At 58.6% G+C, this 57,070-nt stretch carries 52 protein-coding genes, 4 pseudogenes and 1 CRISPR repeat array (2 of these 57 only partly in view); of the genes and pseudogenes, 32 read left to right on the top strand and 24 right to left on the bottom strand.

From position 1 onward, the window contains the following. A CRISPR array of direct repeats spans window positions 1–1,459; the repeat unit is 28 nt; unit sequence TTTCTAAGCTGCCTGTACGGCAGTGAAC (it extends 71 nt beyond the left edge of the window). Between the two features lie 359 nt (window positions 1,460–1,818). Beyond that, a pseudogene (locus Electrica_RS10910) lies at window positions 1,819–2,181 on the bottom strand (LysR substrate-binding domain-containing protein); the annotation flags it as partial. A gap of 296 nt (window positions 2,182–2,477) precedes the next feature. Here Electrica_RS10910 and Electrica_RS10905 point away from each other — a divergent pair. Next, window positions 2,478–4,088, top strand: a complete 1,611-nt coding sequence (locus tag Electrica_RS10905; protein WP_141964466.1) for an FAD-NAD(P)-binding protein — start codon at window positions 2,478–2,480, stop codon at window positions 4,086–4,088. Between the two features lie 79 nt (window positions 4,089–4,167). Here the strand turns inward: Electrica_RS10905 and Electrica_RS10900 are convergent, their stop codons facing one another. Both Electrica_RS10900 and Electrica_RS10895 read right to left on the bottom strand, forming a co-directional pair. Continuing rightward, window positions 4,168–4,803, bottom strand: coding sequence for a carbonic anhydrase (locus Electrica_RS10900; protein ID WP_131047972.1), 636 nt, complete (start codon window positions 4,801–4,803; stop codon window positions 4,168–4,170). Between the two features lie 197 nt (window positions 4,804–5,000). Then, the gene (locus Electrica_RS10895) at window positions 5,001–5,771 is read right to left on the bottom strand and encodes a DeoR/GlpR family DNA-binding transcription regulator (protein ID WP_131047971.1); all 771 of its coding nucleotides are present in this window, start codon (window positions 5,769–5,771) and stop codon (window positions 5,001–5,003) included. Window positions 5,772–5,861: 90 nt separating this feature from the next. Here Electrica_RS10895 and Electrica_RS10890 point away from each other — a divergent pair, with 90 nt between their 5' ends. After that, window positions 5,862–6,245: a VOC family protein gene (locus tag Electrica_RS10890; RefSeq protein ID WP_141964465.1), complete on the top strand. Its 384-nt coding sequence runs from the start codon at window positions 5,862–5,864 to the stop codon at window positions 6,243–6,245. Between the two features lie 2 nt (window positions 6,246–6,247). Then, a pseudogene (locus Electrica_RS28835) lies at window positions 6,248–6,574 on the top strand (hypothetical protein). Here the strand turns inward: Electrica_RS28835 and arsC are convergent. The 3 genes from arsC to Electrica_RS10870 are packed head-to-tail and all read right to left on the bottom strand — an operon-like array spanning window position 6,554 to window position 8,647. Next, entirely contained in the window at window positions 6,554–6,979 is a 426-nt protein-coding gene (gene arsC / locus Electrica_RS10880; RefSeq protein ID WP_131047970.1) for a glutaredoxin-dependent arsenate reductase, read from the bottom strand. The pseudogene Electrica_RS28835 and the gene arsC overlap by 21 nt on opposite strands. A 9-nt stretch (window positions 6,980–6,988) precedes the next feature. Beyond that, window positions 6,989–8,281: an arsenic transporter gene (locus Electrica_RS10875; protein WP_141964464.1), complete on the bottom strand. Its 1,293-nt coding sequence runs from the start codon at window positions 8,279–8,281 to the stop codon at window positions 6,989–6,991. A 45-nt stretch (window positions 8,282–8,326) separates the two neighbouring features. Further along, window positions 8,327–8,647: a metalloregulator ArsR/SmtB family transcription factor gene (locus Electrica_RS10870; protein ID WP_141964463.1), complete on the bottom strand. Its 321-nt coding sequence runs from the start codon at window positions 8,645–8,647 to the stop codon at window positions 8,327–8,329. Between the two features lie 499 nt (window positions 8,648–9,146). On the opposite strand from Electrica_RS10870, the gene Electrica_RS10865 reads away from it, so the two are divergent. The 10 genes and pseudogenes from Electrica_RS10865 to Electrica_RS10820 all read left to right on the top strand — a co-directional run bounded on the left by Electrica_RS10865 (window position 9,147) and on the right by Electrica_RS10820 (window position 19,066). Beyond that, on the top strand, window positions 9,147–10,370 hold the full coding sequence (locus Electrica_RS10865) for an SfnB family sulfur acquisition oxidoreductase (protein WP_141964462.1): 1,224 nt from the start codon (window positions 9,147–9,149) through the stop codon (window positions 10,368–10,370). A gap of 10 nt (window positions 10,371–10,380) precedes the next feature. Continuing rightward, entirely contained in the window at window positions 10,381–11,046 is a 666-nt protein-coding gene (locus tag Electrica_RS10860) for a methionine ABC transporter permease (protein WP_407081247.1), read from the top strand. Window positions 11,047–11,088: 42 nt separating this feature from the next. Next, window positions 11,089–11,865, top strand: coding sequence for a MetQ/NlpA family ABC transporter substrate-binding protein (locus tag Electrica_RS10855; RefSeq protein WP_142255873.1), 777 nt, complete (start codon window positions 11,089–11,091; stop codon window positions 11,863–11,865). 61 nt (window positions 11,866–11,926) lie between these two features. Beyond that, window positions 11,927–12,968: pseudogene (locus tag Electrica_RS10850) on the top strand (methionine ABC transporter ATP-binding protein). A 148-nt stretch (window positions 12,969–13,116) separates the two neighbouring features. Continuing rightward, complete coding sequence (locus Electrica_RS10845) at window positions 13,117–14,820, top strand: ABC transporter substrate-binding protein (protein ID WP_141964461.1); 1,704 nt, start codon at window positions 13,117–13,119, stop codon at window positions 14,818–14,820. Window positions 14,821–14,865: 45 nt separating this feature from the next. Beyond that, window positions 14,866–15,825 carry an ABC transporter permease gene (locus tag Electrica_RS10840; protein ID WP_141964460.1) on the top strand — a complete coding sequence of 320 codons (960 nt, stop codon included), beginning with the start codon at window positions 14,866–14,868 and terminating at the stop codon, window positions 15,823–15,825. 3 nt (window positions 15,826–15,828) lie between these two features. Beyond that, window positions 15,829–16,776 (top strand): oligopeptide ABC transporter permease, encoded by a 948-nt coding sequence (gene opp4C / locus Electrica_RS10835; RefSeq protein WP_160704646.1) that lies wholly within the window; start codon window positions 15,829–15,831, stop codon window positions 16,774–16,776. Further along, the gene (locus tag Electrica_RS10830; RefSeq protein ID WP_141964458.1) at window positions 16,773–17,753 is read left to right on the top strand and encodes an ABC transporter ATP-binding protein; all 981 of its coding nucleotides are present in this window, start codon (window positions 16,773–16,775) and stop codon (window positions 17,751–17,753) included. The genes opp4C and Electrica_RS10830 overlap by 4 nt, the downstream gene beginning before the upstream one ends. Next, complete coding sequence (locus Electrica_RS10825) at window positions 17,750–18,736, top strand: ABC transporter ATP-binding protein (protein ID WP_131047960.1); 987 nt, start codon at window positions 17,750–17,752, stop codon at window positions 18,734–18,736. The genes Electrica_RS10830 and Electrica_RS10825 overlap by 4 nt, the downstream gene beginning before the upstream one ends. A 189-nt stretch (window positions 18,737–18,925) precedes the next feature. Further along, window positions 18,926–19,066 carry a hypothetical protein gene (locus tag Electrica_RS10820; protein ID WP_004862935.1) on the top strand — a complete coding sequence of 47 codons (141 nt, stop codon included), beginning with the start codon at window positions 18,926–18,928 and terminating at the stop codon, window positions 19,064–19,066. Window positions 19,067–19,113: 47 nt separating this feature from the next. Here the strand turns inward: Electrica_RS10820 and Electrica_RS10815 are convergent, their stop codons facing one another. Then, window positions 19,114–20,004, bottom strand: a complete 891-nt coding sequence (locus Electrica_RS10815; RefSeq protein WP_160704640.1) for a LysR family transcriptional regulator — start codon at window positions 20,002–20,004, stop codon at window positions 19,114–19,116. A 142-nt stretch (window positions 20,005–20,146) separates the two neighbouring features. On the opposite strand from Electrica_RS10815, the gene Electrica_RS10810 reads away from it, so the two are divergent. The 7 genes from Electrica_RS10810 to Electrica_RS28830 all read left to right on the top strand — a co-directional run bounded on the left by Electrica_RS10810 (window position 20,147) and on the right by Electrica_RS28830 (window position 26,227). Next, window positions 20,147–20,854 carry a CoA transferase subunit A gene (locus Electrica_RS10810; RefSeq protein ID WP_141964457.1) on the top strand — a complete coding sequence of 236 codons (708 nt, stop codon included), beginning with the start codon at window positions 20,147–20,149 and terminating at the stop codon, window positions 20,852–20,854. A gap of 2 nt (window positions 20,855–20,856) precedes the next feature. Next, complete coding sequence (locus Electrica_RS10805) at window positions 20,857–21,513, top strand: CoA transferase subunit B (protein WP_131047957.1); 657 nt, start codon at window positions 20,857–20,859, stop codon at window positions 21,511–21,513. A gap of 9 nt (window positions 21,514–21,522) precedes the next feature. Then, a complete protein-coding gene (locus Electrica_RS10800; RefSeq protein ID WP_141964456.1) occupies window positions 21,523–22,704 on the top strand; it encodes an acetyl-CoA C-acetyltransferase in 1,182 nt (393 codons plus the stop codon). A gap of 11 nt (window positions 22,705–22,715) precedes the next feature. Beyond that, window positions 22,716–23,639, top strand: coding sequence for a 3-hydroxyacyl-CoA dehydrogenase family protein (locus Electrica_RS10795; protein WP_141964455.1), 924 nt, complete (start codon window positions 22,716–22,718; stop codon window positions 23,637–23,639). Between the two features lie 40 nt (window positions 23,640–23,679). After that, a complete protein-coding gene (locus Electrica_RS10790) occupies window positions 23,680–25,074 on the top strand; it encodes a GntP family permease (RefSeq protein WP_208764241.1) in 1,395 nt (464 codons plus the stop codon). A 36-nt stretch (window positions 25,075–25,110) separates the two neighbouring features. Beyond that, on the top strand, window positions 25,111–25,881 hold the full coding sequence (locus Electrica_RS10785; protein ID WP_131047953.1) for a 3-hydroxybutyrate dehydrogenase: 771 nt from the start codon (window positions 25,111–25,113) through the stop codon (window positions 25,879–25,881). A gap of 133 nt (window positions 25,882–26,014) precedes the next feature. Then, window positions 26,015–26,227, top strand: a complete 213-nt coding sequence (locus Electrica_RS28830) for a YnfU family zinc-binding protein (RefSeq protein WP_407081256.1) — start codon at window positions 26,015–26,017, stop codon at window positions 26,225–26,227. Between the two features lie 193 nt (window positions 26,228–26,420). Here the strand turns inward: Electrica_RS28830 and cspA are convergent, their stop codons facing one another. After that, complete coding sequence (gene cspA / locus Electrica_RS10780; RefSeq protein ID WP_100683626.1) at window positions 26,421–26,636, bottom strand: RNA chaperone/antiterminator CspA; 216 nt, start codon at window positions 26,634–26,636, stop codon at window positions 26,421–26,423. Window positions 26,637–26,946: 310 nt separating this feature from the next. On the opposite strand from cspA, the gene cspF reads away from it, so the two are divergent. Continuing rightward, window positions 26,947–27,159, top strand: coding sequence for a cold shock-like protein CspF (gene cspF / locus Electrica_RS10775; RefSeq protein WP_100683625.1), 213 nt, complete (start codon window positions 26,947–26,949; stop codon window positions 27,157–27,159). Window positions 27,160–27,204: 45 nt separating this feature from the next. On the opposite strand, the gene Electrica_RS10770 is transcribed toward cspF, so the two are convergent. Further along, entirely contained in the window at window positions 27,205–28,077 is an 873-nt protein-coding gene (locus tag Electrica_RS10770; RefSeq protein ID WP_141964453.1) for a LysR family transcriptional regulator, read from the bottom strand. Window positions 28,078–28,183: 106 nt separating this feature from the next. Here Electrica_RS10770 and budA point away from each other — a divergent pair, with 106 nt between their 5' ends. From budA to Electrica_RS10755, 3 genes are read left to right on the top strand one after another with little or no spacing between them, the layout of a single operon-like run. Further along, window positions 28,184–28,963, top strand: a complete 780-nt coding sequence (budA, locus tag Electrica_RS10765) for an acetolactate decarboxylase (RefSeq protein WP_141964452.1) — start codon at window positions 28,184–28,186, stop codon at window positions 28,961–28,963. 10 nt (window positions 28,964–28,973) lie between these two features. Then, a complete protein-coding gene (gene alsS / locus Electrica_RS10760) occupies window positions 28,974–30,653 on the top strand; it encodes an acetolactate synthase AlsS (RefSeq protein WP_100683622.1) in 1,680 nt (559 codons plus the stop codon). A gap of 23 nt (window positions 30,654–30,676) precedes the next feature. Then, entirely contained in the window at window positions 30,677–31,447 is a 771-nt protein-coding gene (locus tag Electrica_RS10755) for a (S)-acetoin forming diacetyl reductase (RefSeq protein WP_131047949.1), read from the top strand. Between the two features lie 130 nt (window positions 31,448–31,577). On the opposite strand, the gene Electrica_RS10750 is transcribed toward Electrica_RS10755, so the two are convergent. From Electrica_RS10750 to Electrica_RS10730, 5 genes are all read right to left on the bottom strand, one after another. Next, the gene (locus tag Electrica_RS10750; protein WP_100683620.1) at window positions 31,578–32,648 is read right to left on the bottom strand and encodes an ABC transporter ATP-binding protein; all 1,071 of its coding nucleotides are present in this window, start codon (window positions 32,646–32,648) and stop codon (window positions 31,578–31,580) included. Continuing rightward, the gene (locus tag Electrica_RS10745; protein ID WP_100683619.1) at window positions 32,641–34,410 is read right to left on the bottom strand and encodes an ABC transporter permease; all 1,770 of its coding nucleotides are present in this window, start codon (window positions 34,408–34,410) and stop codon (window positions 32,641–32,643) included. The genes Electrica_RS10750 and Electrica_RS10745 overlap by 8 nt, the downstream gene beginning before the upstream one ends. A 108-nt stretch (window positions 34,411–34,518) precedes the next feature. Further along, window positions 34,519–35,607: an ABC transporter substrate-binding protein gene (locus tag Electrica_RS10740; RefSeq protein ID WP_131047947.1), complete on the bottom strand. Its 1,089-nt coding sequence runs from the start codon at window positions 35,605–35,607 to the stop codon at window positions 34,519–34,521. A gap of 399 nt (window positions 35,608–36,006) precedes the next feature. After that, window positions 36,007–36,825 carry a phytanoyl-CoA dioxygenase family protein gene (locus Electrica_RS10735; protein WP_131047946.1) on the bottom strand — a complete coding sequence of 273 codons (819 nt, stop codon included), beginning with the start codon at window positions 36,823–36,825 and terminating at the stop codon, window positions 36,007–36,009. A 206-nt stretch (window positions 36,826–37,031) separates the two neighbouring features. After that, window positions 37,032–37,946: a LysR family transcriptional regulator gene (locus tag Electrica_RS10730; protein WP_100683616.1), complete on the bottom strand. Its 915-nt coding sequence runs from the start codon at window positions 37,944–37,946 to the stop codon at window positions 37,032–37,034. A 500-nt stretch (window positions 37,947–38,446) separates the two neighbouring features. Here Electrica_RS10730 and Electrica_RS10720 point away from each other — a divergent pair, with 500 nt between their 5' ends. Genes Electrica_RS10720 through Electrica_RS10705 form a run of 4 tightly spaced genes read left to right on the top strand, consistent with a single transcriptional unit; the run spans window position 38,447 to window position 42,441 of the window. After that, the gene (locus Electrica_RS10720; RefSeq protein WP_141964451.1) at window positions 38,447–39,967 is read left to right on the top strand and encodes an amino acid ABC transporter permease/ATP-binding protein; all 1,521 of its coding nucleotides are present in this window, start codon (window positions 38,447–38,449) and stop codon (window positions 39,965–39,967) included. Window positions 39,968–39,992: 25 nt separating this feature from the next. Then, window positions 39,993–40,865, top strand: a complete 873-nt coding sequence (locus Electrica_RS10715; protein WP_141964450.1) for a phytanoyl-CoA dioxygenase family protein — start codon at window positions 39,993–39,995, stop codon at window positions 40,863–40,865. A 21-nt stretch (window positions 40,866–40,886) separates the two neighbouring features. After that, window positions 40,887–41,705 carry a transporter substrate-binding domain-containing protein gene (locus Electrica_RS10710; RefSeq protein ID WP_141964449.1) on the top strand — a complete coding sequence of 273 codons (819 nt, stop codon included), beginning with the start codon at window positions 40,887–40,889 and terminating at the stop codon, window positions 41,703–41,705. A 4-nt stretch (window positions 41,706–41,709) separates the two neighbouring features. Next, the gene (locus tag Electrica_RS10705) at window positions 41,710–42,441 is read left to right on the top strand and encodes a class II aldolase and adducin N-terminal domain-containing protein (RefSeq protein WP_141964448.1); all 732 of its coding nucleotides are present in this window, start codon (window positions 41,710–41,712) and stop codon (window positions 42,439–42,441) included. Between the two features lie 39 nt (window positions 42,442–42,480). On the opposite strand, the gene Electrica_RS10700 is transcribed toward Electrica_RS10705, so the two are convergent. Next, on the bottom strand, window positions 42,481–42,762 hold the full coding sequence (locus Electrica_RS10700) for a hypothetical protein (protein WP_228267408.1): 282 nt from the start codon (window positions 42,760–42,762) through the stop codon (window positions 42,481–42,483). A gap of 466 nt (window positions 42,763–43,228) precedes the next feature. On the opposite strand from Electrica_RS10700, the gene Electrica_RS10695 reads away from it, so the two are divergent. Further along, window positions 43,229–44,188 carry an AraC family transcriptional regulator gene (locus tag Electrica_RS10695; RefSeq protein WP_141964447.1) on the top strand — a complete coding sequence of 320 codons (960 nt, stop codon included), beginning with the start codon at window positions 43,229–43,231 and terminating at the stop codon, window positions 44,186–44,188. A 27-nt stretch (window positions 44,189–44,215) separates the two neighbouring features. Here Electrica_RS10695 and Electrica_RS10690 read toward each other — a convergent pair whose 3' ends face one another. Next, window positions 44,216–44,341: a small membrane protein gene (locus Electrica_RS10690; protein ID WP_202395495.1), complete on the bottom strand. Its 126-nt coding sequence runs from the start codon at window positions 44,339–44,341 to the stop codon at window positions 44,216–44,218. A 217-nt stretch (window positions 44,342–44,558) separates the two neighbouring features. Between Electrica_RS10690 and Electrica_RS10685 the strand changes: the two genes are divergently transcribed. Together Electrica_RS10685 and fdhF are read left to right on the top strand one after the other, a co-directional pair. Next, window positions 44,559–45,641, top strand: coding sequence for a malate/lactate/ureidoglycolate dehydrogenase (locus Electrica_RS10685; RefSeq protein WP_141964446.1), 1,083 nt, complete (start codon window positions 44,559–44,561; stop codon window positions 45,639–45,641). Window positions 45,642–45,881: 240 nt separating this feature from the next. Then, window positions 45,882–48,032 carry a formate dehydrogenase subunit alpha gene (gene fdhF, locus Electrica_RS10680; protein WP_131047937.1) on the top strand — a complete coding sequence of 717 codons (2,151 nt, stop codon included), beginning with the start codon at window positions 45,882–45,884 and terminating at the stop codon, window positions 48,030–48,032. A 58-nt stretch (window positions 48,033–48,090) separates the two neighbouring features. Here the strand turns inward: fdhF and Electrica_RS10675 are convergent, their stop codons facing one another. Then, window positions 48,091–49,248, bottom strand: a complete 1,158-nt coding sequence (locus Electrica_RS10675) for a M20 aminoacylase family protein (RefSeq protein ID WP_131047936.1) — start codon at window positions 49,246–49,248, stop codon at window positions 48,091–48,093. A 287-nt stretch (window positions 49,249–49,535) separates the two neighbouring features. Here Electrica_RS10675 and Electrica_RS10670 point away from each other — a divergent pair, with 287 nt between their 5' ends. Further along, entirely contained in the window at window positions 49,536–50,735 is a 1,200-nt protein-coding gene (locus Electrica_RS10670) for an MFS transporter (RefSeq protein ID WP_100683607.1), read from the top strand. Window positions 50,736–50,809: 74 nt separating this feature from the next. On the opposite strand, the gene Electrica_RS10665 is transcribed toward Electrica_RS10670, so the two are convergent. The 7 genes and pseudogenes from Electrica_RS10665 to Electrica_RS10635 all read right to left on the bottom strand — a co-directional run. Continuing rightward, window positions 50,810–51,532: an amino acid ABC transporter ATP-binding protein gene (locus Electrica_RS10665; protein WP_131048031.1), complete on the bottom strand. Its 723-nt coding sequence runs from the start codon at window positions 51,530–51,532 to the stop codon at window positions 50,810–50,812. Continuing rightward, a complete protein-coding gene (locus Electrica_RS10660; RefSeq protein WP_100683606.1) occupies window positions 51,519–52,283 on the bottom strand; it encodes an amino acid ABC transporter permease in 765 nt (254 codons plus the stop codon). The genes Electrica_RS10665 and Electrica_RS10660 overlap by 14 nt, the downstream gene beginning before the upstream one ends. Before the next feature lie 64 nt (window positions 52,284–52,347). Further along, the gene (locus Electrica_RS10655; protein ID WP_100683605.1) at window positions 52,348–53,115 is read right to left on the bottom strand and encodes a basic amino acid ABC transporter substrate-binding protein; all 768 of its coding nucleotides are present in this window, start codon (window positions 53,113–53,115) and stop codon (window positions 52,348–52,350) included. Between the two features lie 96 nt (window positions 53,116–53,211). Next, window positions 53,212–54,142 (bottom strand): annotated as a pseudogene (locus Electrica_RS10650) (MurR/RpiR family transcriptional regulator). Further along, entirely contained in the window at window positions 54,108–55,061 is a 954-nt protein-coding gene (locus Electrica_RS10645; protein ID WP_141964444.1) for an iron-siderophore ABC transporter substrate-binding protein, read from the bottom strand. The pseudogene Electrica_RS10650 and the gene Electrica_RS10645 overlap by 35 nt, the downstream one beginning before the upstream one ends. Window positions 55,062–55,070: 9 nt before the next feature. Beyond that, window positions 55,071–56,129, bottom strand: coding sequence for a FecCD family ABC transporter permease (locus Electrica_RS10640; RefSeq protein ID WP_141964443.1), 1,059 nt, complete (start codon window positions 56,127–56,129; stop codon window positions 55,071–55,073). Continuing rightward, window positions 56,126–57,070 carry the 3' portion of a FecCD family ABC transporter permease gene (locus tag Electrica_RS10635; RefSeq protein ID WP_141964442.1) on the bottom strand. 75 nt of this gene lie beyond the right edge of the window, so 945 of the gene's 1,020 nt are visible here — the last part of the coding sequence; the start codon falls outside the window, past its right edge — the gene reads right to left on this strand; it ends in the stop codon at window positions 56,126–56,128. The genes Electrica_RS10640 and Electrica_RS10635 overlap by 4 nt, the downstream gene beginning before the upstream one ends.

Here is a 57,070-nt window from a genome sequence, read left to right as displayed (position 1 = left end):
CTTGTACGGCAGTGCACCAGGTCTTTGAGATTTTCGCGACGAATGTCATTTTCTAAGCTGCTTGTACGGCAGTGCACCCGCCTGCATTGCCACTGCCATGCAATCTACTTTTCTAAGCTGCCTGTACGGCAGTGAACGACTTCCTGCACGCGTTCAACCGCCACGGTATTTTCTAAGCTGCCTGTACGGCAGTGAACGGAGCTGCGCGAGCTGATGGCCTGGCGCGAGATTTCTAAGCTGCCTGTACGGCAGTGAACTTTACCCTCTTTGTTGACGGGGAAAACTTCATCTTTCTAAGCTGCCTGTACGGCAGTGAACCGGTTGTTCAGCTCGAGCATCGATGCGCCAGCTTTCTAAGCTGCCTGTACGGCAGTGAACGCCCGTGCCAGCCTTTCAGCGCGGCAGGTAAATTTCTAAGCTGCCTGTACGGCAGTGAACTAGTTAATTAGACGCATTCAATGATGCGTTTTTTTCTAAGCTGCCTGTACGGCAGTGAACAGTACATTGGACGCATTGTTATTGCTACAGATTTTCTAAGCTGCCTGTACGGCAGTGAACGCTGGCGGCCATCCTGAATCAGCTGGTGTTCTTTTCTAAGCTGCCTGTACGGCAGTGAACTTCATCAACCCATGCCTCAACAACCTCACGGCTTTCTAAGCTGCCTGTACGGCAGTGAACTTACCGTCGCGGAGATTCCCGCCATCGCAAGTTTTCTAAGCTGCCTGTACGGCAGTGAACGGAAGCGTTTGACGCTGAATCAGTGTCATTCCTTTCTAAGCTGCCTGTACGGCAGTGAACTATAGGGGATATTGAATTGATTATCCCTTGGTTTTCTAAGCTGCCTGTACGGCAGTGAACCAGTGATCTATCTGTTAGATCGTTCTCTTCTTTTCTAAGCTGCCTGTACGGCAGTGAACAAAACCATCCAGAAGGCGCGTTCCCCGGTACTTTTCTAAGCTGCCTGTACGGCAGTGAACGATGTGCTCGACCTGCTTGATCCGGGTCAGCCTTTCTAAGCTGCCTGTACGGCAGTGAACACCGTTGTGGTCGTGTTCGTTATCCAGACTGGTTTTCTAAGCTGCCTGTACGGCAGTGAACCTGCAGCCGAGTTCTGGGCGACCCGCCCGTACTTTCTAAGCTGCCTGTACGGCAGTGAACCGACGGCGGCACGCTGATTGCCGCAGCTGACGTTTCTAAGCTGCCTGTACGGCAGTGAACCAGCTATTCCCGGCTTTACTGGGGTGGGTAAATTTCTAAGCTGCCTGTACGGCAGTGAACTATCTCACCGGCTGTATGTTTGATCTGTCTCAGTTTCTAAGCTGCCTGTACGGCAGTGAACATAAAATCCAGCTCTGCCACCACCGGGTTATATTTCTAAGCTGCCTGTACGGCAGTGAACTCGAAGACAAAATTGATAATGCGATATCAGCATTTCTAAGCTGCCTGTACGGCAGTGAACTGAAATAATATCAACTCACTTCTTTGTTTTATATATAAAAAACTTCAAATTTACTCATCTCACCCTTTTTTCAAAGCTGCCATTACTCTCAATAAAAATCAATGACTTACAAAAACAACAAATAAAAAGGTCTCCGTAGTCAACTGCATAATCCTGCCTCCCTGGCAACCGTGCCCGCGATTAAACCCTCAACAACCCGACAAATGACTAAAATGAAACATGACAAATGTCGTTATTGAGACGTGTTAGCCGCCTGAAAGGTAGGGTCTTTGCATGATTTTCTATCGTTTGGTAACCGGCCGTTACGCCAGCGAAACCTGGAGGGGAAGCGGAGCCAACCAGCACGGCGGGCGCTGGAATCACCAGGGACACCCGGCAGACGCCCCCCTCCGCCGGGCTGGCCGCGTTTCTGGCGCTGGCGCGGGAGTTTGCCCAGTCCGCCGACCGTTAAGCGCGCCCGTTGCATGGCCGGAACACTGCCAGAGCGGCGCTGGCAAATCTCCCCGCTGACGCCAGGCCGCAAGTTCTTCATTAAGCCAGGCGATGAATACCGCCGCTTCCGCTTTCTTTTCACTTTGCTGCGGGGTGACCAGCCAGTACGGCCAGGGATAAGGCGCAGAGCAGGCGGTGACCTGGACCAGCTCTCCGCGGTCGATAGCGCCCTGCACCAGCGAGCGCCGCTCCAGCGCGATGCCATTGCCGAGTCTAACGGCCTCCAGGATATTCGCGCCCATCGCGACATCGCCGAAGCCCATCCGGCCTTTCAACAGTTTCCGTTGCCGTGAGCGATATCAAGCGGAACCCTCATCGGGGGCAGCGCCCCCTTTTTTATTGCCCAGGGGGGCAAGCCAGATGCAACAGCAGAGCTAATGGCGTCCGGCTGGCTAGTGCCGGGATTTTCGACCACACTTAAACCCGATGCCCTCCGCCGTACCGAAGGCGGAGATCGCTTTTCCCGCTTCACCGTCCGACAGACGGGAAACGGCAATGGAAGAACGTTTATCACGGGTGATTATGCATGAAGAAAATTGCGATTATCGGCGCCGGTCCCACCGGGATTTACACGCTGTTTTCCCTGTTAAAACATCAGCAGCCGCTGGCGGTGACGGTCTATGAGCAGGCGCGTCAGGCCGGTGTCGGCATGCCATACAGCGACGAAGAAAACTCGCGCATGATGCTGGCCAATATCGCCAGTATTGAAATCCCACCGATCCTCTGTCGCTATATCGACTGGCTGAAGCAGCAAAGCGAGGAGCACCTGGCCCGCTATGGCGTCAGCCATGACTCGCTGCATGTTCGCCAGTTTCTTCCGCGGGTCCTGCTCGGCGAGTATTTTCGCGACCAGTTTATCGGCCTGACCGCCAGGGCCAGACAACAGGGCTTCCCGCTGACGGTGCATGAATCCTGTGAGGTCACCGACCTGCAGGCCACGGCAGAAGGCGTCAGGTTATGGGCGCAAGGTGGGCCGGTGGCGGAGCGTTTCGATCTCGCGGTCATCGCCACAGGCCACGTCTGGCCCGCTGAGGAGGAGTCCACCCGTACCTTCTTCCCCAGTCCGTGGTCCGGCCTGATGGATGCGCAGATCCCGGCCTGCAGAGTCGGTATCATGGGCACCTCGTTGAGCGGAATTGACGCCGCGATGGCCGTGGTGATGCAGCACGGCGAGTTTGTCGAATCCGCCGAACGACCGCTGCAGTTCAGGCTCAATCCGGCCAGCGAAGCGCTGAATATCGTCCTGATGTCGCGCGCCGGTATTTTGCCGGAGGCGGATTTTTACTGCCCGATTCCCTACGAACCGCTGGCGGTGGTGACCCCTGACGCGCTGGACAAGGCGATTGCCGCCGGTGCGAAGGGGCTGCTTGACCGCGTCTTCCGGCTGATGGCGCAGGAGATTGCCCGCGCCGATCCGCAATGGAGTGCCCGCATCGCCCTCCCGACGCTGGACGCCGACAGTTTCAGCGACGCGTGGTTTGCTGAACGGCGCAAACACGACCCGTTTCACTGGGCGCAGGCCAACCTTATGGAAGTCGAACGCAACAAGCGCGAGAAATACACCGTGGCATGGCGGTATAGCCTCCTCCGGCTGCATGAGGCCGTGCAGGAGATTGTCCCGCATCTGGATGCACGGGATAGCCAGCGCTTTCGCGCCGGGCTCGCGAGGGTGTTCATCGATAATTACGCCGCTATTCCGTCGGAATCGATCCGCCGCCTGCTGGCGCTGCGCGAAGCCGGGGTCATCCGCATTGTCGCCCTCGGCGAGGCTTACCAGATGACGATTGAAGAGGACAAAACGCGGATAACCACGCGGGAAACCGGCGATACCTATGATGTTTTTATCGATGCGCGCGGGCAAAAAGCGCTAAAAACCAACGATCTGCCCTTCCCGACGTTACGGGAACAGATCCAGGCGACCGGCGACGATATCCCGGATGTGGGGGATGACTACACATTACAAGAACCTGCGGAGGTCCGCGGCCGCGTGGCGTTTGCGGCGCTGCCGTGGTTAATGCATGACCAGCCGTTTGTGCAAGGTATTACCGCCTGCGCCGGGATGGCTGAAGCCATAGCAGGCGCCATTTCCCGGCCGGCGTCTCGCCGCCGCAGGCGTTTGCCGCTGACAGAGCTGTAACGCTGGCAGGTTCAGCTCAAGGCGACGAGTAGTAACCAAAGCACCGCTACGCAGGGCTTCCCTGCCCTGAAGAGAGAAATCACTCGAAGTAGACGGCCGGGTTCTCGGACAGCGAGACGAAGGTTTTGGTGTGCTTATCCAGCGCGCCGATGGCTCCGCTTTCAATATCATAAACCCAGCCGTGCAGGCGCAGCGCCTTATCACGCAGACCGACGGCAACCGACGGGTGAGTTTTGATATTGTTCAGCTGCGCGATAACGTTTTCCCGCACCATCGCATTCACTTTATCGATTTCACTGTTCCAGGTGCCTTTTTCGACCACCGCTTTTGCCGCATCGGCATAGCGCAGCCAGTGCGCCACCGCCGGCATCGGATCCAGGCACTGACAGGTCGCGACCGCACTCATCGCGCCGCAGTTGGAGTGGCCGCAAATAACAATATCGGTGACGCCCAGCGCCACTACGGCATATTCGATAGTCGCGGAAACGCCGCCTGGCTCTGGCCCGAATGAGGGCACGATATTCCCCGCGTTACGAATGACAAAGAGCTGTCCAGGTTCCTGCTGGGTGACCAGTTCTGGCACCAGGCGGCTATCAGAACAGGAGATAAACAGCGCTTTGGGATTCTGGCTGGAGGCCAGGCTGCGGAACAGCTCTTTACGCTGCGGGAAGATCTCTTTCTGGAAGTTGAGGAAGCCCTCAATGATATGTTGCATAGCAGTGTCTCTTTTCTCGGTATGAATTACGGTATGACAAAGATCACAGTTTGTCAGTGTAGCATCGCGGCAAAGAATAGGAATCGTTATTCAAATGCAATCTGTCGGTTGCAGCGCCGATCGTTTACCGGCAGGCGGGCGAGCAATACCCGGCAGCGGCTAAGTCTACGGGGGTTAGCCATCGCGCAGGCAACGGGTCAGACGGTATAAATACGGATATCGTGCTCGCGAAACGTGTCGCGATACTCGCGACTGATGTTCTCCTCCACCACCAGCACATCGATATCGCTGCTCTGCGCGACCACGAAACGGGCCACCGCCGGAATTTTATCCGAGGTCAGCCCGACGATAATTTCACTGCACTGTTTAATCACCGCTTTTTTAAATTCGCAATCGGCATAGTCAAACCCGGTCAGGCCGGATTCCGGCGCCATCGCGCAGCCGCCGATAAACCCCTGATCAAACAGCACCCCCTGCAACTGAGCCACCGCCGAGGTCCCCACGCAGCCGCCCGACGCTCGCTGAACCTGCCCGCCAAGCATCACCACGTCATACAGCGGCTTTTTGAGCAGCTCTGCGGCGATTTCCGGCGAATTGGTCACCACCGTTAACGCCAGTTCGGCAGGCAGCGCCTCCGCCATCGCCAGATTGGTGGTACCGGTATCGATAAAAATGCAGCCGCCGGGCTTCACCAGTCTTGCGCATTTCTGCGCGATTCTGAGCTTTGTTGCCGCATTTTTGTCTTTCCGCTCGCTGTAATCCCCGGCTTCCGGCAGGTTCATTACCGCGCCGCCGTACACCTTTTTACAGAACCCGTCTTTGCTAAGTTCATGCAGATCCCGGCGAATGGTATGCTCAGAGACGTTTAAGCGGCTGGCCAGCTCGCTACAAACCACCCGACCGTTTTCCTGGAGGATCTGACAAATCAGTGCTTGTCGTTGTTGGGGGAAAGCCGCATAATCGAGCAAATCAACTCCTTAATTCATCTTAATCGAGCATTAAAGAGCATGATCATGCATCCACCCGGCTCTGTCAACCTACTCAGTAAAGAGGTAAAAATGAAAATTGCCCATATCGCCCTCTGGACTCGTCAGCTCGAACAACAGGCCCGTTTCTGGAGCGGTTTCTTCAGCGGCCAGATTAACGAAAAATATTGCAGCCGGACCAATCCCGGCTTTGAATCTTATTTTGTGAAAATCGGCGAAGATATCGCCATTGAGCTGATGAGCAAGCCGGGGCTGCAGACGATCGCGCCGGACAATAACCACACCGGCTGGGCGCACCTGGCTATCTCCGTCGGCGGCGAGCAGCAGGTCGATGCGCTGGCGAAGCGGGCAGAAACACAGGGGATTTTAGTCTCTCCGCCGCGCACGACCGGCGACGGCTATTACGAAGCGGTGATCAAAGACCCGGATGGCAATCTGATAGAAATCGTTGCATAGTCATCCCTGCCCCCCATTTCGAGCAGGAACGTGCCGTAGCCACCGACCATGTCATCGATAAAGAGAGCTGGCATCGCCGGGATCATTTCGAGTTTTCTCGTACCTTTGCCCATCCTGGCTTTTACCTCTGTGTGCCGGTAGAAGCGCCGCGCCTGTATACGGGCGCAGCGGTCCCCGCGCTCAGCTGAGGCAAACTGAAAAACGGCGTCATTGCGGTCGCGGGTAAATTCAACCACGCTTTTGTGGATGGGCTACACGTCAGGCGCTTTTTCACTCAGGCTGAAGCGGGATTTTCCGGGCCGGATGCCTTATGGCTGCCGCTGGTCTGAAGGCGCCACGACCCATTCCCCATCCTCCTTGCGAAATGGCTGTTTCTGCGGCTGGGTAAGGATCTCCAGCACCACTTCCGACGGACGACAAAGGCGTGTGCCCAACGGGGTGACCACGATGGGCCGGTTAATCAGGATCGGCTGCTGCAACATACACGCGATCAGTTGTTCATCGCTAAGGGTGTCATCATCAAGCCCCAGCTGCGCGTAGGGTTCGACGTTTTTGCGCAGCAGCGCGCGCACCGTTATCCCCATCGCCGCAATCAGTGCCACTAACTCTTCCCGCGACGGCGGCGTGTCGAGATAGTAGATAATCGTCGGCTCAATACCGCTGTTGCGGATCATGGCCAGCGTATTGCGCGACGTGCCGCAATCCGGGTTGTGATAAATGATGGTATTGCTCATATCAGGTTCTCACGACAGAGAAAAAGAGAGACGCCAGGCCAGTGCGGCCAGCGTCACCAGCAGTACCGGCAGGGTCATAACGATCCCGGTACGGAAATAGTAGCCCCAGGAGATAGCCCTGTTCTTTTGCGCCAGAACATGCAGCCAGAGCAGCGTCGCAAGGCTGCCGATGGGCGTGATTTTAGGCCCCAGATCGCAGCCAATGACGTTGGCGTAGATCATCGCCTCTTTGATCACCCCGGTTGCCGTGCTGCCATCAATGGACAGCGCCCCGACCAGTACCGTCGGCATATTATTCATCAGCGACGAGAGGAACGCCGTCAGCACCCCGGTACCGAACGTCGCCACCCACAGCCCGTTTTCCGCCAGCACATTCAGCACCGCGGAGAGCGCCGCGGTTAACCCGGCATTGCGCAGACCGTAGACAACCAGATACATCCCCAGCGAAAAGACGACGATTTGCCACGGCGCGCCGCGCAGCACGTTGCCCGTATTAATGACCCGTCCCGTTTTCGCTACCGCCAGCAGCACCGCGGCTCCGGTGGCGGCAATCGCGCTGACCGGGATCCCCCGCGGTTCGAGGACGAAAAAGCCGGCCAGCAATGCCACCAGCACCACCCAGCCGGTCAGGAACGTCGGACGGTCTTTAATCGCGCTGGCCGGTTCAGGCAACAGCGCCAGATCGTAGACCGGCGGAATATCGCGGCGAAAGACCAGATGCAGCATCGCCAGGGTTGCGAGGATCGCTGCGATATCGACCGGCACCATAACCGCCGCATAGGTGCTGAAGCCCAGATGGAAAAAGTCGGCCGAAACAATATTGACCAGATTCGACACCACCAGCGGCAGGCTGGCGGAATCGGCAATAAACCCGGCGGCCATCACAAAGGCCAGCGTCGCGCGCGGGCTGAACCCCAGCGCCGACAGCATCGCGATGACGATGGGAGTCAGAATCAGCGCCGCGCCATCGTTAGCAAACAGCGCGGCCACGACGGCGCCCAGCACAATTATCCAGCTAAACAGCATCCGCCCGCGCCCGTTCCCCCAGCGGGCAACGTGCAGGGCCGCCCAGGAGAAAAAACCCGACTCGTCCAGCAGCAGGCTGATAACGATCACCGCAATAAACGCCGCCGTGGCGTTCCAGACAATATTCCACACCAGCGGAATATCGCTCAGTTGAATAACGCCGGACGCCAGCGCCAGCACCGCCCCGAGGCTCGCGCTCCAGCCGATGCCGAGTCCCTTCGGCTGCCAGATAACCAGCAGCAGCGTGAATAAGAAAATGGTCCCTGCGAGCAGCATGCCCCACCCCATCAAATATGTAATAACAGATATATTAAGCGGTCATCAGCAGGAAGACGGCGCCGCGTCAGCCAGCCGGGCGCGCACCTCATCCCGCAGGCATCGCCATGCGCTGTCGACGATCTCTGCCGCCCAGGCCGGCATATGCGGCGACAAGCGGTAGTGCACCCATTTCCCTTCCCGACGGTCAATAACCAGCCCGCTCTGGCGAAGGATCGCCATATGACGGGATATTTTGGGCTGGGACTCCGCTGTCAGCGCGCAAATATCGCAGACGCACAGCTCACCTCGCTCTCTGAGCAACATCACGACCGTCAGGCGCGTGGCGTCGGACAAGACTTTAAAAACTTCTAGCGGATGCGGCATTTTCGGTTCCTTACGTGACATTAAAACATATGCTAATTCATATATGTCCATCTGGAAATAACCGCGTGCAAAAAAAGCGCTCTCCACGGCTGATTTCCCTGCCCGCCAGCATGCATGTTTTGATTTTGAACGTGCCAACAAGCTCCCGGCAGAGCAAATTCATGCCGTTCCGCCCGCGTGTCGGAGCGACAGCCGTCAATATGGATGTTATCCGCCTCTCCAGACCAGGCATCGCGCCACCGCTAACGGAATGTCATGGACGGCAATATTCAATTTTCCCGCCGCAGACTGGCGGAAATGCAACAGCCTGCTGCCACCGTCGCTGCATTTGCAGCAGCCCACCGGCGCAGATAAAAACCTAAGCCATTGATTTTAATTATCTAAAAAATCGTCGCGAGCTGGCACAGGCTTTGCTATTCACATATAACACGCTGGAATTATAGGTTATTTATTTATCTATTTTTTGCATATAACCATTGAGTTAACACGAGAAATCCGTATGTCAGAACGCCAAACGCCTGTCAGCTATACCCGCCATTCGCCGGATGCCCATGTCATCCGCAGCGATGAAGAAGCCATCGCCATTGCCCACGAAATAGCCCTGCTGCTGCAACCGGGAGCCGCAGAACGCGATCGCAGCGGCACGGTCGCGCCAGAGATTATCGATACCTTCTCCAACAGCGGTCTGTGGGGCATTACGGTGCCGCGCCAATGGGGCGGTGCCGAGGTTTCCGCCGCGACCCTCGCCCAGGTGATTGCCATCATCTCCGCCGCCGATCCGTCGCTCGGGCAAATCCCGCAAAACCACTACTGCCTGCTTGAGGATATTCGTCTGCAGGGCAGCCCAGAGCAGCAGGCCTTCTTTTTTGGCCTGGTGTTGCAAGGGCATCGTTTTGCCAACGCGCTCTCCGAGACCGGCGGCAAAACGGTGCTCGATATCCGCACCCGGCTGGAAAGTCGCGGTGATGGTCTGTACATCAACGGGCGCAAGGGCTATTGCACCGGATCGCTCTACGCCCACTGGCTCGGCATTCTGGCGCTGGACGCCGACGATCGCGCGCAGCTGGCTTTCGTACCGCGTGACAGCGCCGGTCTGACGGTGCTCGATGACTGGGACTGCCTGGGTCAGCGCAATACCGCCAGCGGTACGGTCCTGGCGGAGAACCTGGCAGTCGCGCCGTTCCATCTTTTCCCGACGTGGGAATCTTATGCCGTGCCGACGCTCGCCGGCCCCTTCGCCCAGCTCACCACCGCCGCGATTGATGCCGGGATCGCCCGCGCGGCTCTCAATGATACGGTCGCGTTCGTGCGCCAGTTCGCCCGCCCGTGGATTGATGCCGGCGTCGAACGGGCCAGCGACGATCCGCTCACCATCTACCATATCGGGCAGATCGATAGCCGACTGGCCGCCGCCGAGGCGCTGCTGGAGCAGGCGGGCAAGGTCCTCGACCGCTTCAAACATGATCTCAGCGAGGAGCATGTGGCGCAGGCCTCCATCGCCGTGGCCCGGGCCAAAGTGTTCACCACCGAAGTGGCCCTTGACGCCGCCAGCCGGCTGTTTGAACTCAGCGGCACCCGGGCGACCAGCAACCGCTACCACTTCGATCGCCACTGGCGCAATGCGCGCGTTCACACCCTGCACGACCCGGTACGCTGGAAATATCAGCTGCTCGGCAACTGGGTCTTAAACGGCGTTCGCCCGCAGCGTCACGACTGGAACTGAGGTGGCCCCCGTGCTGGAGTTTTTTGCCGATATCGACTGGAACGATGTGACGCAGGCGGGCATCGACACGTTAATCATGCTGGGGTGTTCGCTGGGCTTTACCGTGCTGTTCGGCTTGCCGCTGGGGATTGTCCTCTACCTCACCGGCCAGCCGCGACTGCTGCACGCCCCGCGGCTGTATCGCCTGCTGTCGTTTTGCGTCAACGTCCTGCGTTCGCTGCCGTTCATTATTTTGCTGATCGTGATGATCCCGGTCACCACCTTAATAACCGGCACCTCTCTGGGCGTAGAGGGCACCATTCCGCCGCTGGTGGCGGGCTGCGCCCCCTTCTTCGCCCGGCTGGTGGAAAGCGCCTTGCGCGAGGTCGATCACGGTCTGGTGGAGGCCAGTTGGTCAATGGGCGGCAATACCGCGCAGCTGATCTGGCACACCCTGCTGCCCGAATCGCGCGCCGGTCTGCTTGCCGCCGTCACCGTCACCGCGATTTTGCTGGTGGATTACACCTCTATGGCCGGGGTTATCGGCGGCGGCGGGCTCGGGGATCTGGCGATTCGTTTTGGCTACCAGCGCTTTCAGACCGACGTGATGGTAGTCACCGTCCTGCTGCTGATTGCCCTGGTACAGGTTTTACAGATGAGCGGCGACCGCCTTGTGCGTTACGTGAGCCGTAAATAAGAAGACACGCGACTTTCCAAGGAAAAAACCATGAAAAAAATAGTGCACAAGACCCTTATCGCGGCCGGACTGCTAACCCTCTTCTCCGCCTCTGCCGCCGCCAGCGAGACGCTGACCGTCGGCGCCACGCCGGTACCGCACGCGGAAATCCTTGAGTTCGTCAAGCCGGAGCTGGCCAGACAGGGCGTGGATTTGAAAATCAAAGTCTTTAACGACTTTATTCAGCCCAACCAACAGCTGGCGGAGAAAAACCTCGACGCCAACTACTATCAGTACCGTCCATTCCTCGATAACTACAACCAGACGCGACATACGCATCTGGTGCCGGTGGTGGGCGTCCATATTGAACCGTTTGGCGCCTACTCCAGCAAATACCACGACATCAAAGCGCTGCCGGATGGCGCCACCATCGCTATCCCTAACGACCCGGTCAACACCGGGCGGGCGCTGGTAATGCTGAGCGATGCGGGTTTGATCACGCTGAAAAACCCGAAAGATCCGCAGTCGGCAACCAAAGATATCGTCGCCAACCCGCATCATTTTAAAATTCGCGAGCTGGAAGGCGCCATGCTGGCGCGGGCGGTGAATCAGGTCGATCTGGCGTTTATATTCGCCAACTATGCGCTGGAAGCAGGGATCGATACCGATAAAGCCCTGCTGGTGGAAAAAGGCAGCGATCTGTACGTCGAGTATCTGGTGGCCCGTCCCGATAACCTCAACGATCCGGGGATCCAGAAGCTGGCGAAAGCGCTGCACTCCGACGCGGTACGCAATTTTATTCTGACCCGCTACAAGGGCAAAATCGTCCCGGGCTTCTGAGAAGCGGAGCGTATCCGGCGGCGAGGCCGCCGGTTTTTTAAGGCTGACGGAGCAAACTATCGTGACCCACAACCCTCGTGCCGTACCGCATATACAGTTAAACGCAATCAGCAAAGCCTACCCCAACGGCGTTCAGGCGTTGCAGAACATTAACCTGACGCTCTATCAGGGCGAGATTTTCGGCATTATCGGCCGCAGCGGCGCCGGGAAATCGACGCTGCTGCGCCTGTTTAATCGCCTCGAAAACGCCGACAGCGGCGAAATCACCATTCACGGCGAACGGACATTGCTCTATTCACGCAGCCAGATGCGCGACCTGCGCCGCCGGGTGGCGATGATCTTTCAACACTTCAACCTGATGTCGACCAAAACGGTGGCGCAAAACGTCGAGCTGCCGCTCAAGATGGCCGGCGTTCCGCGGGCCGAAAGGCAGCGCCGGGTCGATGAGATGCTGGAACTGGTCGGTCTCAGCGCCCTGCGCGATAGCTGGCCGGCAAAGCTCTCCGGCGGGCAAAAACAGCGCACCGGGATCGCGCGCGCTGGTAACCCAGCCGGAAATTCTACTGTGCGACGAAGCGACCTCGGCGCTTGACCCGGAAAACACCCTCTCGGTACTGAAGCTGTTGAAAGAGATTAACCAGCGCCTGGGTTTGACGATCGTTCTCATCACCCATGAAATGGAGGTTATCCGCACGCTCTGCGATCGGGTGGCGGTGCTGGAGTGCGGGCACATTATCGAACAGGGCGAGGTGTGGCGGGCGTTTGGCAACCCTCAGCACGAAGTGACGCGCAGCATGACCAGTACGCTGCATCACGCTCGCCCCGGCGAAAATCTGTCGTCGGTGGACGGCTCGCAGCTGGTGACCCTGCACTTCGACGGCAGCAGCGGCGGTGAGCCGGATTTACACCATATCGCCGCCTTGCTCGGCGACGGCGCGCGCCTGCTGTACGGCAACTGCGAGCAGATCCAGGGGCGAGTCATCGGGCAGCTGCGCATCCGCCTGTCCCGGCCGCTGGATGACCGCGCGCTGGGCCAGCACGGCTGGGTCGCGGACCGGCTGACCCTCGGCACAGAGCCGACGGTGAAAAACTCTGCCTCTTAAGCAAAATCTGGCATTTTATTGCCAGATTATTGCTAATGCCGATTCGCTATAGATCATATGTTTTCGTTGTTAGACAGGCCGTGGTACGCCTCTTATCTTTCGTCATGAATTGTAAATTTCAGCGCAATCATTTGATGAAGGAGCACTTTTGTCCAGATTACTGCACGGATTAAAAACTAAACAAACGCGATTCGCACGCGCTCTCAGCATCGCGTTAATCGGCGGCACGCTGGCATTTTCTTCTGTTGCCAGCGCGGACGACATTTTGCAGCAAGGCATCACCCCGGCCACCGACGCCAGCCAGATCCCGGCGGCCGCCAAACTGCGTAAAGACACTATCGTCGCCGGGATTTCCGAGCCGCAGGGCATCTTTAACCCCTACTTCTTCGTTAACGGCTGGGATGAAAACGTCACCAACGTCATCTTTTCGCGCCTGATTGACTGGGACAGCCACGGCAACCTGGTCCCAGGACTTGCCGAAAGCTGGCAGGTCAGCGCCGATAACAAGGTGTATACCATCAAGCTGCGGCCGAATCTGACCTTCAGCGACGGCTCGCCGCTCACCGCGGAAGATGTCGCCTTTACCCTGACCGTGCTGCTGGATCCGAAGTATGACGGCGATACCGATATTACCCTCGCCAACATTGCCGGCGGCGCCGAATATAAAGCCGGCAAAGCCGACAGCGTCAGCGGTCTGAAGGTCATCGACCCGCTTACCCTGCAGGTCACCACCACGCAACCTGGCGCCACAACGCTGGCAAAAATTGGCGGTCCGGTACTCTCCAGAGCGTATTATGGCAAGGAATATCAACGCGGCAATCTCGACTATCTCCGCACCCTGCACGGAAAACCGTTGGGCAACGGTCCTTACGTCTATGACAAATATATTCCGGGCCAGGAGATTCGTTTCCACGCCAACAGCCACTTCTACCGCGGCACGCCGCCGACACCGCGTTTTATTTACCGCGTCACCAACCCGTCGACCAACTTCCAGCTGTTTCAGACCGGTGAAACCGACTACGACGCCTTTACCGCACGCCCGGACGATATCGAACAGCTGAGAATGCTCGGCTTCGCCAATATCAACCTCTACGGCTCCAGCGATTACAGCCAGGTGGAATTTAACCTCCGTCGTCCGGCGCTGAAGGATGCCAGAGTGCGTCAGGCGCTGATTTACGGCCTCGACCGCCAGAAGCTGATCGATGTGGTGTACCAGGGCTATGGCAAGGTGGCCATTGAACCGATCGCCCCCATCTCCTGGGCCTATAATCCGCAGGGGGTCAACCCGTATCACTACGATCCGGCGCAGGCGAAAAAACTGCTCGATGAAGCGGGCTGGAAACCGGGGCCGGATGGCATCCGCGTGAAAGACGGTCAACGTCTGGAGCTGACGCTGCTGGTCAGTAAGAAGGTGATCAACGATGCGCTAATCCCGATTGCCAAAGAGAACTGGCAGCAGATAGGCATCGTGCTCAAACCGCAGGTGGTCGACTTCAACGCCCTGATGGCCCAGCGCAAAGCCGGCAACTATGACCTGGCCTCCTTCAGCACCAGTACGCTCAACGACCCGCACGATGGCGTATGGGACTTCTACAGTAGCGAAGCCAAAGAGTCAGGCTATAGCAATCCGCAGGTCGATAAGCTGATTAATGAAGGCAACGCGGTGCTCGACGTCGAAAAACGGAAGCCGATTTACCACCAGCTGTATCAGGTGCTGGCGGAAGACCCGCCGGTTATTCTTCTCGGCTATCGCCAGGTTCTCTCGGCCAGCAGCGCCAGGGTATCCGGTTTTAAACCGGATATTTATAACGGCCTGACCGGCAGCCTGCCGGATGTGAAAATCGCCAGGTAATCATCACAGCCGCCGGAATAATCCGGCGGCTGATACGAGAATGTTATGAGAAATTTTATCCTGAGACGGCTGCTACAGACGCTGCCGATGCTGCTGCTGGCCTCATTGATCATTTTTATGCTGTTTGCCAAAACTCCCGGCGACTTTATCGACGGCAATATTACCCTCACCGCCGCGCGCGCCGCCGAACTCAAAGCCATCTATGGCCTCGACCAGCCGCTGTTGACCCGCTATCTGCGCTGGCTCGGCCAGCTGCTACGAGGCGATCTGGGCTTCTCGCTGCAATACCAGATTCCGGTCAGCCAGTTGCTCAACCAGTACATCTGGAACTCGTTCCTGCTGGCAAGCATTGCGCTGGTTTTTTACTGGGGTATCGGCCTGACGGTGGGCATCGTCTCTGCCATGAAGCCCAACTCGCTATTTGACCACCTGGTGAGCGTGGCGGTCTTTGCCGCGATGTCCTTTCCGACCTTTTTTCTCTGTCTGCTGCTGATTAAGTGGTTCGCCGTGGATCTACGCTGGCTGCCGGTGGGCGGGATGACCAACACCGGCAGCGATGATCGCGGCTGGGACTATATCCTGCAGGTGGCCGCGCACCTGGTGCTGCCGGTTCTGGCGCTGGTGATGCTGCAGGCCGGCAGCCTGACGCGCTACTTCCGCGCCAGCATGCTCGACGTGATCAGAATGGACTTTATTCGTACCGCCCGCGCCAAAGGGCTGCGCGAACGGACGGTGATCTTCAAGCACGCGCTGCGTAATGCGCTGCTGCCTATTATCACCCTGCTCGGCTTCGAGCTGCCGGGACTGTTTTCCGGCGCCATCATCACGGAAAAGGTCTTTAACTGGCCCGGGGCCGGACATATTCATATCGACTCGCTGGCCGCCCGCGATTATCCGGTACTGATGGGGTTTACCCTGTTTCTGGCGGCGCTCACTATACTGGGCAACCTGATAGCCGATATTCTCTACGCGTGGGCCGACCCGCGAATTCGCGTGAGGTCATAAATCATGTTTAGCACGCTGTTTTCAACACAACGTCGCCTGCGCAAGGCGGAGATTCCGGCGCTCGCGATGATCACCCCATCACCGTGGCGCCAGGCATGGCGGTCGCTGAAGCGCAACCGGCTGGCTATGTTTTGCCTGCTGCTGCTGGCGGTGATGGCCGCCTGGTGCGTGCTGGGGCCACTGTGGTCGCCGTGGAAAGATGATGCCACCGATGTCCTGATGATTAACAAGCCGCCCGGCGCGGAGCACTGGCTGGGCACCGACTTTCTCGGCCGCGATGTCTACACCCGCCTGCTGATGGCCGGACGCATTTCGTTGATTATTGGCCTGCTCACCATGCTGCTGTCGGTGGCGCTGGGCTATCTGCTCGGCGCCGTCTCCGGCTATGCCGGCGGCCTGACCGATAAGCTGATCATGCGCCTGGCGGACCTGGTGATGACCATTCCCGGCCTGCCGCTGCTGATCGTCGCCGGGGCGATGTTATCCGAGCTCGATTTTTCCCCGGACGCCCGGGTCTACATGGTGGTGGTGATGCTCAGCCTGCTGGAGTGGCCAAAACTGGCGCGGCTGGTGCGGGGTCAATGCCTGTCGCTGCGCGAGCGCGACTTCATGCTGGCAACCCGAGTGCTGGGCCTCTCCGCCCGCCGTCGTCTGTTTGGTCATCTGCTGCCTAATACCATTCCGATTCTGGTGGTCATGGCCACCATGGCGGTGGCGAATGCCATTCTCAGCGAATCGGCGCTCAGCTACCTTGGACTGGGGGTGGTACCGCCCACGCCCTCCTGGGGCAATATGATGGACGCCGCCAACAGCCTGATCGACTTCCAGCGCCGCCCGTGGCTGTGGATGCCGCCGGGTATCGCCATTTTTATCACCGTCATTGCCATTAACGTGCTGGGCGACGGCCTGCGCGATGCGATGGATCCGAAAATGAAACAGAGGCTGAAATGAGCGCCCCGTTAATCACCTTCCGACAACTCTCGGTCTCCTTCGCCAGCGAAAAACAGCGCGTGCGGGCGGTACAGGAGGTGTCATTCGCTATTCACGCCGGCCAGACCGTCGGCGTGGTCGGCGAATCCGGCTGCGGAAAAAGCGTCACCGCCATGGCCTTAATGGGCCTGCTGCCGCCCCAGGCCGCGCGTATTGATAGCGGCGAAATCCTCTTTCACGGCCAGGACCTGCTGCGTCTGCAGGCCAACAACATGGCCGACCTGCGCGGCAACCAGCTGGCGATGATCTTTCAGGAACCGATGACCGCGCTGAACCCGGTGCTGACCATCGGCGAGCAGCTGTGCGAGCCGCTGATTCGCCACCGTGGCGAGACCCCCAAAGCCGCCTGGCGCCACGCCACCCGCCTGATAAGCGAAGTGGGGCTGGCCCGTGCGGATAGCCTGATGAGCAGCTACCCGCACCAGCTCTCCGGCGGCATGCTACAGCGCGTGATGATTGCCATGGCGCTGAGCTGCCAGCCGCAGCTGCTGATCGCCGATGAACCGACCACCGCGCTGGATGTCACCGTTCAGGCGCAAATCCTGCGCCTGCTGCGCGATCGGGCGCAGGCCAGGCGGATGGCGATGATGCTGATCACCCACGATCTGGGGGTCATTGCGCAAATGGCGCAACAGGTGGTGGTAATGTACGCCGGACGGGTGGTCGAAACAGGCCCGACGGCCGAGATCTTGCGCCACCCGCAGCATCCCTATACCCAGGGGCTGATCGCCTCACGCCCGCTGCCCGGCGAGCGACGCCGCCGCCTGTACTCCATTCCCGGGCAGGTGCCGGATCTCGCCGCCCTGCCGCCCGGCTGCGCCTTTGCCGACCGCTGCGAGCGGGCCAACGCCGACTGCCGCCAGAGTCTCCCCCCGCTGCGGGGAACAACGCGGCAGGTCGCCTGCTTTCACACCCTATCCGCGAGGCCGGTTGTATGAATACGGAAAACAATGAATATGTCATTGAAGTCGAAGGATTAAAAAAACACTTTCCGCTGCGCGACGGGCTCTTTGGCCAGCAAACCGGGCAACTGCGGGCGGTGGACGGCGTCAGCTTTCGCATTCGCCAGGGGACCATTTTCGGCCTGGTGGGCGAATCCGGCAGCGGGAAAACCACCGTGGGCCGCACGCTGCTCGGACTGTATGAGAAAACCGCCGGTAGCGTGAAATACCGGGGGCGGGAGCTCTCCGCCCTCTCCTCGCGGGAGATGCAGGCGCTGCGGCCCAAAATCCAGCTGGTGTTTCAGGACCCCTACAGTTCGCTTAACCCGCGGATCCGCATCGGCGAGGCGATCGGCGAAGCCATGTTGCAGCATAAGCTGTGCAGCCGGGCGGAACTGTATGACAAGGTGATTGCGGTGATGCAGATCTGCGGCCTCGCGCCCCAGCACTACAACCGCTTTCCCCATGAGTTCTCAGGCGGTCAGCGTCAGCGGATCGGTATCGCCCGTGCGCTGATTCTCAATCCGGACTTTATCATTGCCGACGAGCCGATCTCGGCGCTGGATGTCTCTATTCAGGCGCAGATCATCAATCTGTTTTCCGATCTGCGCGACGATTTCGGCGTCACCTTTTTGTTTATCTCCCATGACCTTGGCGTAGTGGAACATCTGTGCGATGACGTGGCGGTGATGTATCTCGGACAGCTGGTGGAGACCGCCAGCCGCGATGCGCTGTTTGCCCAGCCGCGCCACCCCTACACCCAGGCGCTGCTGGCCGCGGTACCGACGCTCGACCCGCACGCAGAACCCGTCGCGGTCGTACAAGGCGAGCTTCCCGATCCGTCGAATCCACCGCCCGGCTGCCGTTTTTCCTCCCGCTGTCCCCAGGCCAACGACCGCTGTCGCCGCGACATCCCCGCCCTGCGTGAGATAGCCGACGGTCACTATGTGGCCTGCCATGAGGTGGTCGCCTCCGGCTAAACCGCGAGGCCCTGCGACTGAGGTCGTTGTCCTGCGTCGCGGCAAAGCAGGACAGCTCCAGGCCGTCGCCATCGGGCCGCCCGGCGTCGGCATTATCGCTCTGTGCGGTAACGGGGCGCCGAGGGTTCATCCTGCCGTGGTTTTGCCCTATACTGACCACCGTCAAAACTGAACGAAAGTGGGTAACTCATGGAAATTGATCTCGACAATCTGGTCTTCAGCGGTCTGGAAGAGGCGCAAGAGCGCAATGCTGAACGCCTTGAAGATGCTGACAAAAAAGCCGAAGCGATCGTTGCCGATGATGATTGCGGCGACGCCTGCAAAATCTGATTCCTGAACCGGCTAACCACGCCGGTTTTTTTATTCTCGCCCGTCACTCAAGCCGCAAGCGCCCCTTTCAGCGTGCCCAGCAACGCCTGCGCCGCCTTCGACAACTGCAGATGACCGGCATGGATAACCCCGATACACTTCTCAATCGGCGGATTATCCAGCGGCAGGCATACGGCGCCCAGCGCCTGCATCTGCGACTGACAGAGCGCCGGGACGGCGCTGCCGCCGAGGCCGCTGGCCACCATTCTGCCCACCGTCACCAGCTGGTGACTCTCCAGCGCGACATCCAGCTGACGGCCGCTGCGCGCCAGCTCCTCTTCCAGCATCAGGCGGACCGCTGAAGGCCGCTGCAGCGTAATAAAATCCAGCGTCAGCAGCTCGCGCCAGCAAAGACGCGGCTTGCCGGCCAGGGGCGATGATTTCGGCACAATCGCGATAAAGCGGTCAACGCCCAGCGGGGTAAACAGCAGATTATTGGTCGGCGCCGGTTCAAAGGCGATCCCCATCTCCACCCGCCCTTCACGCACCATTTCTATCACCTGCTCGTTTATCACATCGTGAACGGTGACGTTAATCCCGGCATAGCGATCGCGAAAGGCTTTCAACACTTCGGGCAGGACGTTTGCCGCAAACGAGGGCATGGCGGCGATTGAGATTTTGCCGCGCTGCAAGGTAAAGCTCTGGCGCATCGCCTCTTCGACGTTATCCCAGTCAGCCAGCAGCTGGCGGGCCATCGGTAAAAAGATTTCCCCCTCCTGAGTCAGCGTCACCCGGCGGGTGCTGCGTTGCAGCAATGCGCCGCCGAGCCCTTCCTCCAGTCCTTTGATGGTCAGGCTGAGGGCTGGCTGCGAAATATTCAGCCGCTCACTGGCGTGGGCAAAATTCAGAGTGTGAGCTACCGCTAAAAACGCGCGTAACTGTTTGACACTCATTCTCATTTTTCACCCCGTTAACTAATTGAAAAAATTTAGTTAACAATAAATTAATAAAAAAACCCAATGAGTAGGTCACAAATTCAAAATTAACAAATCAGTCTGCGCCGCCAATGATAGCCCCATCGCAAGCCAGCGGAGGTGAAACATGGCAGGACTGGATAAGCGCGTCGCCAGCTACGAAGCGGCGCTGGAAGGATTAACGGACGGTATGACCGTGCTGGCCGGCGGTTTTGGCCTGTGCGGCATTCCCGAAAATTTGATTGCCGAGGTCAAACGCCGGAACGTGCAGGGGCTGACGGTGGTATCCAATAACTGCGGCGTCGACGGTTTCGGCCTCGGCATCCTGCTGCAAACGCGGCAGGTACGCAAAGTGGTGGCCTCTTATGTCGGCGAAAACGCCCTCTTTGAACAGCAGGCGCTCAGCGGCGAACTGCAGGTGGAGCTTACGCCGCAAGGCACGCTGGCGGAAAAAATTCGCGCCGGCGGCGCGGGCATCCCCGGTTTTTACACCGCGACCGGCTACGGTACGCCGGTCGCGGAAGGCAAAGAGGTGCGCCAGTTTTCCGGTAAGCACTACATCCTCGAAGAGGCCATCACCGGCGACTTCGCCCTCGTCAAAGGCTGGAAGGCGGACTGGTACGGCAACGTAATCTATCGTCATACGGCGCAAAATTTTAATCCGCTAATGGCCGCCGCCGGTCGCATTACGGTGGTCGAGGTGGAAGAGATAGTCCCGCCGGGCGAACTTGCGCCCTCTTCAATCCATACCCCCGGCATCTACGTCGACCGGCTGATCGTCGGCCAGTTCGAGAAACGCATTGAACAGCGCACGCTGCGCGCAGGGAGCCGCTGATTATGCTGACTCGCGAACAAATGGCCATCCGCGTCGCCCGGGAGCTGCGCGATGGCGACTACGTCAATCTCGGGATAGGCATCCCGACGCTGGTGGCCAACTACATCCCGGCAGGCATTGACGTCATGCTGCAATCCGAAAACGGCCTGCTCGGCATGGGCGGTTTCCCGCACGAGGCGGAACTCGACGCCGATATGATCAACGCCGGGAAACAGACGGTCACCGCCCGGACCGGCGCGGCGATTTTCGACTCGGCGCAATCCTTCGCAATGATCCGCGGCGGTCATGTCGATCTGACGGTTCTCGGCGCCTTTGAAGTTGACGTTGAGGGCAATATCGCCTCGTGGATGATCCCGGGGAAAATGGTGAAAGGCATGGGCGGGGCCATGGATCTGGTGGCCGGGGCGCAAAATATCATCGTGGTGATGACCCACGCCGCGAAAAACGGCGAATCCAAACTCCTGCCGCGCTGTACCTTGCCGTTGACCGGCGTCGGCTGTATCCAGCGGGTGCTGACCGACCTCGCCCTGCTGGAGATACGCGACGGCACTTTCGTCCTGCGCGAATACGCACCGGGCGTCACCCTCGACGAAATCAGGCGCAAAACCGCCGGACGCCTGATTGTTCCGGACGACGTCTGCGAAATGCGTTTCAACTGAGGAGGCAACATGAAAGAAGTGGTGATTGTCGGCGCGGTCAGAACGCCTATCGGCAGCTTTCGCGGCGTATTCTCGGCGCTTTCCGCCGTTGACCTCGGCGCCGAGGTCGTGCGCGGCCTGCTGGCACGCTGCTCGCTGCCGGCAACGCAAGTCGACGAGCTGATTTTCGGCCAGGTTTTAACCGCTGGCTGCGGACAGAATCCGGCGCGTCAGACCGCCTTGCGCGCCGGCCTGCCGGTCAGTTGCCCGGCGGTGACGGTGAATCTGGTGTGTGGCTCCGGGCTGAAAGCCGTGCAGCAAGCGGTTCAGGCGATCCGTAGCGGCGACGCCGAGGTGGTCATCGCCGGCGGTCAGGAGAGCATGAGCAATGCCCCCTATCTGATTGACGGCGCCCGCGCCGGACTGCGCGTCGGCCACAGCAGCATGCAGGACAGTATGATTCAGGACGGCCTGTGGGACGCTTTCAACGACTATCACATGGGGGTGACGGCAGAAAACCTCGCCGACCGCTATGCCATCGATCGCCAGCAGCAGGATGCCTTTGCCGCCGGTTCACAGCAGAAAGCGGCGGCGGCTATCGAAGCGGGCCGTTTTACGCAAGAGATCGTACCGATCGTCGTCAGGCAGGGCAAGCAGCCGCCGCAGACCATTAGCGACGATGAACAGCCCCGTCCGGCCACCACGCCAGCGCAGCTGGCGCAACTGCGCCCGGCGTTCCGCAAGGAAAACGGCAGCGTCACCGCCGGCAACGCCTCTTCGCTCAACGACGGCGCGGCGGCGGTGCTCCTGATGAGCGCCGACAAAGCCCGGGAGCTGGGACTGCCGGTCCTGGGCCGCATTGTCAGCGCCGCCGTGGCGGGGGTCGATCCGGCGGTGATGGGTATTGGCCCCGTCAGCGCCTGCGAGATGGCGCTGGCGCGGGCCGGATGGCAGCTGGACGAGGTGGATTTAATTGAGGCTAACGAGGCTTTTGCCGTGCAGGCGCTGGCGGTTGGCCAGTCTCTGGGCTGGGAGAGCAGTAAAGTCAACGTCAACGGCGGCGCCATTGCGCTAGGCCACCCTATCGGCGCCTCCGGCTGCCGGATCCTCGTCACCCTGCTGCATGAAATGCAGCGCCGGGGCGTCAGCAAAGGGCTTGCCACCCTCTGCGTGGGCGGTGGGCAGGGTATCGCTATGACGATCGCACGCTAACAGGAGTCACTATGTATAAACCAACGCTGGCGGTACTGGGCGCCGGACTGATGGGTATCGGTATCGCCTGCCACTTTGCTCGCCACGGCCACCGGGTACGACTGTATGACACCGACCCGACGCGTCTGGCGGAAGTGCCCGCCGTTGCCGCCGCTATTTTGCATGAGCTGCACGAGAGCGGACAATTTGACGCCGCCCACCAGCAGGAGGTTGTGGCGCGCTTAGTCGGGACCGCCAGCCTTAGCGATCTGGCGGACTCTACGCTGCTGATTGAGGCGATTCCCGAACGTTTAGCGCTCAAACATGCGCTGTACGCTCAGCTGGAAACGCTGATTGCCGACGATGCGATTATTGCCAGCAACACCAGCGGCCTGCCGCCGGATAGCCTTGCCGAGGGCATGGTCCATCCGCAGCGGCTCCTGATCGCCCACTTCTGGCACCCGCCGCACTTTATTCCGCTGGTGGAAGTGGTGCCCGGCAGCGCCACGCGAGCGGAACTCCCCGCCCTGGTGAGCGACTTTTTCACCACCGCGGCGCTGGAAGCGGTGGTGCTTCAGCGGGCGGCACCGGGGTTTGTCGGCAACCGCCTGCAGTTCGCTCTGCTGCGCGAGGCGCTGCATATCGTCCACAGCGGTATCGCCTCGCCGGAAGTGGTGGATCGGGTGATGCGCGCCTCCCTCGGCCGCCGCTACGCGATGGTCGGCCCGCTGGAGGCAGCCGATATGACCGGGCTGGCGACGGTGCAGGATATTTGTCAGCACCTGCTGCCGGAGCTGGCCTGCGGCGCGCAAATGATGGAACTGGTGGCGGAAAAGGTCGCCAGAGGCGAGACCGGCGCGCGCAGCGGACAAGGCTTTTATCGCTGGGATAATGCCCGGCTGGAGCGTATCCAGTCGCGTCGGCAGCACCTCCTGCGCTATGCCCTGAAACCGTAGCTTCTCGAACTGTAGCCAATAACAATGAGAGTGAGGTGTCGTGATGAGTGTTTTGATCGCCCTGGCCGCGCTGGCGTTACTGATGCTGGCAGCCTATCGAGGTTATAGCGTTATCCTCTTTGCCCCTATCGCCGCCCTCGGCGCAGTGCTGCTCACCGACCCCGGCGCGGTCGGACCGACCTTTACCGGTCTGTTTATGGAAAAAATGGTCGGGTTTGTAAAGCTCTACTTCCCGGTATTTCTGCTGGGCGCGGTGTTCGGCAAACTGATCGAGCTGTCGGGATTCTCGCGCGCCATCGTCGCCGCCGCCATTCAGATCCTCGGCCGACGTCACGCTATCCCGGTCATCGTTCTGGTTTGCGCCCTGCTAACCTACGGCGGCGTCTCGCTATTTGTCGTGGCCTTCGCGGTCTACCCTTTTGCCGCCGAGCTGTACCGCCAGAGCGCGATCCCCAAACGGCTGATTCCGGCCACCGTCGCGCTCGGCGCATTTTCATTCACCATGGATGCCCTGCCCGGCACGCCGCAGATCCAGAACATTATCCCCACCAGTTTCTTCGGCACCAACGCCTGGGCGGCCCCCTGGCTTGGCTTGATCGGTTCGCTGTTTATCATCACCTTTGGCCTGCTATGGCTGGAGCGTCAACGCCGTAAAGCCCAGCAGGCGGGAGAAGGTTACGGCACGGATTTGCAAAACGAGCCGGATACGCCGGATAACCTCAACCTTCCCCATCCGCTGATTGCCATTGCCCCGCTGCTGCTGGTGGGAGTGCTGAACCTGCTGTTTACCCGTTGGATCCCGCGGTGGTACGGCGCCACCCACGAGCTGGTTCTACCGGGACTGGCGAAACCGGTCGTCACCGAAGTGGGCAAAATCACCGCTATCTGGGCCGTGGAAGCGGCGCTGTTGGCTGGCATTGTCGTGGTGCTGGTGTTCGGCTTTCGCAATATTCGCGGACGTCTGGCGGAAGGCAGCCGCACCGCCGTCAGCGGCGCCATTCTCGCGGCGATGAATACGGCGTCGGAATATGGTTTTGGCGCCGTCATTGCCGCGCTGCCCGGTTTTCTGGTGTTATCAAAGGCGCTGACGGCGATTCCCAACCCGCTGCTGAATGAAGCCATCAGCGTGACGGTGCTGGCGGGGATTACCGGCTCCGCATCCGGCGGGATGAGCATTGCGCTGGCGGCGATGTCGGAGACCTTTATCGCCGCCGCCCACGCCGCCGATATTCCGCTGGAGGTGCTGCATCGCGTGGCCTCGATGGCCAGCGGCGGCATGGATACGTTGCCGCATAATGGCGCGGTCATTACCCTGCTGGCGATCACCGGCCTCAGCCATCGTCAGGCCTACGGCGGCATTTTTGCCATTACCCTGATTAAAAGTCTGGCGGTTCTGTTTGTCATTGCCGTCTTCTATTTAACCGGTATTGTCTAATGCGGCAATATAACCGGCATCACGAAGGAAAATACCATGAATCTGAACGCAAAGGTGGCGCTGGTCACCGGCTCAACCAGCGGTATCGGTTTAGGGATCGCGAAGGTGCTGGCAAAATCCGGCGCGCAGCTGATTCTCAACGGCTTTGGCGATAGCGCATCCGCGCGCGCGGAAGTGGCGCAGGTCGGCAAAACGCCGGGCTACCACGCTGCCGACCTGCGCGATGTGCAGCAAATTGAGGCGATGATGGCCTACGCCGAGGCGCAATTTGGCGGCGTGGATATTGTGATTAATAACGCCGGGATCCAGCACGTGGCGCCGGTGGAGCATTTCGCCGTAGAGAAATGGAACGATATCATTGCCATCAATCTCTCCAGCGTCTTTCACACCAGTCGTCTGGCGCTCCCCGGGATGCGGGCGCGTAACTGGGGGCGAATCATTAATATTGCGTCGGTTCACGGCCTGGTGGCTTCGAAGGAGAAGTCGGCCTACGTGGCCGCCAAACACGGCGTGGTCGGTCTGACCAAAACGCTGGCGCTGGAGACCGCCAGCACCGGCGTGACCTGTAATGCGATTTGCCCCGGCTGGGTGTTAACCCCGCTGGTTCAGCAGCAGATCGATAAACGTATCGCTGAAGGTAGCGATCCGCAGCAGGCCCGCGAACAGCTGCTGGCGGAAAAGCAGCCCTCCGGCGAGTTTGTCACCCCGCAACAGCTGGGGGAGCTGGCGCTGTTTCTCTGTAGCGAAGGCGCCGCCCAGGTGCGCGGCGCGGCATGGAACATCGACGGCGGCTGGGTCGCGCAATAACCGCCCACCTGCTCAGGAGGCCCCCGCGCCTTCTGAGCAGCGCCCGGCGCACCGCATTTTCTCCAGCGAAATATCTCCCTGCCGCCGGTTTATTTTCGCCAAAAGACAATGAGTGCGGGCTATTTATTTAATAATGCTGTATGGTTTCAGGCCATTAAATCAGCCAGGAAATCCTATGTCAGACCGGAAAGATAGCAAAAACCGCCGTAATTATCTTGTAAAATGTACCTGCCCTCATTGCTCCCAGGATTCCGAACATAGCTTCAGCCGAGTACAAAAAGGCTCCCGGCTCATTTGCCCCTATTGCCACAAACTTTTCCAGACCACAGCAAAAAATGCGGCTTAATCGCCTGATGCCAGACGCTGATTAAATTATTCTTATCGCACTGAATGAATGACGCCATCGGCCATTATTTTCTGGCAAACAGAAAACCCGCACGCTGGCGGGTTTTAAATTTATGCTGCCTGTTATTTGGGTGAAGCGGTCTACTCAGGCTACTGCCATCTTCGCTAGCGCCGGTCACCCACGTTCAGCATACTTATCCTACGATGGAAACGTTTGTCGCCGCCGGGCCTTTCGCGCCACTGCCGACCACAAACTCGACCTTCTGCCCTTCAAACAGGGCGCGGAAATCTTCGTTTTGAATCGCAGAAAAGTGGACGAAAATATCCTTGCCGCCGTCGGCCGGCGTAATGAAGCCGAAGCCTTTATCTGCGTTAAACCATTTGACTAAACCAGTCATTTTATTCGACATTCAATATTCCTTTGTATGCGTCCTTAATCGCCAAACGGGTTTGCGCACGCAATCAACTTAACACTTAATGAAGGGACTCAAGGAAAGAGATATCAGCGATAACGCCTGGATATGAGAACGGCTTTAGTGAACTGCTTTGATGAACTTTTTTCTGTCTGACAAACCGACCAGACTATTAATGCACAGGATATATTTATTAGCAAGGTTTATTTTTCCGGCGGTAAGAGTGCTCCGATAAAAAATAAAATCGATAGCTTTATTGTCCGATTAAGGTATAGTGCGACGGTACTTATTTTTACAAGGATTTTATTTGTTGCAAAAAATGACAGGCATTGTCAAAGCGTTTGATAATAAAACCGGCAAAGGCCTTATTATTCCCTCCGATGGTCGTAAAGACGTTCAGGTCCATATTTCCGCCTTATCCCCAGGTGAATCAGAAAACATTATCCCAGGTATTCGCGTTGAATTTCGCCGGGTCAACGGCCTGCGCGGTCCGACGGCGGCTAACGTCTACCTTGCATAGCCGCGCCCGACCGCGGATGACGGCCTCGAGAGCAGACCGGGGCAGCTAAAACATCTCCAGGAAACGTTTTACCGTTCGCGAACGTTCGAATCGCCGCCAGGCAATCGCAATATCCGTCGTCACCGGCGTCCCCGCCAGCGGGTGATAGATGACGTCAGGGTGTTGAATACAGGACATCGACTGCGGCACCAGCGCAAAACCAAATCCGGCGGCGACCATGCTTAAGGAGGAGGAGAGTTGCGAAGATTGCCTCGCCTGGCGCATATCGATACCGGCGCGCAAACAGCTATTAAATACCTGCTCATACAGCCCCGGAGCCACCTCGCGCGGAAACAGAATCGGCGCGCTCTCCCGCAACTGTACCAGCGTCAGCATGGCCTCACCGGCAAGCGGGTGGTCGCGGTGAAGGGCGATAACCATCGGCTCCACATCGATAATCCGCAGGTTAAACGCTTTGCTGCTTTCGCACGGCAGACGCACAAAGGCAATATCCAGCTCCCCGTCCCCCAGCGCGCTCATCAGCGCCGCCATATTGCCCTCGACCTGGCGCAGGCTGACCGCCGGATAGCGGAGCTGAAACTGGCGCAGCAGCGCGAAAATCTGCGGATGAAAAGCATTAGAACTGGTGATGCCTAACGCCAGGCTTCCGTTCATCCCGCGGGCGATGCCTTTGGTCTTTTCCAGCGCCGCGTCGCTAAGAGCCAGGATCTGGCAGGCATCTTCATAAAACGATTCCCCCGCTTCCGTCAGCTCGATTCCCCGCGTCAGACGACGCAACAGCGGTGTGCCGATTTCTCGCTCAAGCCGCTGAATCTGCTGACTTAATGGCGGTTGAGAAATACCGAGTTCCCGGGCGGCGCGGGTGAAATTCCGCGCCTCGGCCACGGCGACAAAATAGCGTAGATAACGAAGTTCCATATCAAAAACGTCTCAAACCAGCATGTTTTCTATATTGGAACTGAGAGCTGAATCGGGTCAACAATTATTTAATCTTTCTTATCTGTGTTGAACGAGGAAGTATCTGATGACCCATCCTTCGGCATGCACCTGCCAGCAGAGCCTGTGCGAAACCATACGCGGTTTTTCTGCCAGCCATCCTGATAGCGTTATCTATCAGACCTCTTTGATGAGCGCGCTCCTGAGCGGCGTCTATGAGGGCAATACCACCATCGCTGACCTGCTCACCCACGGCGACTTCGGTCTCGGAACCTTTAATGAACTTGACGGCGAGCTGATCGCCTTCAGCAGCGAAGTCTATCAGCTGCGCGCCGACGGCAGCGCACGCAAAGCCCGCCCGGAGCAAAAAACGCCGTTCGCGGTGATGACCTGGTTTCGGCCGCAGTACCGCGTCAGCTTTGACCATCCGGTAAACCGCCAGCAGTTGCACGAGATAATCGACCAGCAGATCCCCTCCGACAATCTGTTCTGCGCCCTGCATATCGACGGCCATTTTCGCCACGCCCATACCCGGACCGTGCCCCGTCAGACCCCGCCCTACCGGGCGATGACCGATGTTCTCGACGACCAGCCGGTATTCCGCTTCAACCAGCGTAAAGGGATACTGGTCGGTTTTCGCACCCCGCAGCATATGCAGGGGATTAACGTCGCTGGCTATCACGAGCATTTCATCACCGACGATCGCCAGGGCGGCGGCCATCTGCTGGATTACCAGCTCGATAGCGGCGTGCTGACCTTCGGCGAGATCCACAAGCTGCTGATTGACCTCCCGGCCGACAGCGCTTTTCTTCAGGCCGATTTGCATCCTGACAATCTCGACGCCGCCATTCGCGCGGTAGAAAACTAAGGAGCTTCATATGGACAATCAACGTCACGAACGCCAGTGGGCGCACGGCGCGGATATGGTAGTCAGTCAACTTGAGGCCCAGGGTGTACGCCAGGTCTTCGGTATCCCCGGCGCTAAAATAGATAAAGTCTTCGATTCGCTGCTCGACTCCAGCATCCGGATTATTCCCGTACGCCATGAAGCTAACGCCGCGTTTATGGCCGCAGCCGTCGGCCGCCTGACCGGTAAAGCGGGCGTCGCGCTGGTCACCTCCGGCCCGGGCTGTTCGAATCTGATTACCGGCATGGCCACCGCGAACAGCGAAGGCGATCCGGTGGTGGCGCTGGGCGGCGCGGTTAAGCGCGCGGACAAGGCCAAGCTGGTCCATCAAAGCATGGATACCGTGGCGATGTTCAGCCCGGTGACCAAATACGCCGTTGAGGTGACCGCCTCCGACGCGCTGGCGGAAGTGGTCTCCAACGCCTTCCGCGCCGCTGAACAAGGACGCCCGGGCAGCGCCTTTATCAGCCTGCCGCAGGATGTTGTCGATCAACCCACCCACGGCGCGATTCTTCCGGCCGGCAACGCTCCGCAAATGGGCTCGGCCCCGGACGAGGCCATCGAGAAGGTCGCGCAGATGATCGCCGCCGCCAAAAACCCGGTGTTCCTGCTCGGACTGATGGCCAGCCAGCCGGAAAACAGCCGTGCCCTGCACCAGTTGCTGGAACAAAGTCATATTCCGGTCACCAGTACCTACCAGGCCGCCGGGGCGGTCAATCAGCAGCATTTCGCGCGCTTCGCCGGGCGGGTCGGACTGTTTAACAACCAGGCCGGCGACCGCCTGCTCCACCTCGCCGACCTGATCATCTGCATCGGCTACAGCCCGGTCGAATATGAACCGGCGATGTGGAACCTCGGCAATGCGACGCTGGTGCATATCGACGTGCTGCCCGCTTATGAAGAACGTAACTACACCCCGGATATCGAGCTGGTAGGCGATATCGCCGCGACGCTGAACAAACTGACCGGGCGCATCAGCCATAAGCTGGTGTTAACCCCGCAGGCGGCGGAGATCCTCACCGATCGCCAGCATCAGCGCGAGCTGCTCGACCGCCGCGGTGCGCAGCTTAATCAATTCGCACTCCATCCGCTGCGCATCGTGCGGGCGATGCAGGATATCGTCAACAGCGATGTCACCCTCACCGTTGACATGGGCAGCTTCCATATCTGGATCGCCCGCTACCTGTATAGCTTCCGCGCCCGCCAGGTGATGATTTCCAACGGTCAGCAGACGATGGGCGTCGCGCTGCCGTGGGCAATCGGCGCGTGGCTGGTCAATCCGCAGCGCAAAGTGGTCTCGGTCTCCGGCGATGGCGGCTTCCTGCAATCCAGCATGGAGCTGGAGACCGCCGTCCGGCTGCGGGCCAATATCCTGCACATCATCTGGGTCGACAACGGTTACAACATGGTGGCGATTCAGGAACAGAAAAAATATCAGCGCCTCTCCGGCGTGGAGTTCGGCCCGGTTGATTTCAAAGCCTACGCCGAATCCTTCGGGGCCAAAGGCTTTTCGGTGGAGAGCGCCGACGCGCTGGAACCGACGCTGCGTGCCGCCATGGACGTCGATGGCCCGGCGGTGGTCGCCATTCCGGTCGACTATCGCGATAACCCTCTGCTGATGGGACAACTCCATCTCAGCCAAATACTTTGAGTCACTACAAAAAGGAAAACAACATGCAAAAAGTCGCCCTTGTCACCGGCGCCGCTCAGGGCATCGGTAAAGCTATCGCGCTGCGCCTGGTGAAAGACGGATTTGCCGTGGCTATTGCCGATTACAACGATACCGCGGCGAAAGCCGTGGCCGCCGAAATCAACCAGCACGGCGGCCGGGCGCTGGCGGTGAAGGTCGATGTCTCCCGCCGCGAACAGGTTTTTGCCGCCGTCGAACAGGCGCGTAAAACGCTGGGTGGTTTCGACGTTATCGTCAACAACGCCGGCATCGCCCCTTCAACGCCGATTGAAGAGATCGACGAGGAGACCATCGATAAGGTCTATAACATCAACGTCAAAGGCGTCATCTGGGGCATTCAGGCGGCCGTCGACGCCTTTAAAAAAGAGGGCCACGGCGGGAAAATCATCAACGCCTGTTCTCAGGCCGGACACGTCGGCAATCCGGAACTGGCGGTCTACAGCTCGAGTAAATTCGCCGTGCGCGGCCTGACCCAGACCGCCGCCCGCGACCTGGCACCGCTGGGGATCACCGTTAACGGCTTCTGCCCGGGGATCGTCAAAACCCCGATGTGGGCAGAGATCGATCGTCAGATCTCGGAAGCGGCGGGCAAACCGCTGGGCTACGGGACCGCCGAGTTCGCCAAACGCATCACCCTGGGACGGCTGTCCGAGCCTGAAGATGTGGCGGCCTGCGTATCATATCTGGCGAGCCCGGACTCCGACTATATGACCGGCCAGTCGCTGCTGATCGACGGCGGGATGGTTTTTAACTAATACCATGATGCTCTGACATGGTTTGCCCCTGCCGCGATGCAGGGGCTTTTTTATGCGCTTTTCCCGCCGTGCGGGCGATAAAGTGAGCAGACAGCGCAGACGGTTCACCGTCTGCTCAGAACCTGCCGCCTTACGCGCGCGGGAAAATCCACAGGTCGTTGGCCGGGAAGGTCAGGTGACAATGCTCCGTGTCGCGCAGCGATGAGCCATAGGCGCGAATGGCAAAATCGTCCCCCCGGGTACGGAACAGGTACTCCCAGCGGTCACCAAGATACATACTGGTTAGCAGCGGTAGCTCCAGCATATTATCCTGGGGCGTCGCCCCAAGGCGCAGACGCTCGACGCGGATCACCGCCGTCGCCTCCTCCCCGACGCTGACCCGACCGCCCGCCATCCCCCACAGCGCCCAACTGGCTCCTTCAATCCGCGCCCGTCCGTCCATTACGGCGGTAATCTTGCCGTGCAGGCGGTTATTGCTGCCCATGAACTCGGCGGCAAACAGGGTCGCCGGATTGCCATACATCTCCTGCGGCGTCCCCTGCTGTTCAATCACGCCATTGTTGAGCAGCAGGATACGGTCGGAAATCGCCATCGCTTCGTTCTGATCGTGCGTAACCATCAGCGCCGACAGCCCCAGTTTGATAATCAGCTCGCGCAGAAATACCCGCGCCTCTTCGCGTAATTTCGCGTCAAGGTTCGACAGCGGTTCATCAAGCAGAATAACCGGCGGGTTGTAGACCAGCGCCCGGCCAATCGCCACGCGCTGCTGCTGGCCCCCCGATAGCTGATGCGGGTGCCGGTTGCCCAGATGCCCCAGCCCCAGCTGATCGAGCACCGCCTGCACCCGCTGTTTCATTTCGCCCGCGGCGACCTTACGCAGCCTGAGCGGGTAGGCGACATTCTCGAATACCGTTTTGTGCGGCCACAAGGCGTAGGACTGAAACACCAGCCCAAGATTGCGCGCCTCGGCCGGAATTTCGCTGCGCGGATTGCCGTCATAGACCGTATGTTTGCCGATGGCTATCCGCCCGCCGGTGGGTTTCTCCAGCCCGGCCACCGCGCGCAGCAAGGTGGTTTTCCCGCTGCCCGATGGCCCCAGTAGCGACACCACCTCTCCCCGCTTCAGCGTCATCGACACCCCTTTCAGCACCGGGTTGTCGCCATAGGTCAGATGCAGATTTTCTACTGATAATTCAATCATGTAATTTCACTCCAAAGCGCAGGGCGATACCCAGTCCGACCACCACCAGCAGGATATTGATAAACGAAAGCGCGGCGACAATATCGATGGCTCCCGCGGCCCACAGCGAGACCAGCATCGAACCAATGGTCTCCGTTCCCGGCGAAAGCAGATAGACGCCGGTGGAATACTCACGCTCAAAGATCAAAAACATCAGCAGCCAGGAGCCAATCAGGCCATAGCGCGACAGCGGCACCGTAACGTGGCGAGTGACCTGGCCCTGCGAGGCGCCGTTGCTGCGGGCGGCCTCCTCCAGCTCCGGCGCCACCTGGAGCAGGGTTGAGGAGATCAAGCGCAGCCCGTAGGCCATCCACACCACGGTGTAGGCCAGCCAGACGCTGAAAATGGTATTACGCAACGCCCGCAGCTGGACAATCAGATGTTCGCGCAGCCAGTCGGCCACCGGCAGCGCCGAGAGCCAGCCGTTTTTCAGCGACTGATCCAGCCACATCGGCAGGAACAGAAACACCCACAGGAACGCCAGTCCGGCCAGCAGGCCCGGCACCGCACGCGGAACCAGCACGCTGTAGTCGAGAAAGCGCGTGACATTATCCGCTTTGCGATGCATCGCAATGCCGACAAACAGATAGCAGAGAACCGCCAGCGCGCCGCCGAAAATACCGATGGCCATGGAGTTGACGATGGCCCGCAGCAGGTTCGGCTGCTGCCAGATATTACGGAAGGTCGCCAGCGACAGTTCATCCCACAGAGAAACCCCTACCCCCCAGTTGGAAATAAACGCCCGCATGGCGACGCCAATCAGCGGCACGCCAATGGTCACGGTCAGCCAGAAGACCACCACCCCGCCAGCAACCCAGCGCCACTTGCCGAGCGGCAGCGCACGTGCCTGCGAAGCTTTGCCTTTCATGGTCACAAACCGATTGGCCGTGCGCATCAGGCGCCGCTGCAACATGACCAGCGGGATAGTGATACAGATAAGCACCACCGCCACCGCCGCCATCAGATGATAGGAGGGCGTCCCGAGCTTATTGGTGAGCTTATACAGGTAGGTGGCCAGCACCATGTTGCCTTCCGGGTCCCCCAGCACCAGCATCAGGCCAAACACTTCAAGGCCGAGGAAAAACAGCAGCACGCAGGCATAGAGAATCGACGGACGTACCATCGGCAGGCTGACCGAGGTCATCACCTGCAGCGGAGAGGCCCCCACCGTCCGCGCCGCCTCTTCGACATCCGAACCGACGCTACGCAGCGCGGACGAGATATAGAGATAGGCATGCGGAACGTGGGTCAGCCCGGCAATCACCACAATGCTGAACATCGAGTAGATATTCCACGGCACAAACCCCAACAGTTGCTCTGCCCATTGCGAGAAAAAACCGACCGGCCCGGCGGCGACCACATAGCCAAACGCCAGTACCATGGGGGAAACAAAAATCGGCACCAGAATCAGCGGTTCAATAAACCGCCGTCCGGGCAAATCAGTACGCACCATTAAGAACGCGAGGATCCCGCCCAGCGGTATCGCAATCAGCACCAGCCCCACCGCCAGAATAAAACCGGACTTCAGCGCAAGATAAAAGTCGGGGTCGGTAAAAATAAACTCAAAGGCCCCCAGACTGAATTCTTTACTGCGGGCAAAAAACGGGGCGGAAAGAAAACTCTGCACCACGATAAATAACAGCGGGATATAAATCACTAATGCCGTTATCACTACCACGATACCGCGCGGTAGCCCCTGCCATTTTCTGCGTATTACATTCATAGCGTATCCCTTTGGTCAGGCGCGGAGTACAAACCAGACGGGTGTTGAAAACCGGGAATACCCGGCGCGAAAAGACGGCGTATCCGATGATACGCCGCCTGGCGGCTATTATTTTGCGGCAGCGGTACGCCATTGTTTGATAAATTCCAGCCGTTTCTTCGGTTGCAGATATTCCAGCAACGTTTCATCGACCGGAATCGGTTTCAACGCGTTACCCAACATTTTGGTCATGCCGTCGATATCATTTTTGCCTTCGATATCGTTACGAATAGAGGGAATATCCGCCTGGTTGGCCAGAATGCTCTGTCCTTTTTCCGACAGCAGATAATCGAACCACAGTCTGGCGGCGTTCGGATGCGCGGATTCCTGAGAAATAAACGAGACCCGCGACAACACCAGCACATAATCTTTGGGATATGAAATGCCTAATGATGGATCGGTTTTCGCCCGCGCCTCGGCGTAGGAGCCAAGAATGTTATAGCCCAACAGATTTTCACCCGAGGAGACCCTCTCCATCATGGTGCCGGTTGAGGACTGCACGGTCAGACCGCCTTTCGCCATCCCGGCCAGATTGGCGAAATAGTTGGCGTCGGCTTTGCTGTCCTGTACCGCCAGCATGAAGCCCAGCCCCGATTTCTCAATATCGTAGGTGGTCACTTTGCCTTTGAATTTATCCGCCTGCGCGGTGACCAGTTTTGCCAGCGCGGTGTGCGAATCCGGGACATCCCCCTGCGGGATTAAGCGTTTGTTATAGATAAAAACCACCGGTTCGTAGGTGGTGCCATAGGCTTTTTGCTGCCAGACCGCCCATTTCGGCAGCTTGCTCAGTTCCGGAGAGGCGTACTGTTCGGCATAATCCGTCGCCAGTTTTAGCGCCGTATCCATCGATGAACTCCAGACCACATCGCCGCTCCCGCCGCCCGCCGCCTGCTCGCTGATATAGCGGTTATAGAGTTCGGTACTGTTCATGTCGTTATATTCAACGTTGATCCCAGGGTACTGCGCCTCAAACCCTTTAATTAACGGGCCCGCGGCTTTGGTATCCGTCGTCGAATAGATGACGACTTTGCCCTCTTTCACCCCGGCATCCACCACTTTTTGATAATCAGCCGGGTAACCCTGGGGTAATTCTGCCAGAACGGAACAGGAGAAGACTGTCGTCAGTGAAACCACTAAACCACCAATTTTCCTATACATAAATCCAACCCTTAATTATCATTTATTAAACACAAATTTAACATATAGCGAGACATCAGGACGTTGCAATGACGGGGGGTGTTTTTTTCCGGCTTTTGTGACGCTGGCTTAATTTAAATAAACTGGCGGCCACCGCGGTCAAAAAAGAATAAGGCGAACAATATTTTCCCGCGCCGGGAGACAAAATATTAAGACAGCCTTAAGCGTCAGATGAGATGTTGATAAAACGGGGGCCGCCCTTCGCCAAAATTGAATGGCGGCAGGCCAGCATAGGCCTGCCGGAGGGCAATTTTCCGCCGTTTAATGACGCGGCAGGAAATAATAGTGACGGTCTGACAGAGGAAAAGATGGTCGGGCAAATTCAGGTCCGTATGCAGACGAAGCGGTGATTCGTCAACATTATTCTCGCGGCCAGACCCGGGGAAACAGCGGCGAGAGCAGCGGCTCGCCATCTTTCAGCGTCAGTTCCGGAAACGGTGGCGAGGTCACGCCGCCGCGATCGGCGAAGGTGGCGTCATCCCCGACCCAGCGAGCGGAGAAGACCCGCCGCGCACGCGCGGTCGCATTGCCCCGCGCGCCGTGCAGCGTCCGGTAATGAAAGGCGACCGCATCTCCCGGTTCCAGCGCCCAGCTGACAATATCGTAATCATCCTGACGGGCATCAATATCCGGCAGCTCTTTAAAACGGTCGTGCGCGTAGAGCTTTGAGCCGTTAAAACGGGTCGGGCTGTACTCGTCGCCCCAGCGGTGGGAACCGCGGATGCAGCGCAGCGAGATTGCTTCCGCCACCGGGTCCAGCGGGATCCAGAAGCTGACGTTTTGCTGCCCGTCGACACAATAATAGGGCTGATCGTGGTGCCACGGCGTCACCGTGCTGCCGCCGGGCGGTTTCACCAGCGTATGTTCATGGAAAAATGTGGCCGTCTGCGATCGCATCAGCGCAGCGGCGATTTCCGCCGCCGGCGAATGCAGGACAAAGCGCGCAAAGTCGGGGATGCGCGACCAGTTGCAATAATCCTGGAAAAACGGGGCGGAGCCATCTTTCGGCACAACCGTACGGGCATGGCCATACTCGCTGGGGCTGGCCATCAGCTCCGCGACGCCGGCCGCCAGACTTTCAATCCATGGCGTAAACACCCCCTTTAGCAACACGACGCCATCCGTCTGATAGCTGTCGATGGTCTGCGAATCGATATTCGGGACACGCTGATTTTGCATAGCTAATCTTCCTGTATGGAGAGATGATGCGGCTGAAGGTGACCCAGACAGGCCCGCTATTTAGCCACCGAGGATCGAACCTACACAGGTTATTTAATTACCTGTCGCGGGTAAATTATTATAAAACGAGTCGCTGAATAGAAAATTACGAGCCTTAATGGCAGGGGCAGGAGAAATAAGCCTGCGGCAGTCACAGGCTTATTTATTCAACAATGCGCGGGAGTTAATTCAATACTGCGGCAATAGTCCATAAACAGTTGTGTGGGCCGGGTCGGTTCATTATTGGCAAGATGCGCCATAATTAATGTCGACGCGGGCATCTCATCTTCAATATCTAACTGCACCAGCCTCTCGCCGTCATAGGTCATATCGCACAATGGCCTGGTGACTAATACCGAAAACCCCAGTCCCTGTCCCACCATACAGCGCACCATTTCGATGGAGGGTGAACTGTAGGCGACTTCAGGGTGATAGCCCTTCTCTTTAAATATGGTGATAAAATAATTCTTGCTGGGCACCGCATCGAGCAAAATCATCGGTTCATGACTGAGCTCCTGCAAAGTCACGCTATTTTTCTGCGCTAACGGATGACTGGCCGGCAGCAGCGCATAGGGTTTATGCGGCGCATTCAGCATCTCTTTATTGATTGAATGGCCTAATTCCAGATCATAGACCAGCGCCAGATCGAAACGCCCGCGATGCAGACCGTGCATTAACTCATGCTGCTCACCGTCATACAGCTGCAGGGTGATATCGGGATACATTTTTTTAAACCCGGCGACCAGCTTTGGCATGTACAGCGGCGCCACGGATTCGAAGCAGCCGACGGAAATCGTCCCGGAAACCAGCTCTTTATCGGCGCGGGAGTTTTGTTCAAACTCATAGGAGAGCCGCAGCAGCTCTTTGGCCTTGTCATAAAAACGCCTGCCGCAGGAGGTCAGCGAGACGCCCTGGGCGTGATGGCGAATAAACAGCTGCTGCTCAAATGTGCTTTCAAGGTTTTTAATCGCAATCGAGATCGACGGCTGAGCAATATGAAGCTGCCGGGAGGCTTCAGCGATACTCTCGGTCTCTACAACGGTAACGAAGTATTTAAGTTGTTTGAGCGTGAATCGCGTCATGGCCCCACCCTTTACGAAATATTGTCGCGAGCGAAAACGGTATAGTTTTCTGATATGCAGTCTGCAAACATCGTGCCATTTCCCCCTCAGCGCCACGCTTTCTTCGCCGGGCAAATGATTTATTTAGCATCCTGACGAAGTCAAAATGCTGACGCTGCCGCCGCATCCGTTTAATTGCACCAGACCGCATCACGTTGCACCAAATTAATTCTTTGCGCGCCCCAATATGGCACAATTCTGGATTTAATCGCCCGTTCCGTTATCCCCTGTGCGTAATTGTTTTTTTAATGTTTAGTTCTTGTTTCGCACTCATTGCTTTAAATTTATTGAAATTAATCCACCTGTATAGTTTTTTTAAACTTAAAGACCAAAAATTTACTAATTGCCTCGCAACGAAAACTGCCAGCATAGTGTTATTGCAAGATAAAGCCTGGCGATGCCCCATTTTTGATCATCGGTATCGCATTCATTTCCGTTAATTATGGCGAGTGAAATAACCCATGACGTTTAACTGGAACTACATGTTAAGTCTGCTCAGCGATGCAGATTTTTGGCAGGCCACCTGGACCGTCATTAAATTAAGTCTGCTGACCTGGGGTTGCAGTATTGTGCTGGGATTTGTTCTCGCCCTTGCCAAGCAGTCGCCGCGCAAACTTTTTCATCTTCCGGCGCGCTTCTATATCTGGCTGTTCCGCAGCCTGCCGCTGCTGGTGCTGCTGATATTCGTCTATAACCTGCCCCAGGCGGTGCCGTCCTCAGCGCCCTTGCTCAACGACCCGTTCTGGGCCGGCCTGCTGGCGATGGTACTCAGTGAAGCGGCCTACGTCGCCGAAATCCACCGCGGCGGCCTGCTCTCGATAGCGAAAGGCCAGAGCGAAGCCGCCCGGGCGCTGGGACTGCGCTATGCCGGTACCCAATGGCGGGTGATTATTCCCCAGGCGCTGCGCGTCGCCCTGCCCGCGCTGGCCAACGAATACATTGCCATCGTCAAGCTCAGCTCGTTGGTGTCGGTTATCTCCCTGACCGAGATTTTGATGGTCGGTCAGCGTCTTTACTCGCAGAACTTCCTGGTGATGGAGACCATGGCCGCCGTCGCCTTCTACTACGTGCTGATCGTCACCGTCTTCGACTTCCTGCTCAAACGCCTGGAGAGCTACCTCGATGTCACCCGGCGGAAAGTCACCCGCCCTATCGACAGCGAGATGCTGCGGCTGGCGACGCAAACGCGCCCGGCAATCGTGCGCAGCGTGGTCGACAACCCGTCCCCGGCGCTGCAGGCGTCAAAACTGCACAAAGCCTATAACAACGTGGAAGTGCTTGGAGCCGTCAGCCTGCAAATTCAGCCAGGCGAGGTGGTCTCGGTGATTGGCCCTTCCGGTTCCGGGAAAACCACGCTGATTCGCCTGCTCAACGGACTTGAGCAGATCGACAACGGCGAGATTCGCATCAACGGCCAGCCGTTTATTCACCTCGATCGCCAGGGGGCGCAGAAACCGCGCTTTATGGAAAACGCGCAGTACCGCCTCAACATCGGCATGGTTTTCCAGAGTTTTAACCTGTTCCCCCATCTGACGGTTTTCGGCAACCTGCTGCTGGCGCCGCGCTACCATCGGCTGGCCCCGCAAGCCGAACTGAAGCAGCAGGCCTGCGAATTGCTGCATAAGGTCGGCATGCTGGAGCACGCGTGGAAATACCCGCACCAGCTTTCCGGCGGCCAGCAGCAGCGCGTGGCCATTGCCCGGGCCCTGATGATGCGACCGCAGATCATGCTGTTTGATGAACCCACCTCGGCGCTTGACCCGGAAAAGGTCAATGAAGTGCTCCAGGTTATCGAGTCGCTGGCCCACGAAGGCATCACGATGGTCATCGTGACCCACGAAATGAACTTTGCCTTCAAAGTCTCTGACCGGATTGTGTTTATGGAAAAAGGACGCGTGGTGTGCGACGACACGCCGCAGGCGATGCGCGACGGCAACCACCCGCGCGTTGACGCCTTTCTGAAGGATGTCTCCCTGGCTTAACTCTCCGTTTGTGAAAGGAAAAATTATGATCGCGCAGTGGCAAATCGAGCAGTTTCATCAACAAGGTTTTCTGGTGGTCGAAGGGGTGCTGTCGCCTGACGACATCACCGCCTTGCAGCAGGATTTTGACGGTTGGGTAGAAGAGAGCCGCCGCCATTGCGAGGTATGGGGCGAGACGCTGGACGGTCGCCCGCGCTTCGACCTTGAAGGGGATCACCGCGCCGATCACCCTTCTCTGCGCCGGGTCAGTTCGCCGACGGAGATTTCCGCCGCCTTCGAACGTGCCGCGCTGCAATCGCGCATGGCGGCCATCGCCGCCCAGCTTATCGGCGGCAGCGGCACCCGTTTTCATCACAGCAAAATCAACTCCAAACTGCCATTCACCGCGACGCAGGTGAAATGGCATCAGGATTTTCTGTTCACACCGCACAGCAATGACGACATCATCACCGCCCTGCTGATGGTCAGCGACGTCACGCCGGAAAACGGCCCGCTGAACGTGGTGCCGGGGAGCCATAAGGGGCCGCTGTGGTCCCACTGGCAGGACGGACGCTTTACCGGCGCGGTTGACGACGAGGTGGTGTCCGCACAGTGCCAGCAGCCCGCCGCCTGCTTTGGCCCTTCAGGCTCGGTGTGCTTTATGCATACCCGCCTGCTTCATGCCTCGAGCCCCAATGAAACCGGGCTGCCGCGGACGCTGTTTATCAGCGTCTATGCCGCCGAGGACGCCCTGCCCTTTGGCGAAAACCCGTTGCCAAGCCGGCACGCGGGCCAACTGGTGGCTGGCGTCGAGAGCGGCCTGGTGCGCAGCACCGCCAATCAGTTACGTTTGCCGCAGAAACCGCGCGGCGCCTCATTCTTCGTTCAGCAGGCCGGCCACGATCTTGCCAGCATGTAATGTCATCCCCTGGAGGTTTTTATGAAACGATTTAATGCTCTGCTTCTTTGTACCGCTGGCGCTCTGACCTCGTTCAGCACTTTTGCGGCATTCCTGCAGCCGGGGAAAATCACCGCCGGTTCGGATATGACGTTTTATCCTTATGAATATATGGAAAACAACAAACCGGCCGGTTTTGATATTGAGTTTCTCGCCGGTCTGGCGAAAACCATCGGCCGCGAGGCGGTGAATACGGATACCCGCTTTCCTAATCTGCTCCCCGGCCTGCAGGGCGGGCGGTTCGATATAACCAACTCCTCGATGTATATCACCGCCGAACGCCTGAAGGTGATTGACATGGTGCCGTACCTGAAAAGCGGCGAATCGATCCTGGCGCTTAAAGGCGCCAGCTATCAGCCGAAGACTCCGGAAGAGTTTTGCGGGCACAAAATCGGCTCGATGGGCGCCACCTCCTGGCTGGCGCAGTTGCAAAAACTGTCGGCGGACTATTGCGTCAAGAAAGGCCTGCCGCCCATTAAGCTGAGCGAGTACAGCACCGACCCGCAAACCACCCAGGCGCTGCTGTCGCGGGCGGTGGAGGCGCAGATTACCGATGCGGCGGTGGCGCGCGGCGTCGTTGAGAAGCTGGGCGAGCGGATCGTTATCTCTTCCGATACCTTAATTTACCCGGTGCTGAACGGCTTTGGCATCAAAAAAGGCAACAGCGAAGTGAAGAGCGCCCTTGAGGAGGGGCTGAAAAAATTCAGCGCCACGCCGGAATACGCGGCGCTGCTGAAAAAATATCACTTCCAGCCGCCGACGGAAGAGGACCTGAAAACCCTGATGCCAAAAGCGGAGTAATACCATGGCTTACTCTTGCGAAGAACAAACGCGGATCGATCTGGCGGCGACGTTTCGTATCATCGCGCATCTCGGCATGCACGAGGCGGTCGCCAACCACTTTAGCGCGGCCCTGTCGCCGGACGGCAAGAAGTTTCTGCTGAATCCGAAGTGGAAACATTTCTCGCGGATCCGCGCCAGCGACCTGCTGCTGCTGGATGCCGATGACGAAGCGACCGCACAGCGCCCGGACGTGGACGCCACCGCGTGGGCTATCCACGGTCAGATTCATCAGCGGCTGCCGCAGGCGCGGGCGGTACTGCACCTGCACCCGGTCTATACCACCAGCATCGCCTGCCTGGCGAATCCGCAGATCCTGCCTATCGATCAGAATAGCGCGCGCTATTTTAATCGCGTGGCGGTGGATACGCTGTATGGCGGGATGGCGGATACCGCCGCCGAAGGCGCGAGGCTGGCCGGGCTGCTGGCGGATAAACGCCGCCTGCTGATGGGCAACCACGGTGTGCTGGTCACCGCCGCGACCATCGGCGAAGCGTTTGACGATATCTGGACGCTGGAGCGGGCCTGCCAGATTCTGGTCACCGCCTGGTCGACCGGCCAGCCGCTGAAGGTGTTGTCCGCTGAGGTGGCGGAGAAAACGGCCGAGGACTGGGAGAAAATCGCCGATTTTTCCCGCCAGCACTTCGCCGAAATGAAGCAGATGATGATTGATGCCGATCCTTCGCTGCTGGACTAAAAAGACGCAGACTCCCGGGCGCACGCCCGGGAGAGATGCTTATTGCTGCGCCAGTCGGGTGAATACCGCCTGGCGTTCTGCGGGTTTTCGCCACCCCTGATGCCGTGTTTCGCCAGCAGCGGCTCTGCCGGCCGGTAAAAGCTGGCCGCTATCCAGATTCAACCGCCGAGTGACGATTCGCGTCTGGTATAGCGTTCTCACGGTTTGCGCATCGGCGGGTCCATTTTTCACAAACCCGGCAGCCTGGAGAACCGCGGCTTCGGTTTCCTCGTTTCGCGGTTCGGCAAAATTGTCTTTGAGCAGTAAAAAAATAAACAGCATAAATTGCAAACCATAAAACACAAATAACCATCAAAGATAAAAAATAATTTTACTCTTGCGCATACGCGGTTATTCCCGTCGTTCGTTGGATGCCTGCACTATAGCTTGCAATCGCTTTTATCCGGCTGTCCACTGCGTTTTTCATAATATTGCTGTTTATTCAGAGCCCCTGCGCCGCTGACAGGAAAACTGAATCGGCTTTTTTTAAATAACGACCACAGGCGCTAATAAAATATCTCCCCTGCGATGAAAGGGTTTTATTTTATATTTAGCGGACCGTAAAATAAGTCGCTATGGATAGAGAACAGCGTTTTTCACGGTCCGATCGTCGCGGCATCAGCAGCGATGAGTTCTCGCACTAACGCTCTGAAGAAACGTAAAAATCCCGACTCGCCGCTGGCGTTTCTTGAGATTATTCTTATAATAAGTGGATAAAATGACCAGCTGGCCGGGATACGAAACAACCATGCCCAGACCTACGACGCTGTACGTTCCCCATATATTAAGCGCGGCGGATATTGCGCCGGAAGAGCGCTATCAGCAAATCTCGCAGAACCTCAGCTGCTATGGCGTTGAGGTGGTAAATAACCGCCGTCCGGCAGAGATTATTGCCCACCATAAAACCATATCGGCTATTTCCGGCGATTATTGTAGTGCAATGGGTTCTAAAAACGAGACAATATTCGACCTGCACCGGGTGGCTGAATCTTCAATCTATATTTCTCTGCTGGTACAGGGGCATCAGCTGATCGGCGGCAGAAAAAAATCAGCTGTCGCCCGGATTAATCCCGGACAGCTCATCGTTCATCAGCGCAATGATTATTACAACTATCAATGTGATGATGTCAAACAGCTGTATATCATTCCGCATAGCGCGAAAATCAACACGTTATTTAGCGGTCAACTGACCAACCCGGTCGTCACGCTGGATAATCACCCTTTAGCGTTATTTTTGAAATCGCATATGCTGCTGCTGGACGCGCAATCGGCAAATTTATCCGCACAGGAAACCGCGGTTATTGTCGATGGCCTACACCATATCGCGCTGCAGGTTCTGGCCGATGTCGCTCAGGAGAAAGGGCTGCGCTCGTCAGGAAAACTCGCGCATCTGGTCAACAGCGCGAAATCCTTTATTACGCTTAATTATCACCGACATGACCTGACTCCTGATCTGCTTTGCCGGATGCTGTGCTGCTCACGATCCAGCCTCGATCGCGCGTTTCAACAACAAGGGACTTCGGTGATGGCGGTGATGAAAGAGATACGCCTCGAGGCGGCCCGCCAGCTGCTGGAAACCGATCCCCGTCTGCGGGTTGAACAGGTCTCCTGGCGCTGCGGTTTTGTCAGCCACCCGCTGTTCAGCAAGAGTTTTCGCGAGAAATACCACTCCACGCCGAAAGCCTGGCGCGACAACCATGACAACTAAAGTGAATACCCAGGCCGTCGACGGATATTAGCGATGGCGGAAAGATTTAAAGCGCATCGCTTTGCGTTCTTTTATATAACTCCATAAACAATAGATCGATAATCCCAGCAGCGAAATCGCGACGATAATTAAAAGCAGAGCACTGATGTTCATTTTGGTCTTCTCTTTATCATTTTTTAGCTGGTTTTTATCATAATGATTATCAGGGCCGCGAACAGCACGCCGGGCCTCAAGCCTGTTCCCTGCCCCTCATTTCTCTTCCGCGCGCTTCGCGCGCCAACATATTGATCTTCTTCGCCCATAAGCGCAGCATGAAAGCGCAAACTTAATAAAACAACAACACCCTCGAATAAGTCACAGGAGCGTATCAGTGCAAACCGGATATCGTTTTCAGGCGACGGATCTGCATCAGTTCGTCAACACGCTGTTCATTGAGCTTGGCAGTTCTCCCACCGAAGCCTCCCTTGTCGCCGACCATCTGGTGGCCGCTAATCTCGCCGGCCACGACTCACACGGCGTGGGGATGATCCCGACCTATCTGCGTTCTCATGCTCAGGGTCATTTGCAGCTCAATCGTCATGCCAGCGTGATGAAGGATGCCGGTGCGGTGGCGACACTCGACGGTAACGCCGGCTTTGGTCAGGTGGTTGCCCATGAAGCAATGCAGAAAGGGATTGAGAAAGCCCGGCAACACGGCATGGCGGCGATCGCGCTGCGCAACGCGCATCACATCGGACGCATTGGTTACTGGGCCGAGCAGTGCGCGGCGGCAGGTTTCATCTCGATCCACTTCGTCAGCGTGGTGGGCGATCCGATGGTGGCTCCGTTTCGCGGCAAAGACAGTCGTTTCGGCACCAATCCGCTGTGCGTTATCTTCCCGCGAGAAGGCCAGCCTCCGCTGCTGCTCGACTACGCCACCAGCGCGATTGCCTTTGGCAAAACCCGCGTCGCCTGGCATAAAGGCGAAGCCGTCCCGCCCGGTTCATTGATTGACGCCCGAGGCGAACCGACCACCGACCCGGCGGTCATGCAGACCTCGCCGTTAGGCGCCCTGCTCACCTTCGCTCAACATAAAGGCTACGCCCTCGCCACGCTGTGCGAAATCCTCGGCGGCGCCGTCTCCGGCGGCCAGACCACCCACCAGCAGAGCCTGCAGACCTGCGTCGACGCCATCTTCAACTGCATGACCACCATTATTCTCGACCCGAAAGCCTTCGACGCGCCGGACATGCAGCGCGAAACAGAAGCCTTCATCGACTGGTGTAAGCAGTCGCCTCACGACGCGCAGACGCCGATTCTGGTACCGGGCGAGTGGGAAGAGGCCAATCGTCAGGAGCGTCTGGCGCGGGGCATTCCGCTGGATGCCGGCAGCTGGCAGGCCATCTGCGAAGCGGCGCTGGCAGCCGGACTCTCCCCGCAAAAACTGGCGCCGTTCCAGCCTGAAATGCGCTAAACCATAACAGGACGCCCTATCCGGGCGTCCTGTAACGTCATCGTCATTAGTGACGACATCACGACGACACCGCTATCCCGCAAAATATTCTCCCTTTATATCAATAACTTAATTTTGGCATGATTTCTGCATACCACTCCTGTCTTCCGCTTGCATCGCGGCGAAAGGTTTCCATGACGATGGCGGGCCGGGCCCGGCCTGACCATTGATCTTCATTCACTGTTAACAGGTCTGTTACTGATGAAAAAAATCACAAGCGTTTGCCCTTATTGCGGGGCGGGTTGCAAACTCAAGCTGGTTGTCGAAAACGATAAAATTATCCGTGCGGAAGCCGCCGATGGGGTGACCAATCAGAATCAGCTGTGCCTCAAAGGGTATTACGGATGGGATTTTCTTAATGATACTCAGCTGCTCACTCCGCGGCTGAAGCAGCCGATGATTCGCTACCAGAAAGGGGGAAAACTCACCCCGGTCAGCTGGGACGAGGCGATTCGCTATACGGCCAAAAAACTCCGGGAGATTAAAGAACAGTATGGCCCGCGCGCGATAATGACCACCGGTTCGTCTCGCGGTACCGGGAATGAAACCAACTATGTGATGCAGAAATTCGCCCGGGCGGTGCTAAACACCAATAACGTCGACTGCTGCGCCCGCGTATGTCACGGTCCATCGGTGGCGGGTCTGCAGGTGGCGCTGGGTAACGGTGCGATGAGCAACTCCATCAGTGATATTGAACACTCAAAATGTCTGCTGGTCTTTGGCTACAACTGCGCCGATTCCCACCCTATCGTCGCCCGTCGGGTGATTAACGCGCGCGAAAATGGCGCGAAAATCATCGTTTGCGACCCGCGGCGAATTGAAACCGCCCGCATTGCCGATCGCCACCTGCAGCTCAACAACGGCAGCAATATGGCGCTGGTCAACGCCTTCGGCCACGTTCTGCTGGAAGAAGATCTCTATAACCATGATTACGTCGAACGCTTTACCGAAGGGCTGGAAGCCTACCGTGAGACGGTGAAAGCCTATTCGCCTGAAGCGGTGGAAGCGGTCACCGGCGTCCCGGCGCAAGAGGTGCGTCAGGCGGTGAGAATGTTTGCCGCCGCGCCGTCGGCCACGATTATGTGGGGTATGGGCGTCACGCAGTTCGGTCAGGCGGTCGATGTGGTGAAAGGGCTGGCCAGCCTGGCGCTGCTGACCGGTAACCTTGGCCGGGAACATGTCGGCGTCGGCCCGGTGCGCGGACAGAACAACGTCCAGGGGGCCTGCGACATGGGGGTGCTGCCGAATCTGTTCCCCGGCTATCAGGAAGTAACCGATGCCAACGTGCGCGCCAAATTTGCCGCGGCCTGGGGCATTGATCCGGCCATTATGGATGACAAAGTCGGCACCCGTATTACCGAAGTTCCGCATAAAGCGCTGAACGGGGAGATCAAAGCCTACTACATCATGGGGGAAGACCCGCTGCAGACCGAAGCCGATCTGGGGCTGGTGCGTAAGGGCATTGAGGCGCTGGATTTTGTCGTGGTGCAGGATATCTTCATGACCAAAACCGCCGAAATCGCCGACGTGCTGCTACCGGCCACCTCATGGGGCGAACACGGCGGCGTCTTCACCTGCGCCGATCGCGGTTTTCAGCGCTTCGAAAAAGCGATTCCCGCGTCAGGCAACGTCAAACGCGACTGGGAAATCATCAGCCTGCTGGCCAGCGAAATGGGCTATCCGATGCATTACGACAACAACCAGCAAATCTGGGACGAAATGCGCGAACTGTGCCCGCTGTTCTACGGCGTCACCTATGAAAAAATGGGCGATATGAACCACGTGCAGTGGCCGTGTCCGACGCTGGATCATCCGGGCACACCGTGGCTATATAAGGACAATAAATTTGATACCCCGACGGGGAAAGGCCAGCTGTTTGCCGCCCCGTGGCGCGCGCCAGCTGAAACGCCGGATGCCGACTATCCGCTGGTGCTCTGCACCGTGCGCGAAGTGGGTCACTACTCATGTCGCTCGATGACCGGCAACTGCGCGGCATTGCAATCCCTTGCCGATGAGCCCGGCCGCGTGCAGATAAGCCGCGCCGACGCCGATCGGTTGGGGATCGCCGATCGGCAGCTGGTATGGGTAAGCTCGCGTCGCGGTAAAGTGATTACCCGCGCGGATGTCAGCGACCGTATCAACCACGGCGCCGTGTATATGACCTACCAGTGGTGGGTTGGCGCCTGCAATGAACTGACCCAGGACAATCTCGACCCGGTCTCGAAAACGCCGGAAACCAAATATTGCGCGGTGAAGATAGAAGCCATCAAGGATCAGCTCTGGGCAGAGCAGTTTGCCTGGCGCACCTACAGTGACATGAAAGCGCGTCTGAAGGCGGCGGTGAACGCCTGAATGCCGGGGGAGAGGCGACGCCTCTCCCCTTTCATATTGCTGGCTGCTGGCGCTGGCGTCAGCCGACCGGCAGCAGTTTTTCCACCAGCGCCGTCCACAGCGCGACACCGTGTTCAATCAGATCGTCGTTAAAATCATAGCGGGCATTATGCAGCGGTTTCGACGGCGTTTCGCCATCGGTACCGATCCAGAAATAGGCGCCAGGGCAGGCCTCCAGCATGCAGGCAAAATCCTCCGACGCCATCGACGGCGCGATCTGCCCGCTCACCGCCGCCTCTCCCAGTACCGCCACCGCCGCCTCGCGCACGTTTCGCGCCTGCGCACGATGGTTTTTGGTCACCGGATAGCCGGGATACCAGAAAATAGCCCCCTGCACATCGGAGACCGGCGGCTGCGTACTGACATAGTGCTCAATCAGCCCTTTCACCCGTTCGCGCACCGGGTTGCTCAGGCAGCGGAAGGTGCCGCGCAGCACCACTTTGTCCGGTAAAACGTTAATCGCTTCACCGCCGCTAATCTGGGTAATGCTGACCACCGCCGACTCCTGCGGCGACAGGCGGCGCGAGGGGATCGTCTGCAGGGCCATAATCAACTGCGCGGCGGCGACAATCGGGTCGGCGCCGCTTTCCGGCATGGCCGCGTGGCAGCTTTTGCCGGTCAGGGTGATTTCAAAGGCGTCCAGCGAGGCCATCATCGCCCCCTCGTTAACCGCCACGTGTCCCAGCGGCAGTCCGGGCCAGTTATGCAGCGCGTAGATACCGTCCATCGGGAAGCGGGAAAATAGCCCTTCCTCGACCATTTTACGCGCACCGCCGAGGTTCTCTTCGGCCGGCTGGAAGACAAAATGCACCGTCCCGCGAAAGCGCCGGGTGTGGGTCAGATGCGCGGCGGCGGCCAGCAGCATGGCGGTGTGGCCATCGTGGCCGCAGGCGTGCATCACGCCCGGATTGCGCGACTTATAGCTGACATCGCCCAGCTCGGTCATCGGCAGCGCGTCCATATCGGCGCGCAGGCCGATAACCGGTCCGGGGCCGTTCTCGAGGGTGGCCACCACGCCGGTCCCTGCCAGCCCGCAATGCACCTGCAGGCCAAAGGATGTCAATAATTCAGCGACGCGCCGCGAGGTTTTCTGCTCCTGATAGCCCAGCTCCGGACAGGCATGAAAATCACGACGCCAGCGGATGGCCTCGGCGATCGATGAAGGCGATACTGCCATGTGTTACTCCTTTCCTGCACAGCATCAACGCTGAACGAGTATGAAATCGGGATACATTTTATGCATGCGCCCGCCGCCGGCGGAATGCCCTCTTCGTTATATCCTTTCGCCAGCGCGCTGACAACACTCCGGCGGCCCGAACGGCGCGTTTTAGCGGGCGCCCGATGTCGCGTATCAATATTAGTCGTCATTTCAACGGTGACAGCGCGCAGCCGATTAATTAATATGCAGGGTCGTCGGCACTTTGCCGGATTATCCACCTGTTGACTTCCGTTATCGGGAATAAAATGTTTAACCCAGAGCACCATCGCCTTGCCCCCACGCTGGCGATGATTATGGCCGCATCATTAGTGGGATTTATCACCGGTTATACGGTGCCTTTAATCAGCCTTGAACTTGCGCAGCAACAGACCGACACGGTCTATGTCGGCCTGCTGGCCGCACTGCCCCCGGCGGGCATGATGCTCTCGTCGTTCCTCTCGCCCGCGTTGTGTCGTCGTTTTGAGATGGGCAGCTTGCTCACGGCCAACCTGATCCTGCTGGCGCTGGCCACCGTCGCCTCCTGTCTGACCGTCGATCTCCTGCAACTGCTGCTGCCGCGCTTTCTGACCGGTATCGCCTCCGGGGTGATTATCGTGCTTGGCGAAAGCTGGATAACCGGCGGCGCGGCGGGTAAAAACCGCGCCACCCTGACCGGTATTTACGCCTCGGCATTCACCGGCTGCCAGTTGGCCGGGCCGCTGCTGATCTCTGCCGGCGCCGATTATCAAACCTGGGTCTTACTGGCCGTCATCGGCCTGACCGCCGCCTGTCTGCTGATGCTGCGCCATCTGCCGGGCGGAAGCCGCGAAAGCCTCGCTGAGCGCGCCAGCTGGCGCAGTCTGGGGGCTTTTTTACCGGTCCTGGCGTCCGGGGTTTTCTGCTTCGCCTTCTTTGACGCCAGCATTCTGGCGCTGCTGCCGCTCTACGGGATGGATAAAGGGCTGAACGAAGCGACGGCGGTCCTGCTGGTGACCATTGTGTTAACCGGCGATGCCTTCTTCCAGGCCCCGCTGGGCTGGGTGGCCGACAAATTTGGCCTCCGCCGCGTGCATCTGAGCTGCGCGGTGGTGTTTTGCCTCTCCCTGCTGGCGCTGCCTTTCCTGCTGGCATCGTATCGCCAGCTCATAATCGGCTGTCTGATTCTCGGCGCGGCGGCAGGGGCGCTGTACACGCTCTCACTGGTGCGCGCCGGTAAAACCTTCAGCGGGCAGAAGCTTATTATGATCAACGCCCTGCTGGGATTTTTCTGGTCGGCGGGCAGCGTTGCCGGACCGGTTGTCAGCAGCCTGCTGATCAGCGTATCCGGCTATGATGGCCTGCTGGTCACCCTGCTGGCCTGCGGAGTATTGTTCCTGCTGATTCAGTGCCTGGGGAAAACGGAGACAGCGCTGCTGGCAAATGAACGTCAGGACCGAGACGCCGATGTGCAGACGGAAACCGCCTGAGAAGCAGCCTTAGCCGGGCGGCTAACGGCTAACGCCATCAGCGAAGCTCCGCTGATGGCGCATGTGGTGCGCTCTTATAATACTTTGCTTAAGAAGGCCGCGGTGCGCGGATTGAGCGGAGCGCTAAAGATCTGCTCTGGCTTCCCCTCTTCCTGAATAATGCCCTGATCGATAAAGATAACCCGGTCAGCCACTTCGCGGGCAAAGCCCATCTCGTGCGTGACAATAACCATCGTCATCCCTTCGCTGGCTAGGTTTTTCATCACTTCCAGCACGTCGCCTACCAGCTCGGGGTCCAGCGCAGAGGTCGGCTCATCAAACAGCATAATCGAAGGCTTCATCGCCAGCGCGCGGGCAATGGCCACCCGCTGCTGCTGACCGCCGGAGAGGCTGGAGGGCCAGGCGTCACGCTTATCGCTTAACCCCACCTTCGCCAGCAGCTCTTCCGCCAGCTGCACCGCCTGCGAACGGCTCACGCCGTGCAGGTTGACTGGTGCCATGATCAGATTTTCCAGTACCGTCATATGGGGGAACAGATTAAAACGCTGAAAGACCATGCCAACGCTTTCCCGCATCTTGTTCAGATCGGTGCTGCGGTCGTGGACGGCGAAGCCGTTGACTTCGACGATGCCTTCGCTGACGCTTTCCAGCGCATTCATACAGCGCAGGAACGTGCTTTTTCCGGACCCCGACGGCCCGATAATGCAGACCACTTCCTGCGGTTTAATATCGCAGCTGATGCCGCGCAGTACGTGGCTGTCGCCGAAACGTTTGTGCAGATTATTAATGTGAATCACTTTTGCCAAACCTCTTTTCCAGACGGTTAACCAGCTGCGCCAGCAGGAAGGTAATGACCCAGTAGACCAGGGAGATGGTCAGGTAGGGTTCCCAGTAGGTGGCATAGGCGCCGGACACGGTACGCGCGGCATAGGCCAGATCGGCAAGACCGATAGCCGAAGCCAGCGACGAGTCCTTGACGATGGCAATCGCATTGTTGCCCAGCGGCGGCAGGATCCGCCGAAAGGCCTGCGGCAAAATCACCTGGCGCATGGTTTTCCACCACGGCATCCCCAGCGCGCGGGAGGCTTCCATCTGCCCTTTATCAATCGACTGGATACCGGCGCGGAAGATTTCCGAGACGTAGGCCCCGGCATTCAGGGTAATGGCGACGATACAGGAGAGAAACGCGCCGTAGTTTGAGCGCAGTTCGCGGGCAAAATCGGCGCTCATCAGCCCGTGGCTGACCAGCAGACCGTCGCGCGGGTTGATAAACAGCGGCACCAGCGCGAAGTGCACCACCATAATCTGCACAAACAGCGGCGTGCCGCGAAACGCGCTGACGTAGACGCGCACCGGAAACTGCACCAGATAGCGCAGCACATATTTCCACGGCCCGTGTTCCGCCTTCGCCATACGCCCAAGGCCCAGCGTCAGCCCCCACAGGGTGCCGAGGATCACGCAGATAATGGTACATTTAATGGTCATCAAGGCGCCGTCCATAAACAGCGGACCGTACTCCTCGATGATCTCCCAACGGAATCCCGTCATAGTGCTTCCCTAAAAATACGGCTATCGCACGCGTCGATAGCCGTCATGAAAACCAAAAGATGAATTATTGCGCAGGCAGCGTCGGGACGTTGTCGTCAAACCAGGTTTTATAGATTTTGCCGTAGGTACCGTCGGCGACGATTTTCTTCAGGCCGGCGTTGATTTTCGCCTGCAGTTCGCTGTTGCCTTTGGCTACCGCGATACCGAAATACTGACGTTCAAACCTGGCGTCCGGCACCAGCTTAAACTGCTTCTCCGGATGCTGCTTGATATAGTATTTCACCACGCCCACATCGCCCACCGCCGCGCTGACGCCGTCTTCAAACAGCTCCTGCAGCATCAGCGGGGTATTATCAAAACGCTTAATCGAGGTGCTGTTTTTACCCAGCACATCAGAAACCACGATATCGCCGGTGCTGGAGTTGACGACCCCAACCTTTTCACTCTTCAGCGCCGCCAGAGAGGTCACTTTGGAATCGGCCGGCACCACGATGGACTGCTCAGCCGGGAAGTAAGGGGCGGAAAAATCAACCATCTGCTTGCGCTTATCGGTGATGGTTATCCCGGAGATAATGATGTCGCGGTCGCCGGAACCGAGGGTGGCGAAGATCCCTTCCCACGGGGTATTCACCAGCTTGATATTAAAGTTTTCCGCTTTGGCGATTGCTTTGATGATATCAATATCAAAACCTTCCAGCTGTTTCTGGCTGTTTTCATATTCAAACGGGCGGTAGGTCCCGCCGGAACCGACAACGTAGGTCTCCTGCGCCGCCTGAGCGCTGCCTGCCAGAGCCACCAACAGACAGCACGCCTTCATCCATTTCCCCATCATGACAACCCCCTTTTTATGCATTAATTTTGCATAAAAATACACATCATCACGACGACTTGCAACAGGAAACCTTTCCGCGGGCGCATTATCGCGGACTTAGCCGCGTTTACCGCCGGATTTACCAATCGCTTTATGCAGTTCGTTAATGCGCTTCATCGACTTCATGGTCCGCTGCGGCGTGGTCGTCGCCACCGACAGCACCAGCATTTCGAGACACACCAGTACCGTGCCATGCAGCGGTACCCGACCGTTATCGCCGCCGCGCGGGACGTCGATCACCACCTGCGCCTCCTGACTGAAACGCGAGTCCAGCGCCTGGGTCAACAAAATCGTCGGGATCCCCAGCCGCCGGGCTTCGCGCAGCGCGGTCATCCCTTCGCGATGCGGCGATTTCTGGCCCATCATCATCATCACATCGCCGCGCTGCAGGCCGATTAGCTGCTCGGCAAGGCTGAAACCGGTGCGGTTGAGCACGCAGGAGGGTAAGCCGATACGGCTGAACAGCCTGCCGGTGTACTCCGCCAGAATCCCCGACGCCCCGATGCCGAAAATCGCCACCTGCCGCGCCTCGCTGAGTAGCGCCACCGCCTGGGCGACGGCGGCGCGGTTGGCGGGGCGAGAGAGCACTTCGCAGGCGCGCTGATGGCCCTCCAGCACAAAATCAATGCTCGAATTGACATCGCAGGAGAGCGCATTCACCGTTGACAACATTTTCTCCGATGAGGTGATGGCGGGGCCGAACCAGCACTCCATGGTCTGTTTCAGCTCGCGCAGCCCGGCAAAGCCCAGCGCCTGAATCGCCCGCACCACGGTGGCATCCGAAGTCTGAGTCGCCGCGGCGATCTCCATCGCCGTGCGCTCCAGCACCACTTCACGGTTTTCGTTGATATAGCTGACGACCGCCAGCAGGCGCGGCGACAGCTGGTGCGCCCGGGCGCGAAAGCGTTCGCCGAACAGGTCGACCCGCCCTTTCTCTCTTTTCACCGGTGTTTTCATTTCCGCTCCGCCGGCAGCGGACGACCGGCAATGTGCGACTGCACCTGCGCCACCATCAGGGTCAGGGCGGCATAGGAGTTGGAGATAACCTCCTCGCGCGGCAGCAGGATATAGCGGCCGCTGCGGCAGGCGCGCATAAAGTCGCACCAGCCGGGCATCACCCCTTCCATCGCCTGCAGCTCCTCCTGCGGTTTACCGCCGGTATCCGATCGCCAGGTGGCAAAAACAAAATCCGCATCCAGCTCCGGCAGCTGTTCAGCGCTGACGTCAATGCGCTGTCCGTCAGGGATCTTGTCGATCAACGGCGGAAAACGGAACCCGGCATCGCGCAGCACCCGCCCCAGCGCATGGTAAGCGTGGTGAACGGTGACTTTGCCATTGTTGGCCTGAATCACCGACACGGTGATATTGCGGGTATCCACCAGCGCTTTAAGCTGGGCTATCTGCGCCTGATAGCGATGTTCAAGAATCGCCAGCCGCGCTTCGCTGCCGGTGAGCTGCGCCAGCTTGATGTAAATTCGCGGCGCGCTGCCCTGCAGATGGTCAATGCTGACCGTCGGCGCAATCTTCTCCAGCTGTTCCACGGAGACGTGGCGGCTCGGTTCGGTAATAATCAGATCCGGCTTCGCCGCCGCCACCGCTTCGAGGTCGATATCCGCGGTGCCGATAAACTGGATCGCGCTGTTATCAAAATCGACCCCGGTCAGCTGGGCGCTGGAGCGCAGATAGTGGCTACCGTCGGGGCGGGTGCGCCCGTGGCTGGCCACCGGCGGTACGCCAAGTTCAATCAGCGGAATCGTGATATCCAGGTCGTGCATCGAGACGATACGCTGCGGATGCAGCGGCACCATCACCACCCGCCCTAAATCATCGGTAAACGTGTGTGTTTGACCCTCGGCGGCGCTGGTCACGCCCGCCGCTAACAACAGCAAAGAAATAAGCCAACGCATAGCAACCATTCAACATGACAGGGCGTCACGACGACGCCACAGCAGCAAGATAAAAAACGGACACCCCACCAGCGCAATAACAATTCCGGCCGGAATTTGCAGCGGCGCGAAGGCCACACGGCCGAGGGTATCGGTAAACAACACCAGCAGCGCGCCAATCAACGCGCTGCCGCACAGTAGCGACATCTGGCCGCCGCGCAGCAGAAAGCGCGCCATATGGGGCGCCATCAGCCCCACAAAGCCAAGGCTGCCGACGCAGGAGACGCTGGCAGAGGTCAGCAGCACCGGCGCGAAAAAGCGCAGCAGGGTCAACTGCTGCAGGCGCACGCCGAGCCCTACCGCGGTACGGTCGCCAAGCTGCGCCACATCCGCCGCCCTGGCGGTCAGAAACAGAATCAATGTCCCCGGCAACGCCCACAAAAAGGCCACCAGCAGCAGCGACCAGGTTGCCGCATGCAGACTGCCGGCAAGCCAGATCATCGCCGTTTGCACATCGCGCACATCGGCGGTAGTCATAAAAATGCCGACCGCCGCCGCCAGCGTCCAGGAGACGCCGATACCGATCAGAATGAAGCGCGGCCGCGAGCAATCGCGGGCCAGCACCAGCACCAACAGCGCCACCAGCGCCCCGCCGAGAATCCCCGCCAGCGGCCGCCAGACCAGGCCGACGGCGGGAAAGAACAGAATCAACGCCAGCACCACGACGCTGGCCCCCTCTTTGACGCCAATCAACCCCGGATCCGCCAGCCCGTTACGGGTGATGCTCTGCATCGCCGCCCCCGCCAGCCCGAGCATGGCGCCGCACAGCAGCGCCATCAGCAGCCGTGGGAGGCGAATATCAAACAGGATAAAGCGCGACTGTTCGCCGACATTTTCCGGGGCAAAGAGTGCACGCGCCAGGGTACCGGCAGGCAGCGGAAAGCTGCCGCGGGTCAGGCCAAAGCTTGCCAGAAGCAGAATGGCGATAATCAGCGCCGCGGCGATGTTCAGCGCCGCCGGGCGCAGGAGCAGATGGCAGCGCCCCGCGCGAAGGGGCCGGAAACCGGCACGGCGCACCGCGTTTTTCATTTAAAAAACCTCGCGGCGATAAAGATAAATACCGGCGCGCCAACCAGCGCGGTCATCGCCCCGGTCGCCAGCTCCTGCGGCGCCACCAGGGTACGGGCGGCGATATCCGCGAACAGCAGCACCAGCGCCCCGACCGGCGCCGCCAGCGGCAGCGCCAGACGAATATCTTCGCTGACCAGACGACGGATGACGTGCGGTACCACCAGCCCGACAAAACCTATCGGCCCGGCGACCGCCACTGCCGCGCCGCACAGCAGCGCAATGGCGCCCAGCCCCAGCAGGCGGGTCTGCACAAGGTTCACCCCCAGCCCGAGCGCCACCTTGTCGCCCAGCGCCAGAACGTTGAGACGAGGCGCGATAAGCAGCGCGAGCAGGCCCCCGGCCAGCGCCGGAAGCGCCGCCGCGCGTAAAACTGACCAGTTAAGCCCGGCCAGATCGCCCGCCAGCCACGTGCGCATCGCCAGCAGCGTTTGTTCATCCAGAATCAGGATCGCGGCGGTCACCGCCGAGGCAAAGGCCGAGAGCGCCACGCCGCAGAGCGTGATGCGTAGCGGCGTCGCCCCACCGCGCCCGGCGGTCGCCAGCAGCATGACGCCGCCAAACAGCAGCGCCGCGCCGCCGGCGGCAATCAGCGGGCGACCCGGCGTCATTGCGCTCAGACCCAGCGCCGATGTTGCGACTACCGCCAGCGAGGCACCGGCATTCAGCCCCAGAATATGCGGCTCCCCCAACGGGTTACGAATCACCGTCTGCAGCAGCAGACCGGCGACGCCCAACGTCGCGCCGGTCAACAGCGCCGCCGCGAGGCGAACCAGACGCAGTTCGACAATAATCCGCTGGTCAAAATTACGCGGGTCATAGTGCAACAGCGCCTGGAGCACCGTCTCCGGCGCAATCCAGCGCGCGCCCAGTCCCAGATGCACCACCGAACCAACAATCAG

Source organism: Klebsiella electrica, from assembly GCF_006711645.1.
Taxonomy (GTDB): domain Bacteria; phylum Pseudomonadota; class Gammaproteobacteria; order Enterobacterales; family Enterobacteriaceae; genus Klebsiella; species Klebsiella electrica.
This window is presented reverse-complemented; position numbering and strand designations above follow the sequence as displayed.

Excerpts from the sequence above, each read along its gene's own strand:
- Electrica_RS10905 (WP_141964466.1), top strand. The coding sequence starts at position 2,478 with ATGAAGAAAATTGCGATTATCGGCGCCGGTCCCACCGGGATTTACACG.
- Electrica_RS10900 (WP_131047972.1), bottom strand. The coding sequence starts at position 4,803 with ATGCAACATATCATTGAGGGCTTCCTCAACTTCCAGAAAGAGATCTTC.
- Electrica_RS10890 (WP_141964465.1), top strand. The coding sequence starts at position 5,862 with ATGAAAATTGCCCATATCGCCCTCTGGACTCGTCAGCTCGAACAACAG.
- arsC (WP_131047970.1), bottom strand. The coding sequence starts at position 6,979 with ATGAGCAATACCATCATTTATCACAACCCGGATTGCGGCACGTCGCGC.
- Electrica_RS10875 (WP_141964464.1), bottom strand. The coding sequence starts at position 8,281 with ATGCTGCTCGCAGGGACCATTTTCTTATTCACGCTGCTGCTGGTTATC.
- Electrica_RS10870 (WP_141964463.1), bottom strand. The coding sequence starts at position 8,647 with ATGCCGCATCCGCTAGAAGTTTTTAAAGTCTTGTCCGACGCCACGCGC.
- Electrica_RS10865 (WP_141964462.1), top strand. The coding sequence starts at position 9,147 with ATGTCAGAACGCCAAACGCCTGTCAGCTATACCCGCCATTCGCCGGAT.
- Electrica_RS10840 (WP_141964460.1), top strand. The coding sequence starts at position 14,866 with ATGAGAAATTTTATCCTGAGACGGCTGCTACAGACGCTGCCGATGCTG.
- opp4C (WP_160704646.1), top strand. The coding sequence starts at position 15,829 with ATGTTTAGCACGCTGTTTTCAACACAACGTCGCCTGCGCAAGGCGGAG.
- Electrica_RS10830 (WP_141964458.1), top strand. The coding sequence starts at position 16,773 with ATGAGCGCCCCGTTAATCACCTTCCGACAACTCTCGGTCTCCTTCGCC.
- Electrica_RS10825 (WP_131047960.1), top strand. The coding sequence starts at position 17,750 with ATGAATACGGAAAACAATGAATATGTCATTGAAGTCGAAGGATTAAAA.
- Electrica_RS10820 (WP_004862935.1), top strand. The coding sequence starts at position 18,926 with ATGGAAATTGATCTCGACAATCTGGTCTTCAGCGGTCTGGAAGAGGCG.
- Electrica_RS10815 (WP_160704640.1), bottom strand. The coding sequence starts at position 20,004 with ATGAGAATGAGTGTCAAACAGTTACGCGCGTTTTTAGCGGTAGCTCAC.
- Electrica_RS10810 (WP_141964457.1), top strand. The coding sequence starts at position 20,147 with ATGGCAGGACTGGATAAGCGCGTCGCCAGCTACGAAGCGGCGCTGGAA.
- Electrica_RS10805 (WP_131047957.1), top strand. The coding sequence starts at position 20,857 with ATGCTGACTCGCGAACAAATGGCCATCCGCGTCGCCCGGGAGCTGCGC.
- Electrica_RS10800 (WP_141964456.1), top strand. The coding sequence starts at position 21,523 with ATGAAAGAAGTGGTGATTGTCGGCGCGGTCAGAACGCCTATCGGCAGC.
- Electrica_RS10795 (WP_141964455.1), top strand. The coding sequence starts at position 22,716 with ATGTATAAACCAACGCTGGCGGTACTGGGCGCCGGACTGATGGGTATC.
- Electrica_RS10785 (WP_131047953.1), top strand. The coding sequence starts at position 25,111 with ATGAATCTGAACGCAAAGGTGGCGCTGGTCACCGGCTCAACCAGCGGT.
- Electrica_RS28830 (WP_407081256.1), top strand. The coding sequence starts at position 26,015 with ATGCTGTATGGTTTCAGGCCATTAAATCAGCCAGGAAATCCTATGTCA.
- cspA (WP_100683626.1), bottom strand. The coding sequence starts at position 26,636 with ATGTCGAATAAAATGACTGGTTTAGTCAAATGGTTTAACGCAGATAAA.
- Electrica_RS10770 (WP_141964453.1), bottom strand. The coding sequence starts at position 28,077 with ATGGAACTTCGTTATCTACGCTATTTTGTCGCCGTGGCCGAGGCGCGG.
- budA (WP_141964452.1), top strand. The coding sequence starts at position 28,184 with ATGACCCATCCTTCGGCATGCACCTGCCAGCAGAGCCTGTGCGAAACC.
- alsS (WP_100683622.1), top strand. The coding sequence starts at position 28,974 with ATGGACAATCAACGTCACGAACGCCAGTGGGCGCACGGCGCGGATATG.
- Electrica_RS10755 (WP_131047949.1), top strand. The coding sequence starts at position 30,677 with ATGCAAAAAGTCGCCCTTGTCACCGGCGCCGCTCAGGGCATCGGTAAA.
- Electrica_RS10750 (WP_100683620.1), bottom strand. The coding sequence starts at position 32,648 with ATGATTGAATTATCAGTAGAAAATCTGCATCTGACCTATGGCGACAAC.
- Electrica_RS10745 (WP_100683619.1), bottom strand. The coding sequence starts at position 34,410 with ATGAATGTAATACGCAGAAAATGGCAGGGGCTACCGCGCGGTATCGTG.
- Electrica_RS10740 (WP_131047947.1), bottom strand. The coding sequence starts at position 35,607 with ATGTATAGGAAAATTGGTGGTTTAGTGGTTTCACTGACGACAGTCTTC.
- Electrica_RS10735 (WP_131047946.1), bottom strand. The coding sequence starts at position 36,825 with ATGCAAAATCAGCGTGTCCCGAATATCGATTCGCAGACCATCGACAGC.
- Electrica_RS10730 (WP_100683616.1), bottom strand. The coding sequence starts at position 37,946 with ATGACGCGATTCACGCTCAAACAACTTAAATACTTCGTTACCGTTGTA.
- Electrica_RS10720 (WP_141964451.1), top strand. The coding sequence starts at position 38,447 with ATGACGTTTAACTGGAACTACATGTTAAGTCTGCTCAGCGATGCAGAT.
- Electrica_RS10715 (WP_141964450.1), top strand. The coding sequence starts at position 39,993 with ATGATCGCGCAGTGGCAAATCGAGCAGTTTCATCAACAAGGTTTTCTG.
- Electrica_RS10710 (WP_141964449.1), top strand. The coding sequence starts at position 40,887 with ATGAAACGATTTAATGCTCTGCTTCTTTGTACCGCTGGCGCTCTGACC.
- Electrica_RS10705 (WP_141964448.1), top strand. The coding sequence starts at position 41,710 with ATGGCTTACTCTTGCGAAGAACAAACGCGGATCGATCTGGCGGCGACG.
- Electrica_RS10700 (WP_228267408.1), bottom strand. The coding sequence starts at position 42,762 with ATGCTGTTTATTTTTTTACTGCTCAAAGACAATTTTGCCGAACCGCGA.
- Electrica_RS10695 (WP_141964447.1), top strand. The coding sequence starts at position 43,229 with ATGCCCAGACCTACGACGCTGTACGTTCCCCATATATTAAGCGCGGCG.
- Electrica_RS10690 (WP_202395495.1), bottom strand. The coding sequence starts at position 44,341 with ATGAACATCAGTGCTCTGCTTTTAATTATCGTCGCGATTTCGCTGCTG.
- fdhF (WP_131047937.1), top strand. The coding sequence starts at position 45,882 with ATGAAAAAAATCACAAGCGTTTGCCCTTATTGCGGGGCGGGTTGCAAA.
- Electrica_RS10675 (WP_131047936.1), bottom strand. The coding sequence starts at position 49,248 with ATGGCAGTATCGCCTTCATCGATCGCCGAGGCCATCCGCTGGCGTCGT.
- Electrica_RS10670 (WP_100683607.1), top strand. The coding sequence starts at position 49,536 with ATGTTTAACCCAGAGCACCATCGCCTTGCCCCCACGCTGGCGATGATT.
- Electrica_RS10660 (WP_100683606.1), bottom strand. The coding sequence starts at position 52,283 with ATGACGGGATTCCGTTGGGAGATCATCGAGGAGTACGGTCCGCTGTTT.
- Electrica_RS10655 (WP_100683605.1), bottom strand. The coding sequence starts at position 53,115 with ATGATGGGGAAATGGATGAAGGCGTGCTGTCTGTTGGTGGCTCTGGCA.
- Electrica_RS10645 (WP_141964444.1), bottom strand. The coding sequence starts at position 55,061 with ATGCGTTGGCTTATTTCTTTGCTGTTGTTAGCGGCGGGCGTGACCAGC.
- Electrica_RS10640 (WP_141964443.1), bottom strand. The coding sequence starts at position 56,129 with ATGAAAAACGCGGTGCGCCGTGCCGGTTTCCGGCCCCTTCGCGCGGGG.